Source organism: Paenibacillus sp. EKM10P (assembly GCF_011800655.1).
Lineage (GTDB): Bacteria > Bacillota > Bacilli > Paenibacillales > Paenibacillaceae > Paenibacillus > Paenibacillus polymyxa.
In genome coordinates this window covers 574,647-632,317 of the sequence record NZ_JAALET010000001.1, presented here as the reverse complement: position 1 = coordinate 632,317, position 57,671 = coordinate 574,647, and the positions used below count along the sequence as shown (strand labels likewise).

General features: G+C 44.2%; 46 protein-coding genes and 2 tRNA genes (2 of these 48 cut by a window edge). 12 read left to right on the top strand and 36 right to left on the bottom strand.

The features are described from left to right. Positions 1–145 carry the beginning of an endonuclease MutS2 gene (locus HFE01_RS02830; protein ID WP_045243980.1) on the bottom strand. The gene continues 2,225 nt to the left of window position 1, outside the view, so the window shows 145 of its 2,370 coding nt (coding positions 1–145); its start codon is at positions 143–145; its stop codon lies off the left edge, out of view. 153 nt (positions 146–298) lie between these two features. Between HFE01_RS02830 and HFE01_RS02825 the strand changes: the two genes are divergently transcribed. Then, entirely contained in the window at positions 299–658 is a 360-nt protein-coding gene (locus HFE01_RS02825; protein WP_016820537.1) for a phage holin family protein, read from the top strand. Between the two features lie 149 nt (positions 659–807). Here HFE01_RS02825 and HFE01_RS02820 read toward each other — a convergent pair whose 3' ends face one another. The 3 genes from HFE01_RS02820 to pheS form a co-directional block, all read right to left on the bottom strand. Further along, positions 808–2,832 (bottom strand): DNA repair protein, encoded by a 2,025-nt coding sequence (locus tag HFE01_RS02820; protein ID WP_045243981.1) that lies wholly within the window; start codon positions 2,830–2,832, stop codon positions 808–810. 208 nt (positions 2,833–3,040) lie between these two features. Further along, entirely contained in the window at positions 3,041–5,488 is a 2,448-nt protein-coding gene (pheT, locus tag HFE01_RS02815) for a phenylalanine--tRNA ligase subunit beta (RefSeq protein ID WP_017426637.1), read from the bottom strand. Positions 5,489–5,516: 28 nt separating this feature from the next. Continuing rightward, positions 5,517–6,548 (bottom strand): phenylalanine--tRNA ligase subunit alpha, encoded by a 1,032-nt coding sequence (pheS, locus tag HFE01_RS02810; protein ID WP_016820540.1) that lies wholly within the window; start codon positions 6,546–6,548, stop codon positions 5,517–5,519. Positions 6,549–6,653: 105 nt separating this feature from the next. On the opposite strand from pheS, the gene HFE01_RS02805 reads away from it, so the two are divergent. After that, a complete protein-coding gene (locus HFE01_RS02805) occupies positions 6,654–6,926 on the top strand; it encodes a hypothetical protein (RefSeq protein ID WP_146032336.1) in 273 nt (90 codons plus the stop codon). Between the two features lie 70 nt (positions 6,927–6,996). On the opposite strand, the gene abc-f is transcribed toward HFE01_RS02805, so the two are convergent. From abc-f to ilvB, 12 genes are all read right to left on the bottom strand, one after another. After that, positions 6,997–8,847, bottom strand: coding sequence for a ribosomal protection-like ABC-F family protein (gene abc-f / locus HFE01_RS02800; RefSeq protein ID WP_045243982.1), 1,851 nt, complete (start codon positions 8,845–8,847; stop codon positions 6,997–6,999). A gap of 361 nt (positions 8,848–9,208) precedes the next feature. Beyond that, a complete protein-coding gene (locus HFE01_RS02795; protein WP_045243983.1) occupies positions 9,209–10,246 on the bottom strand; it encodes a pectate lyase family protein in 1,038 nt (345 codons plus the stop codon). Between the two features lie 264 nt (positions 10,247–10,510). After that, positions 10,511–10,581 (bottom strand) — tRNA-Gly (locus HFE01_RS02790). Positions 10,582–10,688: 107 nt separating this feature from the next. After that, a complete protein-coding gene (locus HFE01_RS02785; protein ID WP_019686643.1) occupies positions 10,689–12,830 on the bottom strand; it encodes a bifunctional diguanylate cyclase/phosphodiesterase in 2,142 nt (713 codons plus the stop codon). A gap of 341 nt (positions 12,831–13,171) precedes the next feature. Continuing rightward, a complete protein-coding gene (locus HFE01_RS02780) occupies positions 13,172–14,275 on the bottom strand; it encodes an ATP-binding protein (protein ID WP_019686642.1) in 1,104 nt (367 codons plus the stop codon). A 337-nt stretch (positions 14,276–14,612) separates the two neighbouring features. Then, on the bottom strand, positions 14,613–15,029 hold the full coding sequence (locus HFE01_RS02775; RefSeq protein ID WP_016820546.1) for a hypothetical protein: 417 nt from the start codon (positions 15,027–15,029) through the stop codon (positions 14,613–14,615). A 259-nt stretch (positions 15,030–15,288) separates the two neighbouring features. Further along, the gene (locus HFE01_RS02770) at positions 15,289–15,828 is read right to left on the bottom strand and encodes a peroxiredoxin (protein WP_013370083.1); all 540 of its coding nucleotides are present in this window, start codon (positions 15,826–15,828) and stop codon (positions 15,289–15,291) included. Positions 15,829–16,150: 322 nt separating this feature from the next. Beyond that, positions 16,151–17,227 carry a 3-isopropylmalate dehydrogenase gene (gene leuB, locus HFE01_RS02765; RefSeq protein WP_044785876.1) on the bottom strand — a complete coding sequence of 359 codons (1,077 nt, stop codon included), beginning with the start codon at positions 17,225–17,227 and terminating at the stop codon, positions 16,151–16,153. Positions 17,228–17,427: 200 nt separating this feature from the next. Further along, on the bottom strand, positions 17,428–18,969 hold the full coding sequence (locus tag HFE01_RS02760) for a 2-isopropylmalate synthase (RefSeq protein ID WP_013370081.1): 1,542 nt from the start codon (positions 18,967–18,969) through the stop codon (positions 17,428–17,430). Positions 18,970–19,093: 124 nt separating this feature from the next. Then, positions 19,094–20,086, bottom strand: coding sequence for a ketol-acid reductoisomerase (ilvC, locus tag HFE01_RS02755; RefSeq protein WP_013309387.1), 993 nt, complete (start codon positions 20,084–20,086; stop codon positions 19,094–19,096). A gap of 162 nt (positions 20,087–20,248) precedes the next feature. After that, positions 20,249–20,734, bottom strand: coding sequence for an acetolactate synthase small subunit (gene ilvN / locus HFE01_RS02750; protein ID WP_016820552.1), 486 nt, complete (start codon positions 20,732–20,734; stop codon positions 20,249–20,251). Position 20,735: 1 nt separating this feature from the next. Beyond that, complete coding sequence (gene ilvB / locus HFE01_RS02745) at positions 20,736–22,481, bottom strand: biosynthetic-type acetolactate synthase large subunit (RefSeq protein WP_107733938.1); 1,746 nt, start codon at positions 22,479–22,481, stop codon at positions 20,736–20,738. Positions 22,482–23,094: 613 nt separating this feature from the next. Between ilvB and HFE01_RS02740 the strand changes: the two genes are divergently transcribed. Continuing rightward, a complete protein-coding gene (locus tag HFE01_RS02740) occupies positions 23,095–23,535 on the top strand; it encodes a GNAT family N-acetyltransferase (RefSeq protein WP_016820557.1) in 441 nt (146 codons plus the stop codon). A gap of 34 nt (positions 23,536–23,569) precedes the next feature. On the opposite strand, the gene HFE01_RS02735 is transcribed toward HFE01_RS02740, so the two are convergent. The 9 genes from HFE01_RS02735 to HFE01_RS02695 all read right to left on the bottom strand — a co-directional run bounded on the left by HFE01_RS02735 (position 23,570) and on the right by HFE01_RS02695 (position 31,982). Continuing rightward, on the bottom strand, positions 23,570–23,920 hold the full coding sequence (locus HFE01_RS02735; protein ID WP_017426630.1) for a hypothetical protein: 351 nt from the start codon (positions 23,918–23,920) through the stop codon (positions 23,570–23,572). A 258-nt stretch (positions 23,921–24,178) separates the two neighbouring features. Next, the gene (locus HFE01_RS02730) at positions 24,179–25,138 is read right to left on the bottom strand and encodes an ABC transporter permease (protein ID WP_010349245.1); all 960 of its coding nucleotides are present in this window, start codon (positions 25,136–25,138) and stop codon (positions 24,179–24,181) included. A gap of 1 nt (position 25,139) precedes the next feature. Further along, complete coding sequence (locus HFE01_RS02725; RefSeq protein WP_107733939.1) at positions 25,140–26,219, bottom strand: ABC transporter permease; 1,080 nt, start codon at positions 26,217–26,219, stop codon at positions 25,140–25,142. After that, positions 26,212–27,750, bottom strand: a complete 1,539-nt coding sequence (locus tag HFE01_RS02720; protein WP_025364391.1) for an ABC transporter ATP-binding protein — start codon at positions 27,748–27,750, stop codon at positions 26,212–26,214. The genes HFE01_RS02725 and HFE01_RS02720 overlap by 8 nt, the downstream gene beginning before the upstream one ends. Positions 27,751–27,887: 137 nt before the next feature. Continuing rightward, positions 27,888–28,925: a BMP family lipoprotein gene (locus HFE01_RS02715; RefSeq protein ID WP_016820568.1), complete on the bottom strand. Its 1,038-nt coding sequence runs from the start codon at positions 28,923–28,925 to the stop codon at positions 27,888–27,890. A gap of 367 nt (positions 28,926–29,292) precedes the next feature. Further along, positions 29,293–29,652, bottom strand: a complete 360-nt coding sequence (gene rplT / locus HFE01_RS02710; protein WP_007429517.1) for a 50S ribosomal protein L20 — start codon at positions 29,650–29,652, stop codon at positions 29,293–29,295. A gap of 52 nt (positions 29,653–29,704) precedes the next feature. Then, positions 29,705–29,905, bottom strand: a complete 201-nt coding sequence (gene rpmI / locus HFE01_RS02705; protein WP_007429516.1) for a 50S ribosomal protein L35 — start codon at positions 29,903–29,905, stop codon at positions 29,705–29,707. A gap of 20 nt (positions 29,906–29,925) precedes the next feature. Then, entirely contained in the window at positions 29,926–30,423 is a 498-nt protein-coding gene (infC, locus tag HFE01_RS02700; RefSeq protein ID WP_007429515.1) for a translation initiation factor IF-3, read from the bottom strand. 320 nt (positions 30,424–30,743) lie between these two features. Continuing rightward, positions 30,744–31,982, bottom strand: a complete 1,239-nt coding sequence (locus tag HFE01_RS02695) for a glycosyltransferase family 2 protein (protein ID WP_044785873.1) — start codon at positions 31,980–31,982, stop codon at positions 30,744–30,746. A gap of 599 nt (positions 31,983–32,581) precedes the next feature. Between HFE01_RS02695 and HFE01_RS02690 the strand changes: the two genes are divergently transcribed. Both HFE01_RS02690 and HFE01_RS02685 read left to right on the top strand, forming a co-directional pair. Further along, the gene (locus HFE01_RS02690) at positions 32,582–33,109 is read left to right on the top strand and encodes a phosphatase PAP2 family protein (protein ID WP_013370069.1); all 528 of its coding nucleotides are present in this window, start codon (positions 32,582–32,584) and stop codon (positions 33,107–33,109) included. 51 nt (positions 33,110–33,160) lie between these two features. Further along, on the top strand, positions 33,161–34,294 hold the full coding sequence (locus tag HFE01_RS02685; protein ID WP_404925993.1) for an MGDG synthase family glycosyltransferase: 1,134 nt from the start codon (positions 33,161–33,163) through the stop codon (positions 34,292–34,294). A 44-nt stretch (positions 34,295–34,338) separates the two neighbouring features. Here the strand turns inward: HFE01_RS02685 and trmB are convergent, their stop codons facing one another. Both trmB and HFE01_RS02675 read right to left on the bottom strand, forming a co-directional pair. Continuing rightward, positions 34,339–35,052 carry a tRNA (guanosine(46)-N7)-methyltransferase TrmB gene (gene trmB / locus HFE01_RS02680; RefSeq protein ID WP_016820575.1) on the bottom strand — a complete coding sequence of 238 codons (714 nt, stop codon included), beginning with the start codon at positions 35,050–35,052 and terminating at the stop codon, positions 34,339–34,341. Between the two features lie 104 nt (positions 35,053–35,156). Beyond that, the gene (locus HFE01_RS02675; protein ID WP_013370066.1) at positions 35,157–35,354 is read right to left on the bottom strand and encodes a hypothetical protein; all 198 of its coding nucleotides are present in this window, start codon (positions 35,352–35,354) and stop codon (positions 35,157–35,159) included. 307 nt (positions 35,355–35,661) lie between these two features. On the opposite strand from HFE01_RS02675, the gene mnmL reads away from it, so the two are divergent. The 4 genes from mnmL (at position 35,662) to HFE01_RS02655 (ending at position 39,372) form a co-directional block, all read left to right on the top strand. After that, positions 35,662–36,615, top strand: a complete 954-nt coding sequence (gene mnmL, locus HFE01_RS02670; RefSeq protein WP_013370065.1) for a tRNA modification radical SAM protein MnmL/YtqA — start codon at positions 35,662–35,664, stop codon at positions 36,613–36,615. Continuing rightward, positions 36,616–37,197 (top strand): tRNA 5-(aminomethyl)-2-thiouridylate-methyltransferase MnmM, encoded by a 582-nt coding sequence (gene mnmM, locus HFE01_RS02665; RefSeq protein ID WP_107733940.1) that lies wholly within the window; start codon positions 36,616–36,618, stop codon positions 37,195–37,197. 170 nt (positions 37,198–37,367) lie between these two features. Next, a complete protein-coding gene (locus HFE01_RS02660; RefSeq protein ID WP_019686638.1) occupies positions 37,368–38,342 on the top strand; it encodes a type I phosphomannose isomerase catalytic subunit in 975 nt (324 codons plus the stop codon). A gap of 25 nt (positions 38,343–38,367) precedes the next feature. Then, positions 38,368–39,372, top strand: coding sequence for an alpha/beta fold hydrolase (locus tag HFE01_RS02655; protein WP_167438205.1), 1,005 nt, complete (start codon positions 38,368–38,370; stop codon positions 39,370–39,372). A 101-nt stretch (positions 39,373–39,473) separates the two neighbouring features. Here the strand turns inward: HFE01_RS02655 and HFE01_RS02650 are convergent, their stop codons facing one another. The 3 genes from HFE01_RS02650 to HFE01_RS02640 all read right to left on the bottom strand — a co-directional run bounded on the left by HFE01_RS02650 (position 39,474) and on the right by HFE01_RS02640 (position 44,343). Further along, on the bottom strand, positions 39,474–40,004 hold the full coding sequence (locus HFE01_RS02650) for a YfiT family bacillithiol transferase (RefSeq protein ID WP_016820583.1): 531 nt from the start codon (positions 40,002–40,004) through the stop codon (positions 39,474–39,476). Positions 40,005–40,144: 140 nt separating this feature from the next. After that, positions 40,145–41,440: a 2-oxoglutarate dehydrogenase complex dihydrolipoyllysine-residue succinyltransferase gene (gene odhB / locus HFE01_RS02645; protein ID WP_017426623.1), complete on the bottom strand. Its 1,296-nt coding sequence runs from the start codon at positions 41,438–41,440 to the stop codon at positions 40,145–40,147. 5 nt (positions 41,441–41,445) lie between these two features. Beyond that, positions 41,446–44,343, bottom strand: a complete 2,898-nt coding sequence (locus HFE01_RS02640; RefSeq protein ID WP_016820587.1) for a 2-oxoglutarate dehydrogenase E1 component — start codon at positions 44,341–44,343, stop codon at positions 41,446–41,448. Between the two features lie 682 nt (positions 44,344–45,025). Here HFE01_RS02640 and HFE01_RS02635 point away from each other — a divergent pair. Beyond that, positions 45,026–46,297, top strand: a complete 1,272-nt coding sequence (locus HFE01_RS02635; protein WP_016820590.1) for an MFS transporter — start codon at positions 45,026–45,028, stop codon at positions 46,295–46,297. Positions 46,298–46,537: 240 nt separating this feature from the next. Here the strand turns inward: HFE01_RS02635 and HFE01_RS02630 are convergent. Further along, positions 46,538–46,611 (bottom strand) — tRNA-Pro (locus HFE01_RS02630). A 130-nt stretch (positions 46,612–46,741) separates the two neighbouring features. Here HFE01_RS02630 and HFE01_RS02625 point away from each other — a divergent pair. Next, positions 46,742–47,050 carry a hypothetical protein gene (locus HFE01_RS02625; protein ID WP_017426622.1) on the top strand — a complete coding sequence of 103 codons (309 nt, stop codon included), beginning with the start codon at positions 46,742–46,744 and terminating at the stop codon, positions 47,048–47,050. A gap of 85 nt (positions 47,051–47,135) precedes the next feature. Here the strand turns inward: HFE01_RS02625 and HFE01_RS02620 are convergent, their stop codons facing one another. Then, entirely contained in the window at positions 47,136–47,501 is a 366-nt protein-coding gene (locus tag HFE01_RS02620; RefSeq protein WP_019686635.1) for a hypothetical protein, read from the bottom strand. A 284-nt stretch (positions 47,502–47,785) separates the two neighbouring features. Between HFE01_RS02620 and HFE01_RS02615 the strand changes: the two genes are divergently transcribed. Continuing rightward, a complete protein-coding gene (locus HFE01_RS02615) occupies positions 47,786–47,998 on the top strand; it encodes a helix-turn-helix domain-containing protein (protein ID WP_016820594.1) in 213 nt (70 codons plus the stop codon). Positions 47,999–48,529: 531 nt separating this feature from the next. Here HFE01_RS02615 and HFE01_RS02610 read toward each other — a convergent pair. The 4 genes from HFE01_RS02610 to HFE01_RS02595 form a co-directional block, all read right to left on the bottom strand. Beyond that, positions 48,530–49,330: a barstar family protein gene (locus tag HFE01_RS02610; RefSeq protein ID WP_017426620.1), complete on the bottom strand. Its 801-nt coding sequence runs from the start codon at positions 49,328–49,330 to the stop codon at positions 48,530–48,532. Positions 49,331–49,408: 78 nt separating this feature from the next. Next, positions 49,409–50,056, bottom strand: a complete 648-nt coding sequence (locus HFE01_RS02605; protein ID WP_017426619.1) for a hypothetical protein — start codon at positions 50,054–50,056, stop codon at positions 49,409–49,411. A gap of 112 nt (positions 50,057–50,168) precedes the next feature. Further along, entirely contained in the window at positions 50,169–56,006 is a 5,838-nt protein-coding gene (locus HFE01_RS02600) for an RHS repeat-associated core domain-containing protein (protein ID WP_243208120.1), read from the bottom strand. 86 nt (positions 56,007–56,092) lie between these two features. Further along, a protein-coding gene (locus HFE01_RS02595; protein WP_017426617.1) for a hypothetical protein crosses the window boundary here: on the bottom strand, positions 56,093–57,671 show its 3' portion. 440 nt of this gene lie beyond the right edge of the window; only the last 1,579 of its 2,019 coding nucleotides appear in the window; its start codon lies beyond the right edge, outside the window — the gene reads right to left on this strand; its stop codon occupies positions 56,093–56,095.

The following is a 57,671-nucleotide window of genomic DNA, read 5'->3' as shown; positions in this document are numbered from 1 at the left end:
CTTTTAGCAATTTCTTGATATGCTCCAAATCATCGCTGGGCTGTAATTGAAGGGCTGTCTGTTGTCCCGTTGCCGTTTGGGCATAGTGACTTAGTTTATTTAGAATTTTTTGATATTCAAGGGTTTTAAAAATTTTAGAGTCCAACTTCACTGCTCCTTTCACTTATATCTATATTATACCGAAAGCAGCAAACTTACGCTATTTGCCAACTCTGCTTTACACATAAGAAAGCTCTTCATGCCACACACTAACCTTTGTCTAACCCTGTTAATTCAAAAAAACAAAGGAGGTTATTCCGTGAGCATTCTTGGGCACATTGTACGTTTCATCGTTGCCGCTCTGGTTCTGATGGTCGTAAGCTGGATCGTTCCCGGATTTAGTGTAGGCGGCTTTTGGAGTGCGCTGATCCTTGCCATTGTCATTGCCTTGATTGGCTATATCGTCGAGGCGATATTTGGTCGACGCGTTTCTCCATTTGGACGCGGTATCGTTGGTTTCCTAGTGAGCGCTCTGGTTATCTGGGTCGCTCAATATGTCGTGGCCCATGTTAGTGTTTCGATTATGGGCGCATTGCTCGCTGCATTGGTTATCGGGATTATCGATCTCTTCATTCCGGTATCGACACCATTTGAAGCCGGGCGCAAGGAAGGGAAATAATTTCGGCAAACACTTCCAGCATAGCTGTCCCGAAGCAGATTCATCTGCCAAAGGACAGCTTTTTGTCATTTATACTTCTTAGCGATACCATAAACAAACAATCCCCGGCCATGAGCAGCCGGGGATTGCCTTACATTTATAATCCGTATCTACTGATCCTGTTCGATAAGCTCAATCCATTCATTATACTCGGTTTGAAGCTTGGTGTATTCTTCCTTTAGTTGACGTAATTCTGTTGAAATCTTCTCTGCATTTTCTCGGTCTACGTCCTGTTGTACTTGTAGTAAACGAAGCTGATGAGCCGCCATTTCATATTTTTGACCTACTTCATCTAACTCAGACTGCAAGGCCATGCGTTCCTGCTCTATGGACTGCTGTTCTGCCTTTGCGGTGTTGGCAGCTTCAACCGCGGAACGAATCTCCTCCTGAAGCTGTTCTTTTTGTTCAATCGTTACCGCTATTTCCCGTTCCCAAGAAGCAAATTCTTCCTTGCGGGCAGCATCTTCAGCTTCCAAACGTTCCGCTTCAGCCTTCAACTGATCGTATTTAAGCTGCCATTCCACAGAGGCCTTCTCAGCACGTTCCAATTCACTTTGCCGGTCATGATTTTCCTGCTGGAGTTGCTTAATATGTTGCTCCAGCTGTCCAGCTCGGCTCTTCATGCTTCCATATTGCTCCTGAAGCGATTGATACGCCTTCGCACTCTCTTGCTCTCGGACTTGGGCTTTCTCAAGCTCGTCCTGAACACGAATCAGCTCAGGCGACAGCTCCTTGATTTTCGCTTCAAGTTGAACCAGCCGTTGCTGTTGTGAAGCATATTTATCATTAGCAGCCTCAACCTCAGCCACAGTCTGCTGTAGTTGTTCCTCTGTCGCTTCCTTCTGTTCACGCGCTTCCAGCAGGGAAAGCTCCAACTCATCGGCTGCCAACTGACGTTCTTCTGCAAGCTTCTTCCATGCCTTCTCACTTTCAGCCAGCGTAGCCAGCTCGCTTTGCAGCTTGCGAGAAGATACATGAGCTTGCTCCAGCAGCTTCTGCATCCGGCGCTGCTCTTCCTCCAGCTTAGCCGCCTGCTGCTGCGTAGCCTTGGCTTCATTCACCAACTGATCATATCTGCTTTGCAGTTCTTCACGCGCAAGCGTGTTTGCCTGCTCCCGCTCTGTTGCTGCCTGTTGCTGTGTTTGCAGTTCAGCCTCCAGCTCGGACTGTTGTTGCTCCAATGCTGCAGCTTGCTCTTGAGCCTTCTCCAGACGAGAAGAAAGCTCTGCATTTCCTGCTTGTACTTGTTCTAATTGCTCCTGAAGCTCCTCCATCCGAATCTCCTGCTCCAGTGCAGCTTCTTCAGCACGTTTCTGCGCTTCCTCATGCTGGAGCTTTTCCTCATTTAGAGCCAATTCAGCCTGTTTACGTTCCTGCTCCAGCTGCTCATTCAGCCCGGAGCATTTGATCTGCCATTCGCTTATCTTCTGGCTATGCTCTTGCTGCAAAGTAGATCGCAAATTGTCCAGCTCTATACGTTTTCGCTCCTGATGAGCCTTTTCCGCAGCGGAAAGCTTAGCTTCAGCCTGTTTAGCCGCTTCGGCTATTTCCTTCTTCAACTGCTCTTCTGTCTGCCGGACACGCGCATTTGCAGCCTCTTGCTGCTCTTTCAGCTTACGAGAAGCCTCTTGACGAGATTCTTCCAATTCACGCTTAGCTTGTTTTTGTGCATTTTCAAGTTCAGCCGCTTTTTTCTCCTGCTGTTCAAGCTTTGCCCTTAGTTCGGCAATTTCCTTGGCTGATGTAGATTCGGTCTCCACCAGTTTCTTCTGCGTCGTTTCTTTTTCTTCCCTCAATTGAACAAGGGCTTGGTGCATATCTGTATTTTTCTGCTGTTGTTCCCCTAGAGCCGTCTGGAGTTGGGCCAGATCTCCCCGGAGCTCCGCCCGTTCCGCTGCCAAGCGGTTCATATGGCTCTGAATCTCCTGAATTTGTACAGCTTCTTCAGCCATATGAACCGCAGCCAGCACGGCAATTCGGGGCATATCCAGACGCGAATGTGCTTGAGAAATGCTGTGCATACGTTCATCTACGTAATTAGCAACCTGCTTCATATAATCGCTATTGCTGCCGACAAGTTTATAAGAAGTACCGTAGATCTCTACAGTGACGCGAGTACGATCTGGTGTAGTCACAATTATGCCCTCCTTCAATACTACTGTATGTTGATTCTAAGGTGTATCCGGTACTAGGGTAACCCGCCTTCCGTGAAGCGTTCAACCTTATTAGTCCGGCTTCCCCGCAGCGGGTGAATATCAGAGTAGAGAGCTTCTATGATGATAGGCCAAAAAGCCGTATCGAACCTCTGTCACTAAGATTCGATACGGCTTCCCGCATTTCCTGCTACTTTCTCAATTCCGCTCCAAAAGTTTGTTCTAGAGACGTAACGACAGGAGAATGCGCCGCATTAATCTCTTCATCCGTCAACGTATGCTCCCAATGACGATAGGTCAGGGAAATAGCCACGCTCTTCTTGTCTTCACCAAGCTTGCTGCCTGTAAATACATCAAACACCCGTGCATCCTGCAACAGTTCTCCGCCTGCAGCGTGAATAACACGAAGCAGTTCACCTGCCTCAACGTCTTTATTCACCACGAGGGCAATGTCACGTTCCACGGACGGGAAGCGAGCCAGCTCTCTGAACTGAATATGGGAGTTTGCATGCTCAACGAGCTGTTGCAACGCGATTTCAGCTACATACGTATCGTTCAGCCCATAGGACTGTTGCAGTTCAGGATGAATCTGCCCAACTGTACCGATCCGTTGGGAGTTTCCGTTCACATCCAGCCATACCGAAGCGGAACGTCCTGGGTGGTAGCTTTGCGGCTGGTCAGCCACATAGCGAATGCTGGCACTTAGTCCAAAATAGTCGAACACTGTTTCAAGCGCACCTTTAATATCAAAGAAGTCAACCTTTTCGGCTCCGATGTTCCATTGTTTTTCACGGCGCACTCCAGTCAGCAGCAGACTCAGCACTTGAATTTCCTGCGGCTGGCGGGTTAATGTTTGCTCTTCTGTATAAAATACAGTTCCCATCTCAAAAATCGCCAGATTATCTTGCTTCCGATTCATGTTGTACACCGCTGTATCCAGCATTTGCGGAATGATGCTTGTACGCAATACACTACGGTCTTCGCTCATAGGCATAGCCAAACGTACCGGATGGCTGCCTTCTGTCAGAGCATTAAATAAAGCTGTGCTTTGCGGATGCACAAAAGAGTAACTGATCGTTTCCTGCCAGCCACCATGAGCCAGCAATCTGCGCAAGGAACGACGCAGGGACTGCGATGCCGTCAAAGCTCCTGGAGTTGTCGGTCCCTCAATAGGCGTGGTTGGGATATTGTCATAGCCATACAGACGTGCCACTTCTTCGATTAAGTCCACATCAATGGTAATATCTCCACGACGTGTAGGTACTTCAACTTCCAGCACCCCTTGTTCTGCATCGCCACATCCAAAATGAAGTCTACCAAGAATCGTCTTCACCTCAAGCAGGGACAGTTCGGTTCCCAAATATCGGTTTATTTTATCTAGCGACAGCTTGATAATGTGGTTTTTAGCTTTTGCAGAAGCAGACTCTACGATGCCCTGGTGTACAGTGCCCCCTGCATAACGCTGAATCAGCGCAGCTGCACGATTTACAGCAGGTATAACAGCTCCTGGATCAACCTCTTTTTCAAAACGCAGACTTGCTTCCGAACGCAGTCCCAGTTGGCGGGATGTTTTACGAACGGTACCGCCGTCAAACTTCGCAGATTCCAACGCAATGCTAACCGTCGCATCCGTAACCTCAGAATTGGCTCCACCCATCACGCCTGCCAATGCAATCGGCTTTACACCGTCTGTGATCAACAGCATATGTGGTTCCAGCTTACGCTCCTGATTGTCAAGTGTAATCAAAGTTTCGCCTGTACGAGCAAGTCGCACCTCAATATTTCCATTTTCCAGCTTATCCGCATCAAAAGCATGCAACGGCTGACCATATTCCAGCATAACGTAGTTCGTAATATCTACGATATTGTTTATCGGACGAACACCTGCCGCCATCAGACGGTTTTGAATCCATAACGGTGAAGGGCCCACTTTAACACCTGTGATATAACGCGCTGCATAGTGTGTGCACAGTTCAGGAGTATCCACCTTAACGGACAAGTGATCTGCCGCAGCATCGCTAATTTCCACCAGATCCTTAGCAGGGTCAGCGAGCGAAATGTCACGTCCTAGAATGGCACTTACTTCATATGCAGCTCCATGCATGCTCAGGCAATCCGAGCGGTTGGGTGTCAAATCAAAATCCAGCACCTGATCATCCAGGGCAAGCAGCTTCGTAATTGGCGTACCAATTTCAGCATCCTCTGGCAGCACCAAAATGCCTTCCTGCAATTCTTTTGGCAATAGCTTATCATTCATGCCCAGTTCTTTGGCCGAGCAGATCATGCCCATGGACACAACACCACGCAGCTTGGCCTTTTTAATATGAAAATCTCCTGGTAGCTTGGCACCTACAACTGCAACAGGAACCTTTTGACCTGCATCCACGTTCTTGGCACCACACACAATTTGCAGGTCTTCTCCCTGACCCGCATCGACAATACACACATTCAGCTTATCCGCATCCGGGTGCTTTTCCTTGCTTTTGACATAGCCTACAACGACGCCAGTAATTCCTTGGTTACGATGTTCAACTTCATCAATTTCAATGCCCGAACGGGTGATTTTTTCTGCTAGCTCCTCCGCACTCACTTGATCCAGTGATACATACTCGGACAGCCACTCGAATGATACTTTCATATGGGTTCACTTCCCTTGATATAGTTGTTTATTGACGCGCAAACTGCTTCAAGAACGACAGATCGCTGTTATAAAAATGGCGAATATCGTCAATGCCGTATTTCAAAATGGCTATCCGTTCTACACCCATACCGAATGCAAAGCCACTGTACACCTCGGGATCAAAACCACCCATTTCCAGCACTTTCGGATGCACCATACCACAGCCCAAAATTTCAATCCACACGCGCTCGCCGTTTTTCTTCACAAAAGTCACGTCTACTTCAGCACTTGGCTCGGTGAACGGAAAGAAGCTTGGGCGCAAGCGGATTTCGGTCGATTCCCCGAACATTTCGCGTGCAAATTGCAGCAAGGTTCCTTTCAAATCACTCATACGAATGTCTTTTCCAATCACAAGGCCTTCAATTTGGTGGAATTGGAAGGAATGCGTTGCATCGTCATCATCACGTCGGAATACCGTACCCGGACAAATCACCTTAATAGGCGTTTCACCCTTCATCGCCTCCATCGCGCGAATCTGAACTGGTGACGTATGAGTACGCATCAACAGATCCTCGGTCAGGTAAAATGAATCCTGCATATCACGTGCCGGGTGGTTTTTAGGCAGATTCAATGCTTCGAAGTTATAATAATCGGTCTCTGCCTGCGGTCCCTCAGCCACTCGATATCCCATACCTGTAAAAATATCCTCGATTTGCTCGATCACTTTGTTAAGTGGGTGGAGCCCGCCTTGCGGCATTGCGCGTCCAGGCAACGTAACGTCGATTTTTTCTGCTTGCAGGCGCTCATTCGTTTCTGCTTTCGTGAACTCGTCCTGCTTACGGTTAACGACCTCTTCAATCGCCTCACGCACCTCATTGGCTACCTGGCCAACAACTGGACGCTCTTCCGCACTCAGCTTGCCCATACCGCGCAAAATTTCGGTCAGTGCACCCTTTTTACCCGAATATTTAACTCGTAGATCAGCCAGCTCCTTGGGTGTTTCCACCTTCTCCAATACTTCCAGTGCTTCTTCCTTCAAGGCCAGCAAATGTTCCTTCATTTGGATGGTTTCGCTCATCGCCTGTTCAGTCCCCTTTCTTCATATCCAGCTTTTCAGACAACAAAAAAAGGTCTTTTCTCCCGAAAAGGGACGAAAAGACCGTGGTACCACCCTCGTTAGACAATGAAGTTCAGCTACCCGATGCGTTGCCTTGTGGCAATCAGTACGGGGGTTCATTCATGCTATGCATCATCATCTCGCTCTGCACGTTGTAACGGTCGTGAACCGGTATCCCCTACTTGCACAACCGCCATTTACATGACGCTTGAGGTTCAAGGAACTGCTCCGGAGCGAACTTCAACAGCCCAATATTTGCAGAAACGCTCTCAATCCTACGGCGCTTCCTCCCTGTTCAATCGGACACTGCCTACTCTTCTCCATCAAGACATTTTCTAAATACGAACTATTGTTCATTATTATATGCAAACTACTGCACTTTGGCAAGCAGCGCCTATATTTCATTCCTTCAGATATCGGGATCATTCAACTGATCCAGCTTGGCACGAATGCGCCTGATATCGCTCAAGAGCTCCTCATTTGCTTCACTCGTCCCCGTCATTCCCATCAGTTCGGTAAGACGCAGCTGTAATCGTAGACGTTCCTCCCGCTCTCCCTGATCCTTGGGCTCTCGGATGCTTCTCCGTTCATCTTCTTGTTTTTCGTCGGCCGTCCCCTCGTAGATTTCATATCCGCCCCCCGGCTGCATATCGAGTAATCGAGTTGCCGTACAACGCACCAGCTCCCGGTCATGCGAGACGAGTACCAATGCCCCATCATATCGGCGTAAAGAGTCCTCTACAATTTCACGGGTTTCAATGTCAAAGTAATTCGTCGGTTCATCCAGCACCAGCAGATTGGCTCCACTAAAGTACAGACGCAGAAAAGCTACCCTGCATTTTTCTCCCATACTGAGCGTTCCGATCCTTTTGAATACATCCTCTTTGGCAAATAAAAAACAGCCCAGCACCGTTCTCGCTTCTGTTTGGGTCATGGTTGGGAGTGCAAGCAGACTGTCGAGCAACGTCTGATCCTCTGGAAGCTGCTCCAACTCCTGTGAAAAATACCCGATATTCAACTGTGGGTTGGCTGTGATTTTTCCCGTCTTCGGTTCAAGCTGACCTGTTAATAACCGAAGCAGCGTGGTTTTGCCAATTCCATTGGGTCCTCGAACAGCCAAACGATCCCCACGTGCAACGTTCAGATTTAGATTTTTCACGATGACATGGTCGTCGTAGCTAAAGTCAACCTGCTCAGTACGCAGCAAATATTTAGCCTGAAACCCGCTGTCATTTAATTTCATGTGCAAAGACGGAGCTTCACGTGGTTGCTCTATCCTGTTAGCCTCCAGTCGCTCCAATTCCTTCTCCTTTGCATGATAACGGGAAATATTTTTTTTAGCCTTGGCCTTGTAAAAGCTCTGCGTAATGGCCATTTCAACCTTGGATGCGCTGCGATGCGCCTGATGAAACCATTCCCTGTAATTTCGAATCGTTTCCTCCAGCGCCTGTCTCGCCAGTTCCTGCTTCCGATAGCTCGCCTCCTGCTCTCGCAGTTCCCGCTCCTTCTGCGCTTTATATTCCTTATAACCACCTTTATAGCGCTCAATACCTGTGGATGTAAGCTCAACTATACTCGTAGCCACCTGATCCAAAAAGGCTCTGTCATGCGATACAAACAGCAGTGTTCCAGGATACGAGGACAGCCACTGCTCCAGCCAGAGCATACTTTCGGCATCCAAATGGTTGGTTGGCTCATCCAGTACCAGCAGCTTGGGCTGCCTGACCATCAGGCCAGCCAGTCGTACTCTCGTCTTCTGTCCGCCACTCAGATCACCATAAGCAATGGACCAGGTCTGTGTAGGCATTCCCATTCGGGTGAGCGCCTTTTCCACCTCAGACTCCCAAGCAAAGCCTTGCAGGCGTTCGTATTCATCCATCAGCTCGCCGTAACGCTCCAGTTGCTGCTCCATATCCTTACCAGCATCGGCTAGGTCAGCTTCCAGCTCTCCCAGCGTTTGCTTGAGACGCCAATGCCGAGGGCTGGCCTGCTGTGCGGCCTCCAGTGCGGTTCGAGACCTATCCACTGTATCCTGCTGCTTCAGCCAGCCTCGCTCTTCCATGGGCAAATCATATTCTACTTGACCGGAGGTTGGCGCTTCATCTCCCAGCAATATTCGTAATAACGTTGTTTTACCGGCTCCATTCCTCCCAAACAACGCGAGCCGTTCTCCTTCCGTCACATCCATCGACACATTCTCAAATATAGATGTCCCGTTCCATTCCTTGACTACATTGCGAACTCGCAAAATGGTTTTCATACCACGATCATCCTTTCCCAGCCCGGTTTTTACACCGGAAGCAATAAAAAAAGCCGCAGAAGGCTGCGGCTTGCATACAGGAAAATAGAATGACTGCTATGAATTATTTCAGAACATATGCATATGAAAAATAACACCGCGAACGAAAAAAACAAATCCCGTTTCGGAAATATACGCATACGTCCCTACTTTCATTTCAGACACACTTCTCCCGTTGCAGCTTGCAGCCGCCTGCCAGTAACGTGCAGTTGAGTGGGAAAATCAGTGTGCTTACTTCATCGGACGTATGGTTACCTTCCTTTTTATGGGATACTTACTTGCAGTCAGTATAGCAGATCACAGTATTTTTGCAATACCAGTTTTATTTTCCAAATACCAACGTTGTATTGGACGAACCTGCATACTTAGTTACAAATTCTTTAGTATATTCAGGGGTTTGAACTTGATAACGGTAGTTCTTGCTCGGATTCCATCGGGTCACAGGCGATTTTTGGTTGGTGATGGCTGGAAAACTACCTACATCTTTAAATTCACCATTGGCTTTATCATCCAGAATACCGCCCTTTTCACTACCTTTTCCAAAATAATTATTTTCGGAATAAATTCGTGCATTGGTTGCTATTGTGTAAGCCAACTGAAAATTATTAATATAATTATTTTTCACATGGAAATATCCATATCTCATCAGACCTGGACCGCGTACAAGTAAGTTTTCAAAATAATTATTAGCAATTGTAATATGCGGCATGCCATCATAATTTTTATTGCTGTCATCTGGATAACCCAGAATAAGGCCATATTTATGATTAGCAAATTTGGAGTTGCTAATGGTTACATAATCAGCCGATTGCCCTATGTACAAAAGCTTGTCCAGATCCGAGCCATTTGCATTATAATTATGACCTGCAAAAGTAACATGATCAATCCAATAATTTGTGCCCGCAGTAAGATATAACTGGATATCATCATTACCATTAATGCTGGCGCTGTGCTCAAAAGTTAAATTTTGAAAGATCACATTTCCCGAGTTAGCTGTTGTTTTCAAATGAATATTGATTAGCTTATTTTGCGCATAAGAGCCGATTAGCGATTTGTTGGAACCAATATTGATCACGGTTTTAGAAGAAGCAGAAATATTCTTTTCGATGACCAGAATTTTAGGTGTTGAGTCCCCTAGCTGATTTTTCAATTCGTTTAGATTATTGATATAGATGACCTGACCATTTTTGCCCCCTGTTGTAGCAGGCTTTGAAGCTCCCGTTTCGCTTTTAGCCTGTCCAGCAAAACCAATCATGCCATTCGTCGACGTATTTGGGAAATCAGTCGCAGCGAACGTAGCACTTGCTGAAAAAGTAAAAAACACAAAGGCTAAAGCTAAAAGAAAAGAGATTTTTCTCATCGCAGCTACACCATCCTTTTTTTATATTAAATTCCAATTACGAGACTATACTTTTTTCGCAAAATGGTAAATAGTTCTTTTTATCTGTTTATTTATAGCATATAAGAAAAATATTTAATATTGTATTATTTATCAGCGTGAAAATAGTTCGCAGGAACGCAAAAAGCCGGGATCCCCCATTGGTATCCCGGCTAAAATATATTCTTATTGCAAACAAAATAAAAACCCTTGAGTCACAAGGGTTTCGAAATTTTAAAAATCGTAAGCGGGTGATGGGAATCGAACCCACGCTATCAGCTTGGAAGGCTGAAGTTCTACCATTGAACTACACCCGCATTATATAACATCTTGATTCTTATGTATGACATGCACAAAACTTTGTCAACTAACTGAATCAGGATGGTATTTAGTATAACTTACCTTTTTGTAAAATGCAAGCATACTAGACGCCATCCTGAGCCAGCCAATTCACAGGTTTACGTAAAAACAATTTTTCAAAAACTTCTGCCGGAATGGGACGGCTAAAATAATACCCCTGACCTTCATGACAATCCTGCGCCTGCAAAAATTGAAGCTGCTCCTCATTCTCCACCCCTTCAGCCGTAACCTTCAGCTTCAAATGGTGAGCCATAGAGGCAATGGTAGATACAATGGCCGCATTTTTGCTGTCAACCAGTACCTCATTTACAAAGGACCGGTCAATTTTCAGACGATCAATCGGAAGATTTTTCAAATAATGCAATGAGCTATAACCCGTTCCAAAATCATCAATACTGATTGCAACACCAATAGCTTTTATTTTTTTCAACTGTTCAAAGGCCCGGTCCTTATCAAAAGTCATACTCTCGGTAATCTCCAGCTCTAAATAGCGTGCCTCCAGTCCCGTATCGGACAAAATGCCCCGAATGACATCAACCAGCTTTTTTTGCTGGAATTGGCGCATGGATAAATTGACCGAAATCGGAATCGATGGATACCCCAGCTCCTGCCACTGCTTATTTTGGAGACATGCCTCACGCAACACCCATTCCCCCAAGGGCACGATCAGGCCACTTTCTTCAGCTACTGGAATAAAATCACCCGGCATCACCATCCCGCGATGAGGATGATTCCAACGCACCAGCGCTTCTAAACTCGTTAGCTCGCCACTTTGCAGGTGGACGCGTGGCTGATACACCAATGAAAATTCTTCATTTTCAAGCGCACGCCGCAAATCATTCTCCAACTGGAGTCTTTCATGCGCTCGCATCTGCATCGCACTAGCATACCGCTGAAAATTCACCCCTTGCTCCTTGGCACTATGTACAGCAGTATCCGCCTGTTGAATAAGTTGTTCGCTCTGATTCGCATCCGACGGGTACAAAGCTATGCCAACGCTCACCATCACATGATAAGACTCCCCATTAATATCAAACGGCTGATCGAACAGCTTCACCATATCATCAATACGATTTCTCATGACATCTGAATCTTCGTAGCCCATTAGAAGAAAGGCAAATTCATCTCCACCCATGCTAAAGACCGCTTCACCTTCGCGGCAAAAATGCCCCAAGCGTTCGCCTACCGCATACAGCAAATAATTGCCTGCCGTATGCCCAAGCGAATCATTAATCGCTTTGAAACGATCAATATTTAGCACTAAAAGCGCTACTGTCTCATCAGATTTCAATGAATGGCGCAATATTTTATCCAGGCGCTGGGAAAGACGTCGCCGATTGGGGAGGCCTGTTATATCATCGTTATAAGCAATATGATTAAATTCAGATTCTGCCGCCTGTTTTTCCCGATAAGGAACCAGAACCATAAGCCGGACCAGACCGCTCAACAAATTATAAAACGCAATCACGTTAGTCAAAAGTCCTATAAGATGATTGATATCACTCATTTGCTCAGCAAATAAATAGAACAACTGGCTCACAACACACAGCCCAATCCCACGAACCATAAGCAACATGCCCAATTCCGCGGGGCGAACTTTCCGATATTTTCGTACTCCAAAAATAAATGTGAGTACCAGCAGTAACATGACAACCAGATTCAACGTCCAGCCCAGGTTACCTAATTCGTACCGTATACGTAGATCCGGTAAGCCTGCATCATATGCCTTTATAACTCCTAGAATCAGCAACGTGCAGCCTATCCCTGCCCACAAAGCCACTGTCTTGTATTCTGACTTCGTCTTTCTAAATGGAAGGGAACAAACGAATAAGAGCATGACCGAGGTAAAGGCACGATTTACAAACAGCAGCCACAACGAAATGCCCGGAGACAAAGCAAAGTCCGTCAGGCTTACGAAACTAAACGAAACGATATGAACAAGATAAAGCAGACCAGCCACCAAAAACGTTGGGGCAATAAGAAGTCTCTGCCAGGTTAACTGTTCCAGCAATACGGACCAGGATTGATAAAAAATAGAAAAACAAATCGCCGCACAGGCAAATCCTATAATCGGATATACCAAGAAAAATACATTATAGGAGTATATTTTATTCAAAGTTACGTGAAATAATTGCACTAAGACAAATAAAACTATGGCGGCAATTCCAATGCCTATCGTTTTTTTTACTTCCAGCCGTATATTCATTCAGCCTCTTCAGCCCCCTGCATATCGGAGATTCCGATCATCTAAGACGTTTGACAGCTTTGGAAGCCGTTGTTTAAGTCTATAGTATCAAAAAAAATGTTGTATTCTGGTATATAATAGCATTTAATCTGTGAAAGGTGAATCATTTTTTTGTTCTATATTCATGAATTTATTTTCGCATTTATGCAAATGCACATGCTTACAGTACCAAAAAAGCGCATCATCTTTTCAGATCATGCGCTTCAGATGACATTTTTCAAATAGGTGATACCTATACCCCAACGCTGCACACCACAACAGAAATAGTATGTACAGGACCCCTCTGCGAAAATCTCATCATATTAGACTACAGGAAGTGTGATTTTAAATTGTGTACCGCTTCCATGTTTACTGTCTACATGAATGAAGCCTCCGTGATTTTTGATAATACGATAGCTCACAGCCAATCCCAAGCCGGTTCCACTTTCTTTTGTTGTAAAAAAAGGATCGAATAAACGCGCCAATGTATTGTGATCCATACCTAAGCCGTTATCCTCAATGCAAATGTGCACATAAGAGCCCTCAAGCACGGTATGGATATCAATGCATCCCTCTCGTTCCCCGCTGATGCTTTCAATGGCATCCATTGCATTTTTAATCATATTGAGGATAACCTGCTTAATCTGCTTCACGTCAATGGAAACCTTCATGAGCTCATCATTTTCATCCAGTACGATCTGGCAGCCCTTCATCAACGCCTCGCTTTCTGTCAGCATCACTACTTCTTTCAACAGTCCCATCACAGATACAGCCGTTTTTTGTGGAGCAGAAGGCTTGGACGAATTTAAAAACTCATAAATAATGTCGTTCGCACGATCAATCTCGGTTAAAATAATACGGGCATACTCATCCCTGCCCAACTCCACCAAGTGCGGCCGAAGCAATTGAATAAAACCCCGGATTGCAGTAAGCGGGTTACGGATTTCATGGGCGATAGAGGCCGAAATACGTCCCAGCATCGCAAGCTTGTCGTTTTGATACGCCGTTTGCTCAATCTGCTTATAATCCGACACATCCTTTACACTAAACAAAAAATCGCCATCCATCTGATCACCGTAGGTCACTGTTATCAACCAATGCCGACCATACTCATCAATCAACTCATGATAGCGCTTTCTATGAAAGATAGTTTCTTTATAAATCCGCATGATTTTCTTCTTCTTAAACCGACTTAACTCAGGATGATGCAAAATTTGCATCAGGTTGCGACCCGCGAGCGAACTACGTGGTAGCTCCAGTAATCTCGCCATTTGCACGTTAATAAAGGTCAGTACCCCGTCACTGTCAAACAGCATGATACCACTATCCAGGTTCTCCAGTACATTTTCATACTTATTATTGGCGATCTGTGTGGAAGGGCAAGCTCCCACGGTATCAAGCAAGGCTTCTTGGAATTCACTGATCATGCCAGGCTTCCCCCTTGTATCGGAATGATAAACTGGCCGTATCGGACGTGTAATATTCTTGAAGAATAGAAAGGTATCTATCGATTACCCTTCAAATGGTGTAGAAAACAGTTTCAATCAACTCCGACCATTTTTTTCGATTCGAGTCTTATTTTATGATAGACAAGATTAAGGATCACAGTCAATCGGAAAAAGTGTCGAATCCACATTTTTATCTTATTTTCTTTCGTCATAATATCTGCGCAACATTACCAAAATAAAAAAATAAGTTAAAAATAAGCGCCCTACACACCAAAGAAGCTCTCCAGATTTGAGAGCTTCTTTGGTGTGTAGGATGTCAACTGCCGCTCTTATTATGTTGAAGCCGGGATCGTCTTTGACTCATAACAGCCAGTCTTCTCTTAAGCTCTCCCTGCCATTTCTCATCATTCATTTGTTTGGCTACCGTCAATAAATCCAGCGACATGTCAATTTGGCGCTTCACAATTTCAACTGCATCTTCACTCTCACGATTTACACAATTTTCAAATATCGTATCATCGTCTTCCATGACATAATCCTGAAAATCAATCTCGGATGCCCCATCTCCATGTGCATACTCAGCCAAAATTTCATACTCATTTTCGACTTTATAATGAACTTCAATGCGACGACATACCGGGCAAAACAGCAAAGGAACATTATGGACTTGGGTGCGGTAATGCTTCAGCGTTCCCTTGGTTCCTACCATGCTTGCTCCACAGCAATAACTCATCCGGGCTCAGCCTCCTCTGAACAAAACCTGTTCTGCCTTGTTTATCTTCTACAATACCTTATTCGCTTTCATCAGGCAAAATTCCTCCAGAACACAACAACATTTCCATAATTATTTGTTACTTCACTCTGTATTACATGATTCAGACAGGCTATTCCTATAACTCCGCTGCATAGCGCAGGCAAGCAAGCCCCCAACAACGGTAAAATAACCGCTTGTTGGGGGCTTGCTTGTTTAAGTTCAACTTGTAAAGCTAATATTACAGATTTTTATCGCCTGGTTTCCAGTTCATTGGGCACAAGCCACCGGATTGCAAAGCTTGCAGTACACGCAATGTTTCTTCTACACTGCGACCTACATCATTGTGGTTAACCACTTGATATTTCAGTTCGCCTTCTGGGTCAATGATGAACAAGCCGCGCAATGCAACGCCTTCTTCTTCGATCAGAACACCATAGTCGCTTGCTGTTTTTTTCGTGATGTCAGAAGCCAACGGGAAGTTCAGTTTGCCCAGACCGTTGTTTTCTTTAGCTGTGTTGATCCATGCTTTGTGGCTGTGCACGGAGTCTACACTGATACCCAAAATTTCAGTATCCAGCTCTTTGAATTGGTCAGCTGCATCGCTCAATGCTGTAATTTCTGTTGGGCATACAAAAGTGAAATCCAGTGGATAGAAGAAAAATACGAGCCACTTGCCACGGTAATCGGAAAGTTTCACCGAGCCAAATTCTTGACCGTCTCCAGATACTGTTTCCAATGCAAAATCAGGTGCGGGTCTTCCTACCAATCTTTCTGCCATAATGTGAAATCCTCCTTTAAAATATGTAAGAAAAACACCAATTGTGTTTTCCTCAATCATCTGTATTGTAATAAACCACCTACTTGATAAATGTTATCATTCGCTGAAATCAAAGTCAATATTGTAACCATTACTTTTTTATAATTATTTTAAACTAGCTTAAAAATTCACAATTTATTCACATTTCAACAGCTTTCTGATATGCAAGTAGCTCCTGAATACTCAGGAGCTACTGTGTCAAACATTTGCTATAAAATTATACTGTATAACCTCACTATATAATAGGAAGCTTTTTTACAGAACAAGTACGTTTCCGGGGACTTTAGCGAATAGCTGCTGCGATCAAATCGCCCATTTGAGTTGTCGAGATCGCTTGTGATTTATCCACTGCGATATCTGCCGTACGGTGTCCTGCATCCAGTACCTCAGCTACCGCCTTCTCAATAGCGTCAGCTGCTTTCTCGTACCCGAAGGTGAGGCGGAACATCAAAGCAACGGACAAAATTGTTGCAATAGGATTCGCCAGTCCTTGACCTGCAATATCAGGCGCCGAGCCGTGCACCGGCTCATACAGACCGAAGCTGCCTTCTCCCAGTGATGCAGATGAGAGCATACCGATGGACCCGGTCAGCATAGCTGCTTCATCACTAAGAATGTCACCAAACATATTTTCCGTTACGATGACGTCAAAACTAGATGGACGACGCAACAATTGCATGGCACAGTTATCAACCAATACATGCTCAAGCTCGACATCTGGGTAATCTACAGCGACCCGGTTAACGACTTCACGCCACAAACGGGAAGTTTCCAGTACATTAGCCTTATCCACCGATGCGAGTTTTTTGCGACGTTTTTGTGCAATTTCGAAGGATTGACGAACAATACGCTCTACTTCTGTTACATTATATGCGCAAGTATCGACCGCTTCTTCCCCCTGAGCACTCTCTCGTCTGTACTTCTCACCGAAATAAATGCCGCCCGTCAGTTCGCGCACCACGATCAAGTCCGTTCCTTCCAATACCTCTGGTTTCAATGTAGACGCGTCCTTGAGACAATCGAAAACGACAGCAGGACGAAGATTTGAAAATAGACCGAGCTCTTTGCGAATACCGAGCAATCCGGTTTCAGGACGAAGCTCCTTAGGATTGTTGTCCCATTGTGGTCCACCTACCGCTCCCAACAGCACGGCATCTGCAGATTGACATACGGCCAGTGTTTCTTGCGGCAATGGAGTCCCCTTCTTATCAATGGCAATCCCGCCGAACAGCGCATGCTCTGTTTCAAATGAGAGGCCAAACACTTCTTCCGTACGTTTCAAAATTTTCTCTGCCTCTGCGACCACTTCAGGTCCGATTCCGTCTCCCGCTATTACTGCAATCTTTTTAACGTCTGCCATCACGTACACTCCTCTTGTTATACAGCCATACAGCCGTATTTCTCATACCTTCTTTGTAACATATTTGGGAGGGCTTTGACCAAGATATAGAATCTATCAATTCAATAGGCTTAGCCTATAAGCTGATTTTTTCATCAGAGAATAAGAAAACAGGACCGATACCGATCCTGTCTATACTCATTCCTTGGGCCTGTATAAAATTAGGATTTATAGTCTACGCGATTGCTGTAATTTTTACGCTTGTCGATCAAACCGTTCAGTGCATCCACATAAGCCCGTGCACTTGCTTCCAAAATATCGGTGCTTACCCCACGTCCCTGTACAGATATTCCGTTCTGAGTCAGCACCACATGTACTTCCCCTAGAGCGTCCTTGCCATGGGTAACAGATTTAATGGAGTAATCAGAAAGTACAACACTCTCGCTGCTGGCTTGATCAATCGCGTTATAGATCGCATCGACTGAACCATTCCCTTCAGCTTCTGTCTCAATCACCTGACCTTCATCGTTAACCAGTCGCACTTGTGCGGAAGGCGTAGCCTTGTTCCCATAAGTTACGAAAATGGTTTCCAGCTTGAAGACTTCAGGTGCATCGGCCAATTTTTCTTCCAGCAATGCCAGGATATCATCGTCCGATACTTCCTTCTTCTTATCAGCCAAATCCTTAAACTGCCCAAAAGCGCGATTCAAATCTTCTTCGTTCAATTCGTAGCCCAACTCAACCAAACGCTCCCGGAAAGCATGACGCCCTGAATGCTTGCCCAGTACCAGCTTGCTTTCTTTCAGACCGATACTTTCCGGTGTCATAATTTCATAGGTCGTCTTTTCCTTCAGCATGCCGTCTTGGTGAATACCTGATTCGTGCGCAAAAGCGTTGGCACCCACGATCGCCTTGTTGCCCGGCACTACCATCCCCGTCAAACGGCTAACCAATCGGCTCGTGCGTGCAATTTCAGACAGTTGCAGAGACGTTTTGGCTTGGAAAAATTCCTGTCTCGTCTCCAGTGCCATGGCGATTTCCTCAATGGCCGTGTTTCCAGCACGTTCACCGATACCGTTAATAGTCCCCTCGATCTGATCTGCACCGTTCAGGATCGCAGCAAGCGTATTAGCAGTAGCCATTCCCAAGTCATTGTGGCAATGTGCACTCAACTGAATCTTCTCCACATCGACCACATTTTGCTTGATATGTTTGAATATATTTCCGTATTCGTAGGGTGTTAAGTAACCTACCGTGTCTGGAATATTGACGACAGAAGCCCCTTCCTGTACAGCCATGGTGACCATTTCAACCACAAAATCAAGCTCCGTACGCCCTGCATCCTCCAAAGAAAACTCCACTTTTGGCAAATACTTCAATCCATAACGAATGGCTGCACGGGCAGTTTCCAATACCTGTGCCTTCTCCATCCGCAGCTTATGCTGACGATGAATTGGAGAGGTTGCCAAAAAGATATGGATACACGGGTCCTGTGCTCCCTTAAGCGCCTCGCGAACCGCATCAATATCCTGTTCCCTTGCACGCGAAAGGCCAATAACGGTCGAATTTTTTACAGCTTTTGCTACTGCATTAACAGCCGCCAGATCACCCGGAGAAGCAGCCGGGAACCCAGCCTCCATACGATCGATTCCCAGCTTTTCCAGCTGATGAGCGATCTCTACTTTCTCACGAGTATTCAAGTTCACGCCAGGTGACTGTTCTCCGTCTCTCAACGTTGTGTCAAATATATATATTTTGCGCAACCTAACGCACCTCCTCAGGATTTGGACCCTTAAATTACAATGCGGCTCACGCAATAAGCAGGGCCGCATTGTAATTAATATTTATAAATAATTCATGTTGTCGAGCTTATAGTACAAAAGGTTGTTACTTTTTGATCCAATGCATCATTTCACGCAATTGTCCGCCCACCACTTCAATCGGATGGTTAGCTTCATTACGACGAGTAGCCGTCAGGAATGCACGTCCAGATTGATTTTCAAGGATGAAGTCACGAGCAAATTTACCTTGTTGAATGTCAGTCAATACATCCTTCATAGCTTTCTTCGTATCTTCTGTTACCACACGTGGTCCAGTTACATAATCGCCATATTCTGCTGTATTACTGATGGAATCACGCATTGTTGCCAATCCACCTTCATACATCAGGTCAACGATCAGCTTAAGCTCATGCAAACATTCGAAGTATGCCATCTCAGGAGCATATCCGGCTTCAGTCAATGTTTCAAAGCCCGCTTTTACGAGTGCGCTCACACCGCCACACAATACCGCCTGCTCACCGAACAGGTCCGTCTCCGTTTCTTCACGGAAGGAGGTTTCAATTACGCCTGCACGTGTACAGCCAATGCCTTTTGCGTAAGCAAGACCGATTTCTTTGGCTTGGCCTGTTGCGTCCTGTTCAATTGCGATCAATCCCGGTACACCAAACCCTTCCACATAGGTACGACGTACCATATGTCCTGGGGATTTTGGAGCAACCAGCAATACATCGCTATCTTTAGGAGCTACGATTTGTCCAAAATGAACATTGAAACCATGGGAGAACAAAAGTGCTGCGCCTTTTTTCAGGTTAGGTTCGATTTCGTTTTTGTAGACAGAAGCTTGAGTTTCATCAGGCAACAAAATTTGAACCACATCTGCACGGCTTGTTGCATCAGCTACGTTCAGAACTTCAAAACCGTCGTTTCTTGCGACATCAGCTGATTTGCCTTCACGCAAACCAATAACAACATTTACACCACTGTCACGCAAGTTTTGTGCTTGAGCATGTCCTTGGCTACCGTAACCAATTACGGCCACTGTTTTTCCTTTCAATACGCTGAGTTCTGCATCTTTTTCGTAGTACGTTGTAACTGCCATGGTTAATTTCCTCCTTTTAATTGGACCCTTCATAATGAGCGGGTAGTCCAAGAGACTTCGCCTCTGAATGGCATTTAAAAATCTCTTCGAGCACCCGCTCTTATGCGGGCGGTTCTTTAATGATGTAATGCGCTATAAGCGGTAAATCGTTAAAGCTTCATATTATGCATTGCCACGTATCATAGCTGTAACCCCGGTTCGGGTCAACTCGCGAATACCATAAGGCTTCAGCAATTCGATCATTGCATCAATTTTTTCGGTATCGCCAATGACCTGAACGATCAAGCTCGTCGTACCAACATCAATTACGGCTGCTCTGAACGTTTCTACCACACCCATAATTTCTGGTCGCTGAGGCGGTTCGGCCTTTACCTTAATCATCGCCAACTCCCGAGCAACCATCGGCTTGGAACTGAGATCGATGACCTTGATCACATCAACCAGCTTATAAAGCTGCTTTTCAATCTGCTCCAGGTTGTTCTCGTCTCCTACAGTCACTATGACCATACGGGATAATCCAGCTTCTTCCGATTGACCGACGGTGATGCTCTCAATGTTAAAGCCACGGCGGCCAAACAGTCCAGATACACGTTGCAAAACGCCGGGATGATCATTTACCAGTACAGCAATGGTATTTTTCGTCGTCATTTTACTCGTCCCCCATCAGCATTTGATCAATGGTCGAACCTTGCGTCACCATCGGATATACATTTTCTTCCTTGCTGACTACAAACTCGACAACGACCGGTCCGGGTGTATCAAGCGCCTCCTGCCAAGCCCGACGTGCTTCTTCCTTATTCGTAGCACGCAGCCCTTTGACACCGTATGCTTCGGCCAGTTTCACAAAATCCGGGCTTCCAGCCAGATCAATGTGACTGTACCGATTGTCATAGATCAATTCCTGCCATTGGCGAACCATCCCAAGTACCTGGTTGTTGATGATTACGATTTTGACCGGAATGTTATTGATTGCACAGATGGCTAATTCCTGCGAACACATCTGCATACCGCCGTCTCCGTTAATCGATATTACCAATCTGTCGGGATTGGCCATCTGAGCGCCGATGGCAGAAGGGAAACCAAATCCCATCGTACCCAGTCCACCCGAGGTAACCCATGAGCGTGGCTGATTGAATTTGTAATACTGTGCTGCCCACATTTGATGTTGTCCTACGTCCGTCGTAACGATTGCTCCGCCCTTGGTCGTTTTATCCAACAATTCGATAACCCATTGTGGCTTAAGCACCGTTTCAGAATCCTTATAAGAATAAGGCTTCTCTGCCTTCCATTGCTGAATTTGCGCTCTCCATGCATCTGCCAGGTCTGCGCGTTTCACATCCTGATTCAGTAATTCCAAAACTGCCTTCACGTCGCCTACGATTGGAATATCCGCGGCAACATTTTTTCCAATCTCCGCAGGGTCGATATCAATGTGTACGATCTTTGCTTGAGGAGCAAATCCATCCAACTTGCCAGTCACCCGATCATCAAAGCGGGCACCGATACAGATCAGTAAATCTGACTGCTGAATCGCCTGGTTGGAAGTGTATGTTCCGTGCATTCCCGGCATCCCTGTCCAGAGCTCATGTCCACTTGGGAATCCTCCCAATCCAAGCAATGTTGTCGCAATTGGAATTTCCGTTTTACGAACAAACTCGTAAAGTGCTTCATGTCCGCCGGAGTATACAACTCCACCACCTGCCAGAATGAATGGACGTTCTGCTTCGGCAATAGCTTGCGTCAGCTTGTCTAGTTGAATTTTGTTGGGCAACACTTTCGGGTTGTAACCCCGCATGGTCACAGGTTCCGTCTGTGGAACAAACAACGTCTGGGCTGCGGAGACATCCTTCGGAATATCAATCAGTACTGGTCCTTTTCTGCCTGTGTTGGCAATATGAAATGCCTCATGGATGATTCGCGGCAGATCCTCTACATCTCTCACCAGATAGCTGTGCTTCGTAATCGGCATTGTAATTCCCGTGATATCAGCTTCCTGGAAAGCATCTGTACCGATCAGGGAAGATACAACGTTGCCCGTGATGACCACCAACGGCACCGAATCCATATAAGCCGTCGCAATGCCAGTTACCAAGTTTGTTGCTCCAGGTCCGGAAGTCGCGATACAGACACCAACTTTACCGCTTGCCCGTGCATAACCATCTGCCGCATGAATAGCTCCTTGCTCGTGACGAGTGAGGACATGCTTGAAATCCTTGAAGCCGTACATGGCATCATAGATATAAAGCACCGCACCACCAGGATATCCGAAGACACAATCCACTCCCTCCAGCAAAAGGCTACGGAGTAAAATTTCCGAACCTGTAATCACTTCAGGTTTCATCCACTTTTCACGTAATTCATCGGTTGACCTAACTTCAGGAATTTGTGCACTCATTGGTCATCCTCCTTTACAAAATTTACATACAGCTGACATTTGTGAAAACAAAAAAACCTTTCATCCCTAGAACAGACTTGCTGTTACTGAGGGACGAAAGGCTGTAGCTTCCGTGGTACCACCCGTGTTTGCCCGATATTTTGCAATATCGAACCTTAGTAGGTACAGAAATCACAAAGGATCTCCATATCTGACGTCTGTAACGTAGACCGTACGATTTTCCCTAATAGGCGATTCAGCGCACCGTTAATATCATTGGGCCCAAATACTTTTCAGGAAAACAGCTCCAAGGTGAGCTCGTTAAAAAGGGATTTTGGTGAAGCTTGCAGCTAATGCCTCACTCTCTGAACAAAAGAGCCCTAATCACTTCGTCCTCTTCATTGCCGTTGTGTTCATGTCATTCTTTCAAATGTTTAGACACATTATATGTCCCCCATCTGGGATAGTCAATACCCATATTTCATAAAAATTTATGTTTCTCTTCTTAAGCACCTTTGAGTCGCACGCTTGTAAGAGGTGCCCGCATATGATAAAAAAGACCGCACAGTGAGACTTTGTACTCCTCCGAAGCCATGACATATCTTGTTAAAAGGGTAAAAAAGGAGGCCCGTTTATGATTCGCAAACGATGCGCCCAAGATGACAAAATGATCTTTCGTCTAATCGAGCAAGAGCTTGTCCCCCTATCGCATTTAAGTGCCCAGGAAATGGATCAAATACGCAAAGAATTACCCCGGCGCTTAAACCGGGGCATCACTTTTGTAGCTTGCAGACCGGATAATGCACAGGTTGTTGGCTTCATTCATGTTATGCTGCATGGAGAACTATTATACATTGATTTGATCGCAATCTCTTCGGCTCAGCAAGGTAAAAGATACGGAAAAAAGTTGCTGGAGTATGCCGAGCAATATGGCCGATTGCGACGTTGCAAGCGGGCTAAAGTGATGGTGGACGAAGACAATGTGCGAGGGATCCATTTTTATCTACGTCATCAATATCATATGCTACGATACGTGGCTCTAAGCCGATGTCACGAACTCGAAAAGTCACTGTGAAAAGTATAGTTTTCGGGCTCAAGATTTTGTAAAACTAAAAAAAGTTAGGGTAAAAAGGATTACCTACCCCGGGGTAGCCCCCGTCTGTGTACGGTCCATATTGCGGACCATATCCTGGACCTCCATAACCTGGTCCTCCATAACCTGGACCGTAGCCACCGTAGGCACCCACGTATGGAGCTGTGCCGATGGCCAGCAAATCAAAAAGCACCAGAGGAATAATCGCTTTCGTGTTTACTTTTTTCTTACGGTTTGGTTGGAGAATCAGTCGGTTACCCGAAATGCGAATCAGCTTGCCACTGACCCGAGAGCCATCCTTACGTGTAGCGAAGATGACTTTGCCGACAAGCTTCTCCACCTGCTTTCTGGTTACTGCCTGTTTCATCGTATTTCCTCCTTCTTTCTCAACGGATGGACAGATTGAACGGCTCCTTGATAGCTCACCACCACCACAAAATAGACTGGAGCTGACAGGGGCCGAGCGTCCGTCCAATCTGCATAGCACAGTCTATTCCATTCAAGCCATAAGCGTATGTTTAAATGCCTGCACAATGTAAAAAAAATCTGGTACCTGCACATGCAGATACCAGATTTTCATATACACCAATATGTGTATTTAAAAACATTAGTTGTCTATGAGTCATTAACGCTTGCTTGGATCATACAGTTGACCCAAAGCGGCCGGAGCGCGTGAACGTCCAACTGCCGCTACCAGCACAATAATTGTCAGGAGATACGGCAACATAAAAATAATTTCCTGGGGAATACTTTGCGACCATGCAAACAACTGCACATAGTTGCGAATGGCTTGTGAAAAACCGAAAAACACTGCCGCTCCAAAAGCACCGAGCGGATTCCATTTACCGAAAATCATAGCCGCAATAGCAATATAGCCCTGCCCTGAAACGGTATTATGTGAGAACATATTGGTTGTAGTCAAAGTGATCGTAGCTCCACCAATCCCAGCCAACGCACCACTAATCATAACACCGATGTAACGAAGGCGATTGACTTTGATCCCCACTGTATCGGCTGCACCCGGATGCTCCCCTACTGAACGCAAACGCAAGCCAAACGGAGTTTTATACAAAGTAAAGTAGCCGATAATAACTAATAGAATAGCTAGATATGTCGTTGGATAGGCTTGGAAAAATGCTTTTCCTGCAATCGGAATATCCACAAGATAAGGAATGGATATCTCGTTAAAACCTTGAATTCGGCCGGTGTCCCCATCACCCTCAAATAACAGCTTAACCATGTACAGCGTACTACCTGCTGCCAGAAAGTTAATGACAATCCCGCTGATTACCTGATCAGCCTTGAACGTAATAGAGGCTACAGCATGAATTAGCGAAACCAGAATACCGAACACCGCAGCTGACAGCACACCTACCCAAGCCGCAGAGGTGCCACCTAATCCTGCTTGCTCAGCATAAAATCCGCCCACACCTGCCGCAAACGCACCAAACACCATAAGACCTTCCAGTCCAAGATTCGTTACACCGGATTTTTCCGAAAAAACTCCGCCAAGAGACGCAAAAATAATCGCCGTCGCAAAAACGAGCGTTGTATGGATTAATTCACCAAGTGTTAACCAACTCATTTTACAACACCTTCTCTTTCTTCCGCTTGGAGTAGAGCGGCTTCACAACCCAACGCACAATACCTTGGGCCGCAATGAAGAAAATAATCGAGCCAATAACTACCCGGATAATTTCTGGTGGTACATCCGCGCTAAAGCTCATCCCCGCAGAACCATACGTGAGCGTTCCGAACAAAACAGAACCGAGCAACACACCGAACGGATTATTCATCCCGATCAAAGACACAGCGATACCGTCAAAGCCGGCTCCTGGTGATCCTGCCATGACAGATTGATAATGGAAAACCCCCAGCACCTCAAAAGCGCCAGCCAATCCGGCAAAAACACCACTAATAAACATCGCTTTTATGATATTACGATTTACATTCATACCTGCATAACGGGATGCATCCTGATTAAATCCGACAGCCCGAAGCTCATAGCCCTGCTTTGTTTTCCACATGAAAATATAGAAAAACACTGCCGCCAGCACAGCAATAACTGTGCCCCAATGAACTCGAGCATTCCCCATCATCTGGGACAACCAATCAATGGAAATAGAAGCGGAAGGTTGGATATCCACAGAGCGATTTTCACCTTCCATAAGTGCGAACTGATTAATTACCAAATTAGCCAAATACAGACCGATCCAGTTCATCATAATACATGTAATAACTTCGTTCACGCCTCGCTTGGCCTTCAAATAGCCAGCAATCGCAGCCCAAAGGCCTCCGAAAACTGCTCCTGCGATCACAGCCAGCGGTGCGTGAATGATAGCAGGTAGCCCATGAAGTTTGATACCCACAATCGAAGCAGCTGTCATCCCGACCAAAAACTGACCTTCACCACCGATGTTAAACAACCCGGCACGAGCCGCAAAAGCAAATGCCAAGCCTGTTAAAACCAACGGTGTCATCTCACGGATCGCTTCGCCAAAGTTGTAGGAATCTCCATACACACGGCTAAACAAAGCGGAATAAGCCACAATAGGATCATACCCGCCAATCAACATCACGATAGCACCCAGAATGAGGCCTAGAATAATAGAGACCAGAGCCAGAACAAAGGAGTCTTTTGTGAATATTTTCAATAGGTTAGCCATTCTCTACTCCTTTCTTCACTGCACTTCCTGCCATCATCAGTCCCAGTTCCTGGTCATTCGTTTCTTCAGGCAGCACTTCCCCGACAATCTTGCCCTCATAAATAACAGCAATTCGATCGGATACATTCATAATCTCGTCCAGCTCAAAAGAAATGAGCAGTACCGCTTTACCTTGGTCCCGCTGAGCAATCAATTGTTTCTGAACAAACTCAATAGCTCCGACATCCAGCCCACGTGTAGGCTGCGCCGCAATGAGAAGGTCTGGGTTTTTATCAATTTCACGCGCTATGATTGCCTTTTGCTGATTCCCGCCAGATAGCGATCTTGCCTTGGTATGAATATCTGGTGTTCTCACATCAAACTTCTCGATAAGACTTTTTGCCTGTTTTTCTATAGCATCCTTGTTCAAGAAGCCGTTTTTACTGTAAGGCGCCTGATAATACGTCTCCAGCACCATATTTTCACTCATGGAAAAATCGAGCACCAATCCATGCTTATGGCGGTCCTCCGGTATATGTGAAACGCCTGCCTCTGAAATTTTGCGCGGTGGCTGATTTGCCAGTTCTGTTCCGAGCAAACGGATACTTCCGCTATCCACCTTGCGCAAGCCTGTCAAAGCTTCTATTAGCTCACTCTGTCCATTGCCGTCTACTCCGGCAATCCCCAAAATCTCGCCGGCCTTGACCTGCAGGTTCAATTCATTCAGAACATGAATGCCATCCTTGTTTTTAGAAATTACTTTGTTCATTTCCAGTACAGTTTGTCCTGGTTGAGCAAGCTTCTTATCCACTTTAAAGGACACACGACGGCCCACCATTTTCTCCGCCAACTCATTTGGTGTTGTTTCAGATGTTTTAACCGTGTCAATAACTTTACCTCGGCGAATAATCGTAACCGTATCTGCAATTTGCATAATTTCTTTGAGTTTATGAGTGATAAGAATAATTGATTTGCCTTCAGCTACTAAGCGCTTCATAATGTCCAGCAACTCAGAGATTTCCTGTGGTGTCAGCACCGCTGTTGGCTCATCAAAAATTAGAATATCTGCACCGCGATAAAGCGTTTTGATAATTTCCACACGCTGCTGCATACCAACAGATATATCCTCAATTTTGGCATTCGGATTTACCTGAAGTCCGTATTGTTCAGACAACCGCTGTACTTCTGCGGCAGCCTTTTTATAATTGATTTTCAGACCCTTACGTGGCTCCGACCCAAGGACAATATTTTCGGTTACGGTAAACGGCTGTACGAGCTTAAAATGCTGATGCACCATGCCGATCCCCAGATCAATTGCCTTATTTGGGCTATCAATCTGTACGGGGTTCCCTCCCATTTCAATGGTCCCTTCATCCGGCTGATACAGTCCGAAAAGAATATTCATAAGCGTAGATTTACCCGCGCCATTCTCACCCAAAAGGGCATGAATTTCTCCCTTATGCAGCTTGATGCTGATGGAGTCGTTGGCAACGATGCCGGGGAATCGTTTTGTAATTTGCTTTAACTCAACGACGGGGGTCGCTGCATCCATGAGATCACCCTTATACACTTTATAGTATGTGCTCCAATGAGCTGATTTTGACCGTTATAATCTTATAACTCCAGACGTAAGAACAAGGCTAGTCTTATGAACCAGCCTTGTCGCCACCTTTATGTTCTTCACCTAACTTATTTCGAAGGAACTGTAATTTCGCCTTTAATGATTTTTTGCTTGTATTGTTCTACAAGATCAAGCACGTCTTTAGGAACGTTTTTCGTAGATGTATCTGCCAAACCAATTCCGTTATCCTTCAGAGCCAGTGTTTCGACACCGCCCTTAAACTTACCGTCAATTACTTCTTGGGATACGCGTTTTACTGCTTCATCTACGCGTTTTACCATCGACGTTAATGTTACTTCATCACCAAACTCAAGGGATTGGTCTTTATCTACGCCGATAACCCATACTTGCTGACCTTGCTGCTTACGTGCAAGTGCTTCGTTAAATACGCCTGTTCCTGATCCGCCAGCTGCATGGAAAATAATATCTGCACCATCGTTGTAGATCGTTGCTGCTGCAGCTTTACCTAAATCCGGTTTATCAAACGCACCCGTATAGTTCACAATCAGTTGTGCTTTTGGATTTACAGCCTTAATCCCTGCTTCAAACCCTTTTTCAAAACGTTTGATCAACGGGCTGTCTTGTCCACCCACAAAACCAATTTTGTTTGTTTTAGTAAGCTTACCAGCTACAACCCCTACCAGGAAGGAACCTTCATTTTCAGCAAATACAACCGATTTGACATTAGGCGCATCCACAACACTGTCAATGATCGCCAAATTTTTGTTCGGATTGTCTTTTGCTACTTGTCCAATCGCATTCGCCAGATTAAAACCGATACCCCAAGTCAGGTTAAAATCACCTTTAACGAATTGGTTCAGGTTAGGAATATAATCTTGGTCGGATTTACTTTGCAGGTATTTAACTTTAACGCCTGATTCTTTCTCAATAGCTTGAAGTGCCTCCCAAGCAGATTGGTTAAACGATTTGTCGTTTACTCCGCCCACATCTGTAACCATGCCAAGTTGGACATTTGATGTTTTGGCAGAACCGCCTGCTTCTCCACCATTTGCGTTGGAAGCACCTTGATTTTTGTTACCGCAGCCTGCGAGAATGACCGAGATCGCCAGCAGCATAACCAAAGACATACTAAACAATTTCTTCATGCTGATACTGTTCCCCCTTAGTGTTAGATCCCTGGACTGTCTCTTTTCTTTAGAAAATGTATTTCATTTTCATGTCATTTACTGACGAGACAGATCGTACAGAAGACTTACTTTAGAGATTATACAATTATGATCGGCTAAAATCTAGACAATTAATAACCTTGGGTCAATTTTTTTTAGAATTCTAAAAATGTAAGCGTTACAAAGTTGAAAAAACCATACATTCTATCATCATACGTCATATTTATTCGTATTTTGAAGAAAATGAAGTCTTTTTTAATGTTAAGTATGTACAAAAAAAGGCGTCCCTACACAGCGTACTGCTCGGGACACCTTTGTTACCACTTCCGTGGTTTTCACGCCTTAATTAAGCGTTGATTTTACCTTTAGCAACAGTTGCCAAAGAGTTGAATGCATTAATATCATTGACTGCAAGATCAGCCAAGATTTTACGGTTAATGTCTACACCAGCCAATTTCAGACCGTGCATCAATTTGCTGTAAGACAAACCATTCAAACGAGCTGCTGCGTTGATACGCACGATCCACAGTCTGCGGAAGTTACGTTTCGTCTGACGACGGTCACGGTATGCGTAAACAAGCGATTTCATTACCTGCTCGTTAGCTGTTTTAAAAATGCGGTGTTTGGAACCAAAATAACCTTTAGCAAGCTTCAATACTTTTTTATGACGACGACGAACGACGAATCCGCCCTTTACTCTTGCCATATCAAAAGACCTCCCAAATAATGTTTATACTTTATTTATTGCCGTGCTTATGCTATTTCAGGTTAGCAAGACCTTGTTTCAAACGTCTAACGTCCCCAGGTGCCATCTCAGGGTTAGTACCCAGAACGCGTTTTGCACGTTTGGATTTGTGGGAAAGCAAGTGGTTTCTGTAAGCTTTGTAACGCGTCACTTTACCAGTACCGGTAATTTTGAAGCGGCCTTTAAGGCTGCTATGTGTTTTCATTTTTGGCATTGAACTTCCTCCTTAATTTGTCATTGACTCTTTGGAGCCAATATCATAATCATGCTGCGTCCTTCGAGCTTGGGTTGGCGCTCCACGGTACAAAGATCAGCAACTTCCGTTTTCACACGTTCGAGAATTTTTTGACCCACATTAGCATGGGTAATTTCGCGACCACGGAAACGAACAGAGCATTTCACCTTGTCCCCTTCATTCAGGAACTTCACCACATTGCGAAACTTGGTTTGGTAGTCATGTTCCTCGATGTTGGAACGGAACCATACCTCTTTGATGTCAACGATCTTCTGGTTTTTACGGGCTTCCTTTTCTTTCTTTTGTTGCTCATAGCGGAATTTTCCGTAATCCATAATCCGACACACGGGCGGCTTCGCTTGAGGCGCCACGTTCACGAGATCCAAGTTTGCGTCAATCGCCATTTGCAAAGCTTCACGAGTCGGTTTAATCCCGATTTGTTCCCCGTTTGCACCAACTAGACGTACTTCTCTCACTCGAATCTCATCATTGATCATATGTTCCTTACTAATAACCCTCCACCTCCAGAACCTGTTATTGTTGTATTGTGTTTAAGCACAAAAAAGGGATGACGACTATGCAGCCGACATCCCTGTCTGATACTCAATTCATCATGAAAGTTCAATTCACAAATCATTGGATCATGACCAGCCGGCAATACCGGACAGGTGAGAAGTCGGTCCTTCTACTTGTTAATCCATACTTTTCAATTAACATACTCAAATATCATATCATGTTACTACTGAGTCGTCAACACTTTTATAAAAACAGTTGAAGCCCAGCCTCTGTAGGACACAAAGTTTTACTTTATCGTCCATTAACCTTGCTTGCTCTGAACCTCTTCCAGACGAACGACACGCGTATGCTGGGTGTGACTCCATTGCTTGTTGTTCTGTGTAAAGAACGCATAGAACGTAATCGGATACCACGAAATCAGATAGACCGGGAACAGCAGCAAGTACAAATATACTTTTTTGAACGTGACCTTTTCCAAGATCATCGCGATCAAAAAGGTAACAATATTCAGCCCCACAGCCACAAAACCGGTCCAAGCAGGGAATTGTACGTAGATATTTTCAATATTGGGTCCACCAAATAATGCAATATCTATCCACATCGCTACTGTCATCAAGAAGGTAAACAGTACGATATACACGTTCAGACCATAAAGAGCCATATCGAATTTAATCAGGCTTCTATGCTTGATACTCTGCCACAACAATGGGAAGAAATAACGACGAGCAACCGTAAAGTGACCTTGCATCCAGCGCAGACGCTGTCTGGACGAAGCTTTGAACGTCAACGGCTTCTCATCATATACCTTGGCATCGTAATTAAATCTTGGATATACGTTGCGTTGTGTACAACGCATAGTGAATTCCAAATCCTCTACCAGACTTGTTGCACCCCAGCCCATTTCCTTGAGCAGATTTGTTTCAAAGCACATGCCTGTACCACCGAGGAAATTAGCCATATTAAGGTTGTGACGTGACAACTGCCACAGACGGTTGATGTACCAATAAGATACCCCGTATGCGGCTGTGATCCAAGAGTCCTCAGGATTCTTAGTATCAATGTATCCCTGGATAACACGGGCGCCTGAGCACAAGTCATTGTTCATTTCGCTCAAGAAATTGGTATGCGCCAAATTGTCAGCATCAAACATGACAATGGCATCATATTGACGCGGCATAGCCCAGAGCTCCTTGAGCATCCACTCAATAGCATAGCCTTTACCACGCAAATTCGGATTCGTACGTTCACATGCATTCATGCCGTGAGCACGAACGATGTCCGCTGTCTTATCTGTGCAGTTATCACAGATTACGAATACGTCGTACAGCTCCTTTGGATAGTCAAGCTGCTTTAGATTTTCCATCAATGCTCCGACAACTTGTTCTTCATTGTGGGCAGCGACTAAAATGGCAAATGATTTTTCTGGAGCCGCCTGCTCTTTCCTTTTCTTGCGAACCAATCCGAACAAGGAGAATGCAAACTGATAGACTGCGATCAACGCCAGTATAATCTGGAGCGTCACAAAAATAGCGTCTAACATGATCTCTTGTTACCCCCTTTTTATACCCCTTTAAAAATCTTGCGTTTGTCTGTTTTCTATCTGTGTAGCGCAAGTTGCGGCGCTTTGTGCGCCTTTTCTGTAGTTTTGACCCGACCCTTGCTTTCTTCTTTCGGCTCTGCGCAGCCCCTTTTGGCTGACACAGGAATGCCATTACGATTTTCGTTGGTTTTCAATCTTTTGTCAAAGCCCCTAAACGGGTCTCAGCAGCAAAAAAACACGACAAATTCCCGTTTGAACCGAGAATGCGGCGCTGGACCTCTCATTCATGACGCTTAGGTCTTATTTTCATCCATTTGCTAACTTTTTATTTCTTTGGTCCCTCCTTTTTGTGGGCCAATTAGCAACCACTTCTAATCACTCTATCTTATTAGACGGATGAACGCAAAGAAAGTTATACAAAACGGCTTATATTCCATTAACATTTTTGTGTAGAATTGAACCAGGTAAGTGGTGATTCTTGAAATGAACAGCGTTTAAAAATATGATGAGAGCAAGAGAATAATTACTTAGATCTAATTCTGTCAAATGGATTCAAAATATTTGCCGACAGACCTGAACCGGCAACCGGAGGAAACCAAATGCAACGTCTAGTCGTAAAACTTGTAAATCTGGAGCAGCGATTGTTCAAATGGATCAACGGGCGCTTACACAACCGTTTTTTGAACTTTTGGCTGTACTATCTCACACATTTAGGCGGGGCTACCTTTACAATAGCCTCTACGCTTCTGATTTGGTGGCTCGCTCCGTATCCATGGAAAGATTCCGGCATGAAGGGAGCTATCGCTCTTGCGGTCAGTCACATTCCCGTGGCTATCGTCAAAAAGCTGTATCCGCGGATACGCCCGTACTTAGCGCTACCAGGTACGAATACATTCCGCAATCCCTTGTCGGATCATTCTTTTCCCTCAGGGCATACAACCGCTATTTTTTCGGCTACCGTTCCTTTTATGCTGCAGTCACCCATGCTAGCACTGTTGCTGTTGCCTGTAGCGATAATTGTAGGTTTTTCTCGAATTTACCTGGGGCTTCACTATCCCACGGATGTACTTGCAGGAGCAGTCATCGGAACGTCTGCAGCAATAGGAACGGTTGCATTCTGGCCTTAAAGCCGATATGGTATGATTGAGAACATCCCAGCAGGAACAGGTGAAATGAGAGTGGCTAAAAAACGAGTGTTATTATTATCGGAAGGTTTCGGTGCCGGACATACTCAAGCTGCCTACGCGCTCTCAAGCAGCTTGCGGAAGCTTTCTCCGGATGTGCAGACAAGAGTGCTGGAGCTGGGGAGCTTTTTGAATCCGAGAATGGCCCCGCTTATTATTACAGCATACAAAAAGACTGTTGTATCGCAGCCTCGCCTAGTCGGATTGGTTTACCGTCATCAATACAAAAAATCATTAAACCGTCTTACAACGCTCGCTTTGCACCGTCTGTTCTACACACAGACCCGGAATATTCTTCGGCAGCTTCGTCCCGATTTGGTGGTATGTACTCACCCCATCCCAAGCGCGGTCATTTCACGTTTGAAGCGTTTAGGTCTACATGTCCCGCTGTGTACCGTCATAACAGACTACGATGCACATGGAACATGGATTAGTCCTGAGGTTGACCGGTACTTTGTATCTACGCCTGAAGTCATGCGTAAGCTGCGCGCGCGTGGAGTACCCGTATCAAAAATCCAGGTGACCGGCATTCCGGTGCATCCCAATTTTTGGGAACATCCAGGGCACGATGAAATCAGAGAACAATTTGGACTTAAACCCATCCCGACAGTACTTGTTATGGGCGGCGGCTGGGGCCTGATGAATGACGAATTTATACATCGTTCACTTACCGATTGGAGAGAAAAGATTCAATTTATTTTTTGTTTGGGGCATAATGATAAAATTCGTCGTAAAATGGAGCTAGATCCCCGGTTTAATCATCCAAATATTCATATTTTCGGATTCACACGGGAAATCGACAAATTAATGGAAGTATCGAATTTGCTCATTACCAAACCCGGCGGAATGACATGCACCGAGGGGTTGGCCAAAGGGATTCCGATGCTGTTTCACAAGCCTCTCCCTGGACAGGAGGAGGAAAATTGTCAGTATTTTACGGCTCAAGGCTTCGGAGAACCGATTACTTCGCTGGATGTTGTCGTTAAATGGATGAACCGGCTGCTATACGATTTTCCAGAAATCGTTCGCAAGCGACAGGAGCACATTCATAATATAGCGCGATATTATCCTCTTCAGAGCGCACAGAGTATTTTGGATATACTGGAACCAAACAGGGTGCTTTCCTAAAAGGAAGCACCCTGTCTTGTTTACTTTATTTATTTTGTCTGCTTTTACTTTCCGTATTTTTCAAGCCGTGTTTTTCCGTACTCTTCCAAAGCGTCTTTACCAATCAGCACCTCGACGCGATGAATATTCATACCTTTACCCATGAACTTTTGTTCATATTCCGTCATGACATGCTCCTCATTGATTCCATCACGATGAAGGTTTAACGAAATATTCGTCATTTGCAGACCGCTGTCAGCGAATGAATTCAGAGAAAACTCAAACAATGTCTCCGAATCTGTCTTAAAATGAATTTGTCCTCTGCTATTCAAAAGCTGACGATACTTGTCCAAAAAACGCGGATGCGTCAAACGACGGCGAGCATGCTTGGCTTTAGGCCAGGGATCGCTAAAATTCAGATAAATGCGTTCTACTTCCCCTGGTTCGAAAACATTCTCGATCTGTTCGATGTTTGCCAGTGCCAATTTGATATTGGGCGGTGTAACAACCTCTGAATCACTCCAGGCCAGGCGGGACTTTTCCGTAGCACGGCGAACCAGCTCATCATACATATCAAAGCCGATATAGTTAACCTCTGGATTTCGGTAGCTCATTTGGCTTATAAATTGCCCTTTACCCATACCAAATTCCACATGAATGGGACGATCATTACCAAAAAGCTGCTGCCAATTCCCCTTATACTGTGATGGCTCCAAGATGACCAGATCTTGCTGTTCTTCCAGACTTTCACGTATTCCTTTTCTTCCGCGTAAACGCATGTTACTCCTCCATATGCTCTGTTATCAAGGAAAAAGGAATTCCACCCCCGCTTGAAGATACGGAAATGAAATTCCTTTTTCAATATATTTGGATTGGGGTCCAACTAGTTTAATTGTTCATAGTCTACCCCATCAGCAGGTGAAAAATCAATTGTCTTTTGGCAAGCGGCTCTGATTTTTTGACGTGCAGCCGTTCCAATCTGACGATCCTGCCCAAAACGGACACCAGTCAATGCTAACGCCTCATCAAAGGTTAACTCAACAGTAACTTTATCCATACGCGTCTTATCCTGCGTATTCATAAAAGATCACCTCACGGGTTATTTGTGATGGAACCGACGTGCACTTCCCCTAAAGCAGGCGATAGAAACAGCATAGCTGCCTCCCTGAAGAATAATCATTAGCGGCTGATAAGTTTTTATCTTCAGGATTAAAAACAGTCCTTTTATCATATGTCTGGTACCGCTTACAATATAACATATTGTGTAACCTTTTTCAATCCGGAAAGCGATAAAATCCGCACTTTTTAATGACTTTCTTGGTCAAGTGATTCCCATTTAAGATTGAATTTTGTTACAATAGGGTGATCGTAAAAAAAGGAGTCCTCCCATGAAAACAGATTTGTTGCCTGCTCCTCTCCTGTGGGGAGATAAACGGTTCCATACATGGAATTACGAAATGCGCGAGCAATTTCAAAATAAAGTGTTTAAAGTCATGCTGGATGCGGGTTTTACTTGTCCAAATCGCGATGGATCCATTGCCAAAGGGGGTTGTACCTTTTGTAGTGCACGCGGCTCAGGTGATTTTGCCGGACGTCGCCGCGATGATTTGGTCACCCAGTTCAATACGATTCGGGATCGCCAGCATTTAAAATGGCCCAATGCTAAATATATTGGCTATTTTCAAGCCTACACCAATACGTATGCCCCGGTTGAGGAACTACGAGAATATTTCGAGGTTATTTTGGAACAGCCCGGTGTTGTCGGTCTGTCCATCGCTACACGTCCCGATTGCCTGCCTGATGATGTAGTCGATTATCTAGCCGAGCTGAACGAACGCACGTACCTGTGGGTCGAAATGGGCCTGCAAACTGTCCATGAATCGACCTCTGAGCTGATTAATCGTGCTCATGATACTCAGTGCTATCTGGATGCTGTAGAAAAGCTACGTAAGCGGAATATCCGTGTGTGCGCCCACATCATTTATGGTCTACCGCAGGAGACGCATGAAATGATGCTCGATACAGGACGTGCAGTAGCTGCTATGGATGTGCAGGGCATCAAAATCCATCTCCTGCATCTCATGCGTAAAACGCCAATGGTCAAGCAGTACGAAGCCGGATTGCTACGCTTTCTGGAAAAGGACGAGTACATTAAGCTCATTGTAGATACCCTGGAGTTTTTACCCCCTGAAATGATCGTTCATCGGTTGACCGGAGATGCACCACGTGATTTACTGATGGGGCCTATGTGGTCGCTTAAAAAATGGGAAGTGCTTAACGGCATTGATAATGAACTAAAATCACGTGAAACGTGGCAGGGAAAATACTGGAGGAAATCTTAAATGGGATTCCTGTCTGTTCTGAGCTATGCTCATCAATTAGTAGCTGCGCGGGTGCAGCCAGGCGATACTGCTATAGACGCCACTGTCGGCACAGGAGCCGATACGTTGTTTCTGGCTAAAGCTGCTGGCAAACGGGGCCGCGTCTATGGGTTCGATATCCAGCAGGCAGCTTTGGATTACGCTCGTCGTCGGCTAGAAGAAGATTCTTCCTCTTCATTAGCAGAAGTATCACTATTGCTGCAAGGCCATGAGCAAATGCGGGAGGCCGTTCCAGATCTGCTGCATGGTAAAGTGGCTGCTGTCATGTTTAACCTTGGCTACTTGCCGTCCGAAGGCGCCGATCTTACGGTCATCACACATACAGACAGCACGCTCGTCGCACTTGAAGCTGCCTTGCATTTGCTGCGCCCGCGCGGTATTTTGACTGCCGTATTATATCCAGGACACGCCGGAGGCAGGGAAGAAGCGGAAGCGGTCCTTCAATGGGCTTCTGCCCTCCCAGTCTCCAGCGGTCAAAGCATTATTTACCGTCAATTACAACTAGACGCTTCGCCTTACGTAGTCGCGGTTGAAAAGAAATAATGTCGGGTTGTTAAACTCGCATATTTGGTAATGAGCGACTTTCTTAGCCGCCTTACATATATTTTTAGCGCCATATGGGTCTATTCATCCTGGTCTATTACCCAGCGGCACGTTTTGATTGCCTCATTCTGTTAGATCGTACTCATTACTCATTATGGAGGAGAGAAATCATGCTAAAGCCATACCCGCTGCAATTTCAACCTGAGTTCAAAGAGAGAGTTTGGGGAGGACGAGCCTTAGAACAATTTGGTCTGACCCCACCAGAAGGACATATTGGTGAAGGATGGATGATTGCCGATCATCCAAATGGAACAACAACGGTTATCAATGGCGAGCTGGCTGGAAAAGGACTGGATGAAATCCGCCAGACCTACGGACAGGATTGGCTTGGCGCAAAGGGCGTATCGAAAAAAGGCGGACGTTTTCCACTTTTGATCAAGCTACTGGATTGCAACGATGACTTATCCGTTCAGGTGCATCCGACGGATGATTACGCTGGACTTCCAGCAGGAGAATTAGGAAAAACCGAAATGTGGTACGTGCTTGATGCCAAGCCGGATGCCAAAATTATTTATGGTCTGACCGAAGGTGTAACCCGTGAAAGTCTGCGTACAGCTCTTGAAAGCGGAGATATCATGGGCAGTTTGCGTCAGGTTCCAGTTGAAGCAGGCGATACATTCTTCATCCCCGCTGGAACCGTGCATGCACTGTGTGCAGGTGTTGTGGTTGCTGAAATTCAGCAAAATTCGGATACAACCTATCGCTTATATGACTACAATCGCCCCGGTCTGGACGGCAAACCTCGTGAGTTGCACATCGAGGACTCCCTTAATGTAACTTCTTATGAAGGTGCAGGCGCAACAACGATGAAAACGGACGGCTTGCAGCCTGGAGAATGGCTCCAACTGGCATCCTGTGAGTATTTTGTTGTGGAAAAGGGTATCGTAGAGGGAAGTTGGACACTTTCTACAACGGAAGACAGCTTCACTATCCTTGTGATTTGCGAAGGCAGTGGAACCATAACATGGGACAATAATACGGAGTCTCTTTCCTGTAAAGCTGGAGATTGCTTCCTGCTCCCCGCTAATCTGGGCGGTTACACACTGAATGACGGAATGACCGTACTTAGATCTTATCTTCCTTAAAGCTTAAAGGATGTGATGTCTAATCATGCGGGAATACACCTTCACCATCGCTGAAGATGACGGAACAGAGCTTTTTGCTTACCGATGGCTACCCGAGCAGAATGTTCCCGTCAAGGGAATCGTTCAAGTTTCGCATGGCATGTGTGAGACGTCCTACCGCTACATTCGGCTGGCCGAAAAACTTACCGCTTCTGGCTACGGTGTGTATGCCAACGATCATATCGGCCACGGACGCACAGCTGGTGATCCTGATAAGCTCGGTATGCCGGGAGCCAATGCATTCAATCGAATGGCAAAAGGCATGCTGGAGCTAGGCGAAATTGCGGCCAAGGAATTCCCTGATCAATCTCGTTTTTTACTGGGTCACAGCATGGGGTCCTTTTTAACCCAGAAAATTATGTATGATGATCAGCAGTCGTATCACGGGTTTATTTTATCAGGGACCAACGGACGACGTAGTCTGCTGAAACTCGGAGAGCAGGTTGCCCTACTGCAAGCCAAACTGCAAGGAATGGATCATCGCAGCATGCTGCTCAACGCTATGGTCTTTGGCGGCTTTAACCGAGCCTTTCGTCCGGTGCGCACAGCGTTCGACTGGCTGTCCCGTGATCCTGAGGAAGTAGATCAGTTCGTGCACGACCCATTATGCGGAGCTATTTGCACGACAGGCTTTTTCCTCGATTTTTTCAGGCTTTTACAAGAAATCCACTGGCCTTCCTCGCTGCAAAACATTAATCCAAAACTGCCCGTTTATATTTTTGCCGGGGATCGTGATCCGGTGGGCTTGTTTGGAAAAGGTGTGTTGTCGCTAGTGGATATGTATCGAAGCCTGAAGCTTCAAGACGTGGAGTATCGCCTTTATCCTGACGGTCGCCATGAGATGTTGCATGAAACCAATCGTAACGAGGTAATGAGTGACATCGTGGACTGGCTCGACCGTCATATTAACACAGGAGCAACCTCTGTTTCCGGTTTTTCTAGAGCCTCCGAAGCGCCCTCTTTATCAGCTTCGCCCAAGTCATCATCCTAGTGAGGAATAAGCAAAAGAAACCTTTAAAGCACGATAAAAGTGGCTTTAAAGGTTTCTTTTGTATTCCTTTATATTTCATCAGGACATCATTTTTGAGTTAATTACCATGCATTTCGTTCTTTCAGGGAAGTAATATGAGCTATGTGATGTTTGCCATGCCAGGCATAGATGCCAATGTTTCGTTCCAGGCGGATCGTCTGGCCCGATTCAGGATGAATAAATGTTCGGTGTAGCTGATCTTCCCCTAACGAGCGTAACATGGTCACCCATCGTGCATGCAGTCCTTCCAGCAATTGCAACGAAGGTTCCAGTGGAAGCTCTCTGGCATCTGGTATTTCAGCCCAACGCCCTTCATCATAGGGTTTGATTGTCGGTGTATCCTCGGTCAGCGCCAGCTTAAAACGGATATAACTGTTCATATGGCTGTCTGCCAAATGATGAACAACCTGTCGAATTGTCCATCCTCCTTCGCGATAAGGCGTATTTAGTTGTTGCTCATTCAGTCCTTCGACCGCCTGACGCAGTTGTCCAGGCAATTCAGCAATGTCGTCGATCCATGTGATCAGCTGTTCTTCTGTAATGGTATCTGGAACCACGAACGGTCCAATCGGGTAGCGCAAGTCTTTGTCCAAAACAATTCCCGCCCTTCTCTATATCTGAATGTCTGCAATGCCTATAGCCTTATGTTAGTACTATGCAGGAAAAAAAGCAGACCCGCAAGAGTCTGCTTTTGTCATGCACGTACAGAGGAAATACACTCGCCTAATTTATTTTATCCTTCCAGCAACAATGATTCGGGATCTTCCAGCAATTCTTTGACCGTTACCAGGAACCGGACCGCCTCGCTGCCATCAATAATACGGTGGTCATAGGACAAGGCGATATACATCATTGGACGATTTTCCATGCGTTCCTCGTCGATGGCAATCGGGCGAAGTTGGATTTTATGCATTCCCAAAATACCCACTTGCGGTGTATTCAGAATTGGCGTAGACAGCAGGGAACCGAAAATACCTCCATTGGTTATGGTAAAGGTTCCTCCTTGCAAGTCTGCCAGAGAAAGTGAATTGGAACGAGCTTTGCTAGCCAAATCGGCAATGCTCTTCTCAATTTCAGCAAAACCAAGACGATCCGCATCCCGGACAACGGGAACGACCAAACCTTCCTTAGCAGATACAGCAATCCCAATATCATAGTATTTTTTCAGTACGATATCATCGCCATTGATTTCTGCATTCACAGTAGGGAAGCGCTTGAGCGCGCCAACCACTGCCTTCGTAAAGAAGGACATAAAACCCAACCCTACATCGTGTTTCTCCTTAAACTTATCTTTACGGCGTTTACGCACATCAAGAATGGCGGTCATATCCACTTCATTAAAAGTAGTAAGCATGGCGGCTGTTTGCTGTGCTTCAACAAGACGCTTGGCAATCGTCGCTCTCCGACGGGACATCCGCTGCCGCTCCACAGGCTTGCTGTACTCTGTTTGAGCTGGAGACGGTGACACAGGCTTGCTGGCAACGGGAGGCGCAGGTACAGATGCTGTACGTGATACTTCAGCACCATTATGCGTTTTTACGTCCTCCTGGAACACACGTCCAAGCGGGTCCTTTCCCTGTACCTGCTCCAGATTAATCCCGCGCTCACGCGCCAGCTTCCGGGCGGATGGTGATGCCGTCTGACCATTTCCGTCACTATTGGAGGGAACTGGCGGCGCAGACTTTTCTACTGCCTTACCGCTGCTTTCTACGGAAGTTGGTGAAGTTGCTACGGACGGCGCTTCAGGCGCTTGGGTCGCTGCGGCTTCTCCGGCACCGGTTGCTTCCGCGCCACTGCCGCTTCCGATCAAGCCAACAGCTTCACCGATAACCACAGTATCCCCCTCCTGACGAAGGATTTTCTGAACCACACCTGCTTCTTCCGCACTAATTTCCAGATTAACCTTATCAGTTTCCAGCTCCAGTAGAACATCTCCCTGTCCTACGGAATCTCCTTCCTTCACAAGCCATTTGGAGATTGTCCCTTCCGTGATGGATTCTCCCATTGCTGGCACTATAATGTCGCTCACAGCCGCTACCTCCCCAGTGTAATATTGTTTTTGGAATCCTGCTTCAACGCCGATTGAATAATTCGCTGTTGTTCTAGACTGTGTACTTGCTGATAACCACTCGCCGGGCTGGAACGATCCGGTCTGCCTGCGTAGCGAATTTCCGCTCCCTGTGGCACAACCTCTCGCAGACGAGGCTCCATATAACTCCAGGCTCCCATATTTTTAGGTTCTTCCTGAGCCCATACGAACTCCTTAACATGTGGGAAGCGATTGAAAATATTCCGAATTTCCTCTGCCGGGAAAGGATAGAGCTGCTCCACACGAATAATATGCAAGTGCTCTTCTGCCTCATTCCCGTTCTTATCTTTCTCTAACGCTTCCTCCAGATCAATGGCAATCTTGCCACTACACAATACAATGCGCTCTACCCGATCTGGACGTGATCCCAGACCAGGTTGCTCCAACACAGGACGGAATGTTCCCTCACTGAATTCAGAAGCAGGCGAAGCAACACGATTGTTGCGAATCAGGCTCTTCGGCGACATCATCACCAGCGGGCGAGCTTCCTCACTTTCGCTTAATGCAGCCTGACGGCGCAGCAGATGAAAATACTGTGAGGCGCTACTCAAATTGGCGACAGTCCAGTTATTTTGTGCAGACAGCTGGAGGAAACGCTCCAGACGTGCACTCGTATGCTCAGGTCCTTGTCCTTCGCTACCATGCGGCAACAGCATCACCAGACTGGATTTCTGTCTCCATTTGGCACGGCCAGCGGAAATGAATTGGTCGAAAATAACCTGCGCACAGTTGGCAAAATCGCCAAATTGCGCTTCCCAAATGACCAACGTTTCGGGAGAAAACACGTTATAGCCATACTCGAAGCCGAGGACTGACGCCTCAGACAATGGACTGTTATGAATACTGAACGAAGCACGCGCTTCCGGCAATGTATGCAGCGGGCAATGGGTACGCCCAGTTTCGGGCTCATGCAGCACAAGGTTACGGTGAGCAAAAGTAGCACGCTCCGCATCCTGACCTGTCATACGAATAGGCTTGCCGTCTGCTAGAATGGTGGCCAAAGCCAGCGTCTCTGCCAAGCTCCAATCTACCTTTTCACCCTCGTTCAGAGCTGTTTTTCTACGTTGTAAAATTCGTTCCAGCTTCGGATATACATGAAAAGCCTGTGGCCATTTGAGCAAGTTTTCATTGATTTGGCGCAGCTTTTTCAGTTCAACCGCAGTACGGACCGGAGAGCTCTGATTTTTTTTCCCCTTCACAGCTGTAAATTCAGGTTCCTCTTCTGGTTGATTTTTCACATGCTCATGCGCTTCCTTCAGTCGGTTTTGCACCTTCTCAATCAGAGCAGTACTAAATGCTTCATCAACTATGCCCTGCTTCATCAGCTTTTGAGCATACAATTTGCTAACCGTCGGATGATTCTTCACCTTACGATACACTAGTGGTTGTGTTGTTTCTGGATCATCGGATTCATTGTGACCATAACGACGGTAACCAATCAGATCAATCAGAAAATCCTTCTTGAAACGATTGCGGTATTCGCCAGCCATACGAGCCGCTGCAATACAAGCCTCGGGATTATCCGCGTTCACGTGTACAATCGGAATTTCGTAGCCCTTAGCCAGATCGCTAGCATAACGGGTCGAACGTGAATCAACACTCTCTGTCGTAAAACCCAGACGATTGTTCACAATAATATGCACTGTACCGCCATTACGGAAGCCGCGCAAATTGGTGAAATTGAGTGATTCGGCTACGATACCTTCACCCGGAAACGCCGCATCACCGTGCATAATAATGGTAGCTGCCTTGCTGACATCCAACTTCGGATAGCCTGCTTCACTGCGGTCTTCCTGCGCCGCGCGCGAAAAGCCTTGGACAACCGGATTGACATATTCTAGGTGACTTGGGTTGTTCGCCAACGTTAGACGGGCTTGCACGGCTTCCCCATCTTTTACAAAACGGTCTGCGCCCAGATGATATTTTACATCCCCAGTCCAGCCGTAATTAATTCCCGTGGAACCTTCCGACGGAATCAGATCCTTATTCGGTGAATGATGAAATTCAGAGAAAATTTTGCTGTAAGGCTTGCCCAGCACATGTGCCAATACATTCAGACGGCCGCGATGCGCCATCCCCATCAGGACATGACTTGCTCCTGCATTTGTGGTTAGACGAATAATCTCGTCGAGTACAGGGACAAGCACATCATTACCCTCGATGGAAAAACGCTTCTGTCCGACGAATGTTTTATGCAAGAACTCTTCGAACTGTTCTACTTCTACCAATCTGCCTAGCAATGACTTGCGTTCCTGTGTAGTGAGCGGCTTGGAGGACCAACCGGATTCAGCATAGCTATTCAACCAGCTACGTTCCTCCTCGTTATGAATATGACTAAATTCATAGGCGATCGGTCCTGTGTACGCTACACGTAGCCGTTGAATGGCTTCCCACCCGTTCAGTGTTCCCGCAGGAGCGTTATCCCATATTAAAGAGGCTGGAAAAGCCTTCAGGTCTTGTTCAGTTAAACCGTAAGATGCTGGATCAAGCAAACGTGTATCCTGCTCTGCATCCAATCCCAGTGGGTCAATTTGGGCGGCCAAATGTCCGTATTCACGGATATTCCACACCATTTTGCCCGCTGTAACCGCTTTCTGTAATATGTTTGAATCAAGGTGCCCCAGAGCACTTGTAGGGGGGCCTTGCAACTTGTTGTCTATCATGGAAGCAGCCGAATATTCGGATTGTGGCGGCTCGCCCCATTGATCAAACAGCTCGCGGTAAGCCGGATCAACTGTTCCGGGGTCCGCTACATACTTTTCATACTGGTCCTGCACATAACCTAGATTAGGTCCGTAATACGTCTGCCAAGGTACCTGTCTGCTGCTCTCTTCCATTGTCATCTCGTTCCCTCCGTCAAATTTTGAAATTCATAGCTGGACGGAAATCATTTTCATTTTGATGTTTTGTTAAATCTTTAATTTGAGTAATTCACACTATGTTCACATTATATGAAATCCATCATCAAAAGTCGAATTTCACAGTGCTTATTTCTCTTCCATTGTATAAAGTTTTCTAGCTATGAGCATTTCCTTTTTCTCAACATATCCATGCGTAAATGAGATGAATCGGGTTGTTCTGTAATTCTGCAGCCTTGATCATTTAAAGATTAGAATGTGGTATAAAAGGATATCCTAATCAAAAAAAGTTAACAACGCTTTCAGAACATACAACTTATCCGTAAGGCTTGTTATCGGTAATATGGGCAAAACCACAATGGAGATGATATTTAATTTCAGGAATCAAACACTTGGCAACTTAAATAACCAGCCACCGGATATCAACCGACGGCTGGTTATTTAAGTTATGTTGCTCTCATACTACGCCAAACGTTAAAAACAACTTTCCAGTCCAACCCACTATGATTATCGTTGACAGCAAAATTAAAAATGGTAGATGGCCGTTACGATGCAAATTCAAACTTAAAGTGACATTAAAGTCACTTTTCTGTACAATTTTCCTACTTTTCACTATTATTTTACTTAGGCATCTAAAAACCGCTTTGAAAGCGAAAGGGATGGAACTGTGACTGGACTAAAACAAATACTCAGAAACAAGAATTATGTCAGGTTTTTTCTGGCAACCTTCGCCTCACAAATGGGGGGAATTATCGGGGTTACTGCATTCATGTTTTATTTGTTGAAACGGTTTACAAATCAGCCTTACTATGCAACACTTGCCGAGTTAATGTATTCGCTCCCGATGCTGGTAGTATTTCTCGTGGTTGGAGTGCTGGCAGATCGGATGGACAGACAAAAAATTGCTGTTAATTGTGACTGGATTAGCGCTTTTTTATCTTTATGCTTACTTATTTTTATTTGGGTCGATTCGATTCCTTTGGTATTTGCCCTTCTCTTCATCCGTAGTGCTGCCTCCAAATTTTTCTTCCCAGCCGAAAGTGCCATTATACAGGGGATATTAAACGAAGAAGATTACACCATTGCCGCAGGCCTCAATCAAATGATGGGGAGTCTTTTCATGTTATTTGGAGGAACTTTGGGGGCCGTCGTCTACTGGCACCTTGGAATTACTGGAGCCATCCTCATTGATGCTGTTTCTTTTATTGTCTCTGCACTGCTTATTCGTTCCTGCAAAATTCCCAAGGAAGTACGCCTTCCGAACGGGGCACATCAATTTAAACAATTAAAATTCAAACTGGTCATGATCGATTTTAAACAAGGGTTTCTTTACATATTACGCAACAGACTATTGCTTTGGTTGGTTTCAGGCTTTTTTATGTTCGGTATTTTAAATGGTGGCTTTAGCGTTTTACCGATGTTTATTCTTAAATATAAGCTAGCTCCAGGTAACTATGAGCAGTATATGGTTTGGACAGGTATTATTTTTGGGGCTGGTGTGTTGCTTGGTACCCTAATCGCTTCGCTCATTTCCGCCAAGCTAAAGCTACACCAAATGATTGCAGCCGGAGTTCTGGTTGCCGGAATAGGTATGTGCATACTTGGATTTGTTAATCACCTCTATGCTTTTCTGATTATCAATTTTGTCATTGCACTGATCCTTCCATTCATTAACATCGGCATAGGAGGATGGCTGCCTCGTATTGTAGATCCTCAAATGATGGGACGTGTGCAAGGTTTGATTAATCCGTTAATGATGCTGTCCCAGTCACTTACATTAGGTTTCATTGCTGTAAGCTTTCCTTCATTTATTTCAATTGAGCTTTTGTTTTTATTAGTAGGGGTCTGTACCGTTATGGTAGGCATATATTACACTATTGTGCTTCCCCGTTATGCTGATTACAGCACTTCTTCTAAGACCCTTCAGGAATCTCTATAGGTAAATTAAAAAATCATAAATGGCAGCATTGAGAGATTGTTGATTTGCCACTTTTGCTTCCGAATCCCGTGCAGAAGTGGCTTCATCCTATCTCCCCTCAATACTTCACAAGTACATACATTTGTTGTCTACGACTATCTCGTCAAAACCCAGTAGAGACAAAGACTGATAGAGTATGTAATATACAAAAAAATGCCCGGCAGGCGCACTATCCGCACCTGCAGGACATTTGGATTATAATCGGAGTAGCGGGATTCGAACCCACGACCTCACCCACCCCAAGGGTGCGCGCTACCTAGCTGCGCTATACCCCGATGAACCAGTGTATGTAAACCGTTGCTGTTATTTACCATTATAATCTGGTCATAAAAGCCTGTAAAGGCATAATTTAGTCTGAGTGACGCAAAAAGTATAGACTAAAATCTGAGATCACAGGAGCTAACCATGCAGAGCAAAAAAATAATCATTTCCGCAGCATTATTACTTTTTTTAGTACAATTAAGCAATCCTATGTGCTATACCTTTGCACAGGATGAACTTGTCATAGATCAAAAAACGAAAGAGAGACTAGCAGAGCAATATGGCTTGGAAGAACCTCAGCCACCTACATCTGAGCAACAGCAAAAAATATTATTCGGAGCTGATTGGGGATTTAGTTTTCCTGTTAGTGCTGTTGTGCAGGACTTAATTAGCTTAACTCACGACCCACTTATATTTATTAGTCATCAATTGATTCATTCGCTAAAATCATAAGCCTTTTTTCATATATGGAAAATTCAATAATGTAAAACATTAGGATCATTTTTTTGTAGCAAGTTGCCTGCTGCCTGGAGTCATTTCATCCTTTTTTAAGAAGGTTTAATTCAATGGGGCCCCTACCATATAACCACAGCAGTTCATCGAATAAAAATGTCAGTCCATCCTTCGCGCGTAAGCGTTCGATAATCTCCGTGACAACTTGCATAACTTCCCCTTGTACACCCTCTGCCAGTTGCAAGCCTCCGCTCTCTCCATCCAGGTAAAGATGCGTATGATATGACTGCTCCACCTTCTTCACATGGCGCAAACACAGTATGCCATTTTCGAGGTAAAAGAAATATTGACAGTCATAAAGAACTCCTTCAAATATCTCATACATATGAGGGTAATCATACGGCCCCTGTACCATGGATACCCGCTCCAATTCTATTACCGATTCTGTCATACATCCTCGCTCCATTCCTTTGTTCAAAGTTTCTTATTTGCCAATAAGCTTTCTTTTACAGGTAGTTTTTCAAACTAGGCTGTTGAACGATAATTAATTGCTAATTGCAAAACCTTTTGATACGATAGGCATATTACTACAACGTTCACAAATAACATTTCAACAAACTAAATGCACATTACAGTGTTACTTTTGTTGTTTTCAGAATACATCCAACAGTGTTTATTGTCAATACTTTGATGTTTCTTTTTAACACTATAGAATGCATTAAGCTGGAGGAAAATATGATAAAGATTCATCTTTCCCGTATTATGGGTGAAAAACGGATAAATATTGCCGAGCTTTCCCGCATGACTGGATTACATAGAAACGGAATCACCAAACTTTACAACGAAGAAACAGACGGTGTGAAATTTGATACGCTGGATAAAATCTGTAAAGCTCTAGATTGCCATGTTCAAGATGTTATCGAGTATGTAGAGGATGATACAAATTAGTAAAATGGCACTTCTCTTGTTATGAGAAACTGTTTCAGTTAGGTTTAGAACCCATGGCGTACTCCCTGGTGAACTGATCGAATACTTGCCAGAAGACGACGAAGAGAGCCGTTAACATGTTAAGGGCTCTCTGTTTTTTGTATAATATTTAAAGTACTTTTTTACCGATCTTCCCACTCAATTAGATTTCACACCGTAATCCCTTTCTATAAGGTAATTTTAAATATATTTTTCCCACGTATGATAAATGTCCAATAAAGGATTAGGATTACGATCACCGTCTAAAACTCGATACATTTTATTCGTTAAGATCATGATCACATCCATATCTATTTCCTTAGACAAACCAGTGATAACAGGACGATTTACGCTAAAATAAGACTTTGGTTCCTGAATGATCCGCTTCTAACTCCAAAGCACTTTCACTTTGAATCTGTACATTCCCTAGATACCATTCCCAAATATCTATGTGCAAAAAGGTGGTTGCATTAATTTATATTCCATTTCAAAATCCCTTCTTGCTTTGCTATCTTAATTCGAAGAAAAATTCACGGTGACACCACCTGATACTAAGATCGTTAAAAGATCCATAAAATATTGCTGTGGTGAAAATCCATAACTTCTTTCTTCTTGATCCCATTCTTCCTCGAATCTTTCCAAGAAATAATGTGCGTTTTTCCAATGGATCGTGAACGGTCCTACTGCCCCAAAACCTCCACAAAGACAGTCCGATATACTGTCCAAGCTAAATCCAAAGTACCCTCCGGGCCCATTAATCGCTTCACCAAGTGCTATAAAAAATGTTGTAAAATCAAATATGTGTTCCCCGTCTAAGGTGTAGACTTCTCCTCGTTTATCCGGTCTGGCAAAATGATTAGATGCAGAATGTATTCTAGTCACGTTTAGCCATCCAGACCGTTCTTCGTTAGAAAAGCCTTGCCATATATTATTTTCAAGCGACTGAGAGCACTTTAAGAACTCCCATAATCTTAATTCAACAGGAGAGGGTTTCGTTTCAAGTATACCGGTTAGTTCCAGATTGAAGTTTCCTTTATTGTAATTTAGTTTATGGATTATAAAGGATTCAGGTAAATGATAATGATAGCTTCCAATCCCTTTTTCTTCATCATCTAAAATGACAATGTACAAGTTGGATACAGATTGTTTTGTCTTTGCTATGTTTCTTATGAATTCCTCATTAAAGACAAATTGTTCAAAAATGACCTTTTCATACGTTTCGACCATAATATCACCCGTTAGCCCAACCACATCTTGACAATAACCAACTGTAAGCCCACTTTCATCATCCATGACAGCAAATCTCTGCCTCATTTTGTATCATATCTCCTCACAATAATTTTAAAGAATGTAGCATTTAAGGTATCATTTTTAGCTTCCTAGGTAGAATAATCAATTATTTTGAAGCCGATAAGGTTTAAAGTCATCTATACTTTTTATTTTTTTTAGATCTTCTGCAGGTATTGCAAAATAAATTTTCTCCTTCTCGGACTTAAATGTTAACGAAGCATCATACTTCTTTTCAACAATCCACTGCTTTATTTCCAACATCTCTTGCAGATAATGAATGGTTGAGAAGTTACCTTTAATAAGAATTGTAGCGTTTGATGAGAATGCTCGGCTAACAGTAGAATAGCTTGGGATTTCATCGCGGTATATTATAGTATGACTTCCAAGACTATATATATCTACTATCACTTCTGCATCTGATCCTGTAACTTCCTTTACTGTTTTGGTCACGGCTGTTTTTACCTCATCCATCCAAATAGAACAGGCATAGTTATCCATCATTTGCCCATAATAGTCTTCATCCACCAAAAAAGAAATCCCTGAGCCAGAGATCACATTAGCTATAAATTTATCATTCTTAAGGTCATAATCTACTGAGTCAATTTTCCAGTGCATAGTGTACATTTTATGTAGGTAGTCAGCTACGTCACTCCGGAATTGGACTCTTTTTATCGGACTTCCTGTAGTAATTGAAACAAATATGTATAAAATTACAATAATTAATATTAACCAAAACCCTTTTTTTAGCACTCGTTACCCCTCCTTTTAATAAATACCATGTTGGTAATCTGAGTAGAATACGAAAATTCTACTCAGATTACCAATTATTTAATAATATAATTCTTACTTATGGAGAACACTGTTAAAGATCAATAGCCCCTGGTAAATCTGTTCTTTCCAATAATATATTAATTCGATACATATTAAATTGAGCAAAGTTTATTTTGCTATTTAACCAGCCCATGCGTGAATATGAATCATAGGAATCATGTAATTGTTTATTATACTCACTTATTGTAAAAGCATTGTTATAAAAGGTACTTTTAAATTCCTTAGCAGCATTATTGGGAATTTGGTCTCCTGTTGTCTCATCGCTCCAAATACCATCAAAAAATCTAGATGCACTAGTTCCGTTGTACAACTTACCTAGTGAAAGTATTTGTACTGTCATGTCAAGGCAACTTGATCCTATAAATGCATATCCGCTATTCTTGCCACTAAAGGGATAATCTTTCGCTAGGGATGCGGCCTTTTCAGAGCTTTTGCTAAAATCCCCCTTTATATAGGTGGATTTTGTATAACCTGATTTAGCAAACCCGGCCAATTTATTGTTTTCCAGTCCCCATTTATTTAAATTTTCCAAGCTTTTTAAAGCTTTAGAATCTTTGATCTGCTCATACTGTACATTTTTATCTCCCCAATAAAAATAAGACCAAATTTTATTTTTATCCTGAATCAATGCTGAAGTATGCCCCAATCCAACTGCAAGATCAGGATTTGTAATAATAATCGCATCATGCCCATTTGGGTCAACATAGCTCAACGGATTATTTTTCACATACGTATATAAGTTCAAACTCAATGTATCATTAATCTCGCCCTCATACGTATCCTCATTAATAAATCTTCCACTATCAGGATCATACCATCTGGCACGAAGGTATTGTAATTCCGTTGTATCATCCCATAATTCGCCTGAATACCGGAATGGGTTGTGAACTTTTTCTTCCTTGACCTCTTCATTGCCCCAGATATCATATTGATATTGATTCAGCAAGGATCCGGAGGAATCCCTGATTTCAATAATATCTCCGTGACCATTATAGACAGGATAGGCTTCCGTTTGATCCGCATAGGCTATAGCGTCTAATTTTAGCCCTCGAATATAATTAGCTTTTAAAACAGGCTTTCCATTTTCAATCGTAGCTTCTGCTATGATTTGGGCGCTGTTTCCATCGTAGTAGTATCGGGTATGAACGCCATCCTGTACACGGTCTGTCAGCAACCCATCACCATTGTATCGGTACTCTACAAGTTTTCCGTCAACCTTGACTTGAGTCAATCGGTTCTGATCGTCAAAACTGTTCTCACGCGGTTTGGTATGTGGAGTTCTCTCCGTTTCCATCGTAAGACGGTTCCCTCTGGCATCATACGAATAAGCATCCTGATTTTCGGTGGAGGTAGCAATCCGATTCAGCTTATCATACGTAAATAAATCCTCTATACCATTTTGAGTACGTTTCGTAATATTCTTACCTGGATCGTAGCTATATTGAAAGCTGTTCGTTTCCGCATCAGATCGTGTGTGCTTTAATTCAACTAACTCAATCCCGTTATATTTGTTTTGCTGGCGATAATTATTTGCAGATACTGTTGAATCCAGTAATCCATTTTTGGTGTAGGAATATTCCGAAATAGGCTTATCTTTTGTGATGCCTACGGTCTTCAATCTGTTCAATTGATCATACGTATAGTTTACTTGCTCGCCAAATGGTCCTGTCATTTCGGTTCGATTTCCATTAGCATCATACTGATTAGAAAGCTTTAGACCATCCGGGTAAGACAAGGTGTTTAGTTGCTCCGTATATGGATCATACGCATAGGATGTTGTACCCGTCTGATCTGTCATACTTAAGCGTTTGCCCGCAGCATCGTATACATAGCTGACCGTTTCATCTTTTCCTACACGCGACTTTAATCGATTACGGCTATCATATTCAAATGAAGTGACGTTCCCATTGCGGTCTGTTTTCTTGGATAAGTTCCCATTGGTATCAAAATAACGCTTCTCAACCTGGTTTTCCTCATCTTTAGTTTGAATTACTCTACCCAGTTCATCATACGCCTTCACCTTGGCATGACCATCCGGATACGTAATTTGAGTGAGATTACCTAGCATGTTGTAAGTATACTTCGTCGTCTCACCGTTTGGCTCCGTCACAGATGTTTGATTACCCAAGGCATTATAAGAAAATTGAGTCTCATTACCATTGGCATCGGTTTGTTTTAAAATCTGGTCGTTTACAGCATCATACTCTACTTTGGAAGTTATTTTTTCAATACCGTCCATTGCCGATTTTTCTTTGTTTTGCACCAGACGATTCCATTTATCGTAGATTTGAATTTGTTCATTAAGCTCGCCATCTCGTTGAGTTACTTGACGAAGAGCATCATTATACTCGACTACTGCTTGTGATCCGTCCGCGTAGGCTGTTGACGTTGTCCGGCTCCAAGCGTCATAGCCATAACGCGTCAGGTGCCCAAGCGCATCTTCACTGGATACTAATCTGCCGTTAGCGTCATAAGCTGATTTAGACTTGATCACATAATCGTTACCTTCATACAGGCCTGACTCGATATTCCAACCCAAAGCATTGTAACGTGTTTTTGTTCGTATGCCCAGCTCATTCGTAACCGTTACGGTGTTCTCAAGATCATCGTAGGCTGCTCGAATGCTTTTACCATCCGGATAAGTTACAGCTTTTACGCGATCAAGATCATCATATTGATACTCAGTTTTCTGACCTTTCCCATCCAGCGAGGAAGTGATTAAACCAGTTGATTTATCATACTCTGACTGAATGGTTACCGTAGATTTTTCTCCATCAATATTTGTAACCTCAACACTTTGTTTCGTAGGAAAAGCATGATCATAGCCACTGCTGTATTCCGTGGTTGTAGTCACGGACTTGTTACCGTTGGCAATCGTCTGAATCGTTGTATTTCCGTAAGCATCAATACCTGAATAATTTACTTTTTGTAGTAGTTCTCCCCCAGAATGATCCTTTGAGACGACGACCTGTGTTACTTTCCCTTGTGGGTTTCGAGTGTACTCTGTAACTCCAGTGCTATTAGAATCAATCGGTTCTGTAACGGTTTTAATCCTATGCTTGTCGTCATACGTATACGCAGTTTGTGAACCTTTTTCATCCACTGAGCTTGTCATATTACCGTAATCATCATATTCAGCAGCAGTTGTCAAAACGTCTCCATTTTGATTATTGCTGGACGAGGTGCGGGTTGGAACAGGTACCGTATAAGCTTTGCCTGTCACCTGCTTGCCGTATTGATAAGCTGTACTCTTTTCAGAATCCCCTGCTTTAACCACAGATTGATCCAAGTAATACTGTGGTGGCGTTTCTGCACTAATAAACTTTTTAGTATAATTGAAGGTCGAACGAACTAATCCATTGTCTGTTACAGTAGAGAACGAAGTATCTTTTACATAGCTCTCACCCATATCGGAATTATAATGAATCGTTTCCCGATTATAGTTTTCGGTTTGATTGTTTTCATATGTGATTTGATCTACACGTGAGACTGCTCTATATGCTTCGTTTACCGAATTGGAGCCAATATAGCGTTTTACTGGCTGGTCTTCATAAGTATATAAAGTGGAAGCTCCAGTAGGATGAAATACCTTGGTTAACAAAGCGTATGGATTAGAGATTTGTCTCTCTGGATGTGACGCGCTCAAATTAAACTTGGCCGGTGCTAATGTATAGGAATATGTCGTTTTTCTGCCTGCGGCATCTGTCACTGAATCCAGTAATTCAACACCTTGTTCTGTATGTTTATGATAGACAACTGTGCGGTTTCCTTTAAACAAAGTAACATCTGTAGCCGTATATTGAATATCAATCGAGTTGCCGATCGCATCTTCTACCTTACTAAGCAATTTGCGTTTATAAGTAGCATTGAGTTCATAATTGAACTTTATCGTGTTATGATATGCATCTTCAATTTGTAGCAACTGCCCGTCTTTGGAGAAATATTGTTTTTTCGTTCCATCAACAGAAGTTAATACATTTGATGAATTTTCTCCATTAACTGTTACTGAAGTATCAGGAGTGAAGCTCAGTCCTTTCCAGTCGTAACTTTTTAGCTGGTCGCCCTCAATTTCATAGCTGCCACCATCCCCCAAGTGTATGTACTGCTTACTCTCCTTGGTTTCTACATAAGGTAAATTCCATGACCACCCCTTGCCAAGAGGGCTCAATTGATCTTCCATGGCAGGATAAGTACGGTTTTGAAAAATAAATGAAGGTTGATAGGCTACAATCTCAGCAAAAACGGTAGCATCCGCATCTGCTGCAATATAATATTTATTCCCATCGTCACCCGGAATTTCAGCCTGAGGATTGCTGTTGATTAAATCCCTATAATGCTCAGCCTCAGCAATCGTTGCGAACAGGGCTGTCTGTCGACGAACAGCCGTTTCGAGCCCCTCTGAAACAATCGTTTCAATTTGCGGTGAGCCTTCCATGGTAAAGGCTGTTCTTGTTCTTCCGCCTTTTCCATTACTAGTCCACTCGCTATAACCAATATCGCTTGTATAACCGGGCTTAGTAACGGTTCCGCTATAATCTTGCCTCCATTCTCGGGTATCATACCCTGGTTTTGAAACAGATCCTTTGTAATATTTAGTCCCTGATACATAGCATATAGAATTTGCTCTAGAACTATCATAACTTGGGCAAGTCGAAGAATAATAAGTATTGTAGGCATAAAGTGTCCCACTAAATCCATTAGCAGAAGAGTAAGACATTGAATTACCACAGTTTGTAATACTACTACCAGAATAGTACCCTTGTGAGTTGTAAGATCCCATACCAAAAAAACTACACGAATCAACTGCACCCATAGAAACAGGCTGAGATTCGCTCCCAGAAATAACATAAGGTGAACCACTTTGAGAAAGAGTCCCTTTAAATCCATGATGATCATATTTTATGGAACTAACAAAATCGCTTCTGGATTTACTTCTTCTATAATCTGTTTCTGTTCTGGATTCCGAAGGTGTAGTATAGGTTATTTTTTGTCCCGCCGCTTGACTAGCAGCCTCATAAGTTGTGTATGTGCCTATAACTTTTGTTTCCGGCTGAAGATTATAGGTATTCACATCAACATTACCATCACCGTCTGTGTCCTCTTGCATCCATCTTTTCTGCTGATAGGCTACCTTGTACGACTTGGTAACAGGTTTCATCATCGCCTTAAAGTAAACATAATAATTTTGCACAGCAGCACTGTTGTCAACAATTTCAGCGCCTTTGTCAAAAAATTGAGCCCGGTTCGTATCATATTGACGCGTCAAAGAAAAGCCAAGACCATTTCGTCCAGGCAGAGTTAAATCTGTATTTTTCAGCGATAAACTGCCTGATAAAGTGGATATCGATTCTTTATCGTCGCCAACAGAATAAGGTGCTTCATTAAAAGAAGATTTATTGTAAACAGGCGCTTCCTCTCTGATAGGTGGAAGCTGGGGCACATTAGCCATGAGATTTAGTTTCAGAAAATCCGTCTTATATACATCTTCAGTGACTTCGTTCGTAGGAGCAGGATCATCTGTTGGATAAACATCATCTGTAACATTATGAGAAATTAGGTTATCTAATGGAGCATCCGATAGCTTATTATATACGTCACTTGTTACAGTCTGTGACTGGTTTTCCTCTGAAGGAAATAACGAAGCTACTGCCTGCTCGTAGCTTATATGATCCTGTTCAGCCATATATAACGCTGTATAAATTTGATTTAATGAATAACCTTTTCTTAGTTGTTCCGAAAGAAAAGATGATGTGACTCCAAATCGGGCAGCCATTTGATCCGCCGAATATTGCGAACTATCATTTCCTGCACCGAACACATTTGGAGGAACAATGCCGCTAATTGTACTGAAAATAAATGTGATAATCATAATTATTGCTATATGACGTCTTATTGTTCTAAATCGCAAGTTCTTCTCTCCATTCCCGACTTAAAATTGAGTTACATACATATCATTTATTGAGATTTGTTCACTTTTATAATCTGTATCAAGTTACCATTAGGATCATATTGATATTGGAAAACCACCTGGCCATCCTGTTCAATATACTCGAGTCTTCCATTAGCATCATAAATATATTTATACTTTCTGGATAATCCGCTTTTAACACTATTGCTAAACTCTGAATAGTTACCAGCCGCATCCTTGGCTTTTACTGCAAACATATATATTTTCTGAGGTTCTAATTGGTCGACTTGAAAGGTTAATTCCTTGGTGCTGCCTATCATCTGACCATTACGATAAACATCATAGCTAACGACTCCAACATCATCGGTAGATGCTCCCCAAGTTAGAATAATGCTGTTCGGCATAGGTCTGGAGCCTGCTAACTTCTTAGGTTTGGAAGGGCTTGTTATATCCTTGGGCAAATCGTCAATAGCTGGTATACGATCCAATCGTCCGTTAAGCTGTGCTTTGTCTGAATCATTTAGATTTATCACTAGAGCTCGTGCCATATTAATCTCCGTTTGTAATTTTGAAGATTCTGCTTTTTCAACTGCCTGTGTAGCTGTCGTTAATTGTTCAGTATAGGCAGCTTTCGTATCAATGCTTCTCTGTATTGCTACTACTCTTTCAACGAGCTTTCCTTTATCTGGGTCACGTAGCTTATTTATTAGCTCTACAGCTGCATTTACATCATTTTGTAATTGGGTTGTCTCGGCTTGGACCACCGCTGCTGTAGCTTTGGCTAATTGTTCTACATATCTGGTATCCAAAACTTTTACAACAAAATTCTGCGATACAGACTTACCTAACGGGTCTGTGGCTGTTATTGTTATCGTCGATTCTCCCGAGCTTTGAGGTTGCAAATTCAGTATCGAGGTATTTCCTTTTGAGTCCTTAGCCAATTGATGTATAACAACAGATGAATTAGAATTCGCAACAGAATATCGAAGTTGCTGCTGATCAGGATCCGCAAAGTATTCAGATAAATCCCTAACTGGAGCTCCCTCATCCATTTCAATCTTGGTAGCTGGAATACCCTTAATCATTACTGGCGCTCTATTAATCAAATTAATGACCGATTCTGTGACTTGCGAAACATTTCCAGCAATATCTGTTGCCCGTGCCTGTATATGCGTTCCATACTCATTAATATCAATGGGAGAGTTGTACACTTTCCATTCGCTTTGATTGACACGGTATTCCCTTGTTGATGCATCAGAAGGATAGTTGATTGTCACTTTTATATTATTTGCTATTTCATTCGCAGGGCTATGATTGAATGACGGTGGGGCAGGAGGTATTCTATCAATATTGTTGATCACCAATGAGTTTTCAGCGCTTATATTCCCGTAATTATCTGTACAACGAGCAAAAATGGTCGTGTTGTCGGATACTTGAAATGGGCTACTATATGGGGTCCACGTACCGTTCGCACCAATTTTATATTCTCGTTTATAATTACTAGGTACTCCATCCAATTGGATAAAGACATTTTGATTCGTCGTCCCTGTAATATTGGAACTTATATGTGGACTGGCTGGAGTGGTTAAGACAACCCCTGAGTACGTAAAACTTCCCGAGGATTTG

What these genes read in the sequence shown, in the direction of transcription:
- HFE01_RS02715 (WP_016820568.1), bottom strand. Translation starts at nt 28,925, where the DNA reads ATGAAGAAATTGTTTAGTATGTCTTTGGTTATGCTGCTGGCGATCTCG.
- HFE01_RS02780 (WP_019686642.1), bottom strand. Translation starts at nt 14,275, where the DNA reads ATGATCAGTGAATTCCAAGAAGCCTTGCTTGATACCGTGGGAGCTTGC.
- HFE01_RS02620 (WP_019686635.1), bottom strand. Translation starts at nt 47,501, where the DNA reads ATGACAGAATCGGTAATAGAATTGGAGCGGGTATCCATGGTACAGGGG.
- HFE01_RS02610 (WP_017426620.1), bottom strand. Translation starts at nt 49,330, where the DNA reads ATGAGGCAGAGATTTGCTGTCATGGATGATGAAAGTGGGCTTACAGTT.
- rpmI (WP_007429516.1), bottom strand. Translation starts at nt 29,905, where the DNA reads ATGCCAAAAATGAAAACACATAGCAGCCTTAAAGGCCGCTTCAAAATT.
- HFE01_RS02660 (WP_019686638.1), top strand. Translation starts at nt 37,368, where the DNA reads ATGCTAAAGCCATACCCGCTGCAATTTCAACCTGAGTTCAAAGAGAGA.
- mnmL (WP_013370065.1), top strand. Translation starts at nt 35,662, where the DNA reads ATGAAAACAGATTTGTTGCCTGCTCCTCTCCTGTGGGGAGATAAACGG.
- HFE01_RS02785 (WP_019686643.1), bottom strand. Translation starts at nt 12,830, where the DNA reads ATGAATATACGGCTGGAAGTAAAAAAAACGATAGGCATTGGAATTGCC.
- HFE01_RS02725 (WP_107733939.1), bottom strand. Translation starts at nt 26,219, where the DNA reads ATGGCTAACCTATTGAAAATATTCACAAAAGACTCCTTTGTTCTGGCT.
- HFE01_RS02625 (WP_017426622.1), top strand. Translation starts at nt 46,742, where the DNA reads ATGCAGAGCAAAAAAATAATCATTTCCGCAGCATTATTACTTTTTTTA.
- HFE01_RS02775 (WP_016820546.1), bottom strand. Translation starts at nt 15,029, where the DNA reads ATGAGTTATTGCTGTGGAGCAAGCATGGTAGGAACCAAGGGAACGCTG.
- leuB (WP_044785876.1), bottom strand. Translation starts at nt 17,227, where the DNA reads ATGGCAGACGTTAAAAAGATTGCAGTAATAGCGGGAGACGGAATCGGA.
- HFE01_RS02655 (WP_167438205.1), top strand. Translation starts at nt 38,368, where the DNA reads ATGCGGGAATACACCTTCACCATCGCTGAAGATGACGGAACAGAGCTT.
- HFE01_RS02740 (WP_016820557.1), top strand. Translation starts at nt 23,095, where the DNA reads ATGATTCGCAAACGATGCGCCCAAGATGACAAAATGATCTTTCGTCTA.
- HFE01_RS02600 (WP_243208120.1), bottom strand. Translation starts at nt 56,006, where the DNA reads ATGATTATCACATTTATTTTCAGTACAATTAGCGGCATTGTTCCTCCA.
- ilvB (WP_107733938.1), bottom strand. Translation starts at nt 22,481, where the DNA reads ATGAGTGCACAAATTCCTGAAGTTAGGTCAACCGATGAATTACGTGAA.
- HFE01_RS02720 (WP_025364391.1), bottom strand. Translation starts at nt 27,750, where the DNA reads ATGGATGCAGCGACCCCCGTCGTTGAGTTAAAGCAAATTACAAAACGA.
- HFE01_RS02615 (WP_016820594.1), top strand. Translation starts at nt 47,786, where the DNA reads ATGATAAAGATTCATCTTTCCCGTATTATGGGTGAAAAACGGATAAAT.
- HFE01_RS02805 (WP_146032336.1), top strand. Translation starts at nt 6,654, where the DNA reads ATGAAGTTCAGCTACCCGATGCGTTGCCTTGTGGCAATCAGTACGGGG.
- pheT (WP_017426637.1), bottom strand. Translation starts at nt 5,488, where the DNA reads ATGAAAGTATCATTCGAGTGGCTGTCCGAGTATGTATCACTGGATCAA.
- HFE01_RS02735 (WP_017426630.1), bottom strand. Translation starts at nt 23,920, where the DNA reads ATGAAACAGGCAGTAACCAGAAAGCAGGTGGAGAAGCTTGTCGGCAAA.
- HFE01_RS02640 (WP_016820587.1), bottom strand. Translation starts at nt 44,343, where the DNA reads ATGACAATGGAAGAGAGCAGCAGACAGGTACCTTGGCAGACGTATTAC.
- abc-f (WP_045243982.1), bottom strand. Translation starts at nt 8,847, where the DNA reads ATGAAAACCATTTTGCGAGTTCGCAATGTAGTCAAGGAATGGAACGGG.
- ilvN (WP_016820552.1), bottom strand. Translation starts at nt 20,734, where the DNA reads ATGACGACGAAAAATACCATTGCTGTACTGGTAAATGATCATCCCGGC.
- HFE01_RS02695 (WP_044785873.1), bottom strand. Translation starts at nt 31,982, where the DNA reads ATGTTAGACGCTATTTTTGTGACGCTCCAGATTATACTGGCGTTGATC.
- HFE01_RS02730 (WP_010349245.1), bottom strand. Translation starts at nt 25,138, where the DNA reads ATGAGTTGGTTAACACTTGGTGAATTAATCCATACAACGCTCGTTTTT.
- pheS (WP_016820540.1), bottom strand. Translation starts at nt 6,548, where the DNA reads ATGAGCGAAACCATCCAAATGAAGGAACATTTGCTGGCCTTGAAGGAA.
- HFE01_RS02675 (WP_013370066.1), bottom strand. Translation starts at nt 35,354, where the DNA reads ATGAATACGCAGGATAAGACGCGTATGGATAAAGTTACTGTTGAGTTA.
- rplT (WP_007429517.1), bottom strand. Translation starts at nt 29,652, where the DNA reads ATGGCAAGAGTAAAGGGCGGATTCGTCGTTCGTCGTCGTCATAAAAAA.
- ilvC (WP_013309387.1), bottom strand. Translation starts at nt 20,086, where the DNA reads ATGGCAGTTACAACGTACTACGAAAAAGATGCAGAACTCAGCGTATTG.
- infC (WP_007429515.1), bottom strand. Translation starts at nt 30,423, where the DNA reads ATGATCAATGATGAGATTCGAGTGAGAGAAGTACGTCTAGTTGGTGCA.
- HFE01_RS02795 (WP_045243983.1), bottom strand. Translation starts at nt 10,246, where the DNA reads ATGAGAAAAATCTCTTTTCTTTTAGCTTTAGCCTTTGTGTTTTTTACT.
- trmB (WP_016820575.1), bottom strand. Translation starts at nt 35,052, where the DNA reads ATGCGTTTACGCGGAAGAAAAGGAATACGTGAAAGTCTGGAAGAACAG.
- mnmM (WP_107733940.1), top strand. Translation starts at nt 36,616, where the DNA reads ATGGGATTCCTGTCTGTTCTGAGCTATGCTCATCAATTAGTAGCTGCG.
- HFE01_RS02770 (WP_013370083.1), bottom strand. Translation starts at nt 15,828, where the DNA reads ATGGCAGAAAGATTGGTAGGAAGACCCGCACCTGATTTTGCATTGGAA.
- HFE01_RS02690 (WP_013370069.1), top strand. Translation starts at nt 32,582, where the DNA reads ATGCAACGTCTAGTCGTAAAACTTGTAAATCTGGAGCAGCGATTGTTC.